General features: G+C 71.8%; 62 protein-coding genes and 1 pseudogene (2 of these 63 only partly in view). 40 read left to right on the top strand and 23 right to left on the bottom strand.

Translation table 11 applies throughout. The annotated features are described in order from the left end of the window. From ACFY9E_RS24480 to ACFY9E_RS24465, 4 genes are all read left to right on the top strand, one after another. Positions 1 to 655, top strand: the 3' portion of a protein-coding gene (locus tag ACFY9E_RS24480) for a rhodanese-like domain-containing protein (protein WP_390987515.1). It extends 191 nt beyond the left edge of the window; 655 of the gene's 846 nt are visible here — the last part of the coding sequence; its start codon lies off the left edge, out of view; the stop codon is at positions 653 to 655. Between the two features lie 39 nt (positions 656 to 694). Next, entirely contained in the window at positions 695 to 982 is a 288-nt protein-coding gene (locus ACFY9E_RS24475; RefSeq protein ID WP_003991226.1) for a DUF1416 domain-containing protein, read from the top strand. Positions 983 to 1,068: 86 nt separating this feature from the next. Next, positions 1,069 to 1,329, top strand: coding sequence for a DUF3099 domain-containing protein (locus ACFY9E_RS24470; RefSeq protein WP_390987513.1), 261 nt, complete (start codon positions 1,069 to 1,071; stop codon positions 1,327 to 1,329). A gap of 37 nt (positions 1,330 to 1,366) precedes the next feature. Continuing rightward, positions 1,367 to 1,741: a VOC family protein gene (locus ACFY9E_RS24465; protein ID WP_390987511.1), complete on the top strand. Its 375-nt coding sequence runs from the start codon at positions 1,367 to 1,369 to the stop codon at positions 1,739 to 1,741. Here the strand turns inward: ACFY9E_RS24465 and ACFY9E_RS24460 are convergent. Continuing rightward, positions 1,735 to 2,097 carry a DsrE family protein gene (locus tag ACFY9E_RS24460; RefSeq protein ID WP_175433350.1) on the bottom strand — a complete coding sequence of 121 codons (363 nt, stop codon included), beginning with the start codon at positions 2,095 to 2,097 and terminating at the stop codon, positions 1,735 to 1,737. The two genes, ACFY9E_RS24465 and ACFY9E_RS24460, sit on opposite strands and share 7 nt — an antisense overlap. A gap of 203 nt (positions 2,098 to 2,300) precedes the next feature. Between ACFY9E_RS24460 and ACFY9E_RS24455 the strand changes: the two genes are divergently transcribed. Genes ACFY9E_RS24455 through ACFY9E_RS24445 form a run of 3 tightly spaced genes read left to right on the top strand, consistent with a single transcriptional unit; the run spans position 2,301 to position 4,306 of the window. After that, positions 2,301 to 2,876 carry a heme-binding beta-barrel domain-containing protein gene (locus ACFY9E_RS24455; protein WP_390987510.1) on the top strand — a complete coding sequence of 192 codons (576 nt, stop codon included), beginning with the start codon at positions 2,301 to 2,303 and terminating at the stop codon, positions 2,874 to 2,876. Positions 2,877 to 2,892: 16 nt separating this feature from the next. Continuing rightward, the gene (locus tag ACFY9E_RS24450; protein WP_003991221.1) at positions 2,893 to 3,330 is read left to right on the top strand and encodes a Fur family transcriptional regulator; all 438 of its coding nucleotides are present in this window, start codon (positions 2,893 to 2,895) and stop codon (positions 3,328 to 3,330) included. Between the two features lie 10 nt (positions 3,331 to 3,340). After that, positions 3,341 to 4,306 carry a YgfZ/GcvT domain-containing protein gene (locus ACFY9E_RS24445; protein ID WP_390987509.1) on the top strand — a complete coding sequence of 322 codons (966 nt, stop codon included), beginning with the start codon at positions 3,341 to 3,343 and terminating at the stop codon, positions 4,304 to 4,306. A 47-nt stretch (positions 4,307 to 4,353) separates the two neighbouring features. On the opposite strand, the gene dtd is transcribed toward ACFY9E_RS24445, so the two are convergent. Then, the gene (gene dtd, locus ACFY9E_RS24440) at positions 4,354 to 4,779 is read right to left on the bottom strand and encodes a D-aminoacyl-tRNA deacylase (RefSeq protein WP_390987508.1); all 426 of its coding nucleotides are present in this window, start codon (positions 4,777 to 4,779) and stop codon (positions 4,354 to 4,356) included. 212 nt (positions 4,780 to 4,991) lie between these two features. Here dtd and ACFY9E_RS24435 point away from each other — a divergent pair, with 212 nt between their 5' ends. The 3 genes from ACFY9E_RS24435 to ACFY9E_RS24425 all read left to right on the top strand — a co-directional run bounded on the left by ACFY9E_RS24435 (position 4,992) and on the right by ACFY9E_RS24425 (position 8,130). Beyond that, on the top strand, positions 4,992 to 5,624 hold the full coding sequence (locus ACFY9E_RS24435; RefSeq protein WP_390987506.1) for an aerial mycelium formation protein: 633 nt from the start codon (positions 4,992 to 4,994) through the stop codon (positions 5,622 to 5,624). Between the two features lie 86 nt (positions 5,625 to 5,710). After that, complete coding sequence (locus tag ACFY9E_RS24430; RefSeq protein WP_390987629.1) at positions 5,711 to 6,964, top strand: GNAT family N-acetyltransferase; 1,254 nt, start codon at positions 5,711 to 5,713, stop codon at positions 6,962 to 6,964. Positions 6,965 to 7,212: 248 nt separating this feature from the next. Next, positions 7,213 to 8,130 carry a GntR family transcriptional regulator gene (locus ACFY9E_RS24425; protein WP_390987504.1) on the top strand — a complete coding sequence of 306 codons (918 nt, stop codon included), beginning with the start codon at positions 7,213 to 7,215 and terminating at the stop codon, positions 8,128 to 8,130. Positions 8,131 to 8,166: 36 nt separating this feature from the next. Here the strand turns inward: ACFY9E_RS24425 and ACFY9E_RS24420 are convergent, their stop codons facing one another. After that, the gene (locus ACFY9E_RS24420; RefSeq protein ID WP_031143363.1) at positions 8,167 to 8,355 is read right to left on the bottom strand and encodes a hypothetical protein; all 189 of its coding nucleotides are present in this window, start codon (positions 8,353 to 8,355) and stop codon (positions 8,167 to 8,169) included. A gap of 147 nt (positions 8,356 to 8,502) precedes the next feature. Between ACFY9E_RS24420 and ACFY9E_RS24415 the strand changes: the two genes are divergently transcribed. The 6 genes from ACFY9E_RS24415 (at position 8,503) to ACFY9E_RS24390 (ending at position 15,919) form a co-directional block, all read left to right on the top strand. Continuing rightward, positions 8,503 to 9,393, top strand: a complete 891-nt coding sequence (locus ACFY9E_RS24415) for a GntR family transcriptional regulator (protein ID WP_390987503.1) — start codon at positions 8,503 to 8,505, stop codon at positions 9,391 to 9,393. Continuing rightward, positions 9,393 to 10,136, top strand: a complete 744-nt coding sequence (locus ACFY9E_RS24410; RefSeq protein WP_390987502.1) for an HAD family hydrolase — start codon at positions 9,393 to 9,395, stop codon at positions 10,134 to 10,136. The genes ACFY9E_RS24415 and ACFY9E_RS24410 overlap by 1 nt, the downstream gene beginning before the upstream one ends. Before the next feature lie 239 nt (positions 10,137 to 10,375). Further along, positions 10,376 to 12,565 (top strand): phosphotransferase, encoded by a 2,190-nt coding sequence (locus ACFY9E_RS24405; protein ID WP_390987500.1) that lies wholly within the window; start codon positions 10,376 to 10,378, stop codon positions 12,563 to 12,565. 26 nt (positions 12,566 to 12,591) lie between these two features. Beyond that, complete coding sequence (locus ACFY9E_RS24400) at positions 12,592 to 13,215, top strand: TetR family transcriptional regulator (RefSeq protein ID WP_390987499.1); 624 nt, start codon at positions 12,592 to 12,594, stop codon at positions 13,213 to 13,215. A gap of 40 nt (positions 13,216 to 13,255) precedes the next feature. Further along, positions 13,256 to 15,271, top strand: a complete 2,016-nt coding sequence (locus tag ACFY9E_RS24395) for a HelD family protein (RefSeq protein WP_390987498.1) — start codon at positions 13,256 to 13,258, stop codon at positions 15,269 to 15,271. A 24-nt stretch (positions 15,272 to 15,295) separates the two neighbouring features. Then, a complete protein-coding gene (locus ACFY9E_RS24390) occupies positions 15,296 to 15,919 on the top strand; it encodes an RraA family protein (protein WP_390987496.1) in 624 nt (207 codons plus the stop codon). Positions 15,920 to 15,962: 43 nt separating this feature from the next. Here ACFY9E_RS24390 and ACFY9E_RS24385 read toward each other — a convergent pair whose 3' ends face one another. Together ACFY9E_RS24385 and ACFY9E_RS24380 are read right to left on the bottom strand one after the other, a co-directional pair. Next, positions 15,963 to 17,144, bottom strand: coding sequence for a GDSL-type esterase/lipase family protein (locus tag ACFY9E_RS24385; RefSeq protein WP_390987495.1), 1,182 nt, complete (start codon positions 17,142 to 17,144; stop codon positions 15,963 to 15,965). 141 nt (positions 17,145 to 17,285) lie between these two features. Then, entirely contained in the window at positions 17,286 to 17,765 is a 480-nt protein-coding gene (locus tag ACFY9E_RS24380) for a DUF2269 domain-containing protein (protein ID WP_390987628.1), read from the bottom strand. 217 nt (positions 17,766 to 17,982) lie between these two features. Between ACFY9E_RS24380 and ACFY9E_RS24375 the strand changes: the two genes are divergently transcribed. Next, on the top strand, positions 17,983 to 18,636 hold the full coding sequence (locus ACFY9E_RS24375; RefSeq protein WP_390987493.1) for a methyltransferase domain-containing protein: 654 nt from the start codon (positions 17,983 to 17,985) through the stop codon (positions 18,634 to 18,636). 12 nt (positions 18,637 to 18,648) lie between these two features. On the opposite strand, the gene ACFY9E_RS24370 is transcribed toward ACFY9E_RS24375, so the two are convergent. Next, positions 18,649 to 19,359, bottom strand: coding sequence for a hypothetical protein (locus ACFY9E_RS24370; RefSeq protein ID WP_390987492.1), 711 nt, complete (start codon positions 19,357 to 19,359; stop codon positions 18,649 to 18,651). A gap of 108 nt (positions 19,360 to 19,467) precedes the next feature. Here ACFY9E_RS24370 and ACFY9E_RS24365 point away from each other — a divergent pair, with 108 nt between their 5' ends. From ACFY9E_RS24365 to ACFY9E_RS24350, 4 genes are all read left to right on the top strand, one after another. After that, entirely contained in the window at positions 19,468 to 19,851 is a 384-nt protein-coding gene (locus ACFY9E_RS24365) for a VOC family protein (protein WP_390987490.1), read from the top strand. A 69-nt stretch (positions 19,852 to 19,920) separates the two neighbouring features. Next, a complete protein-coding gene (locus tag ACFY9E_RS24360) occupies positions 19,921 to 20,550 on the top strand; it encodes a helix-turn-helix domain-containing protein (RefSeq protein ID WP_390987488.1) in 630 nt (209 codons plus the stop codon). A gap of 89 nt (positions 20,551 to 20,639) precedes the next feature. Beyond that, positions 20,640 to 21,311, top strand: a complete 672-nt coding sequence (locus ACFY9E_RS24355) for a hypothetical protein (RefSeq protein ID WP_390987487.1) — start codon at positions 20,640 to 20,642, stop codon at positions 21,309 to 21,311. Between the two features lie 114 nt (positions 21,312 to 21,425). Next, positions 21,426 to 21,758 (top strand): DUF2516 family protein, encoded by a 333-nt coding sequence (locus tag ACFY9E_RS24350; protein WP_390987627.1) that lies wholly within the window; start codon positions 21,426 to 21,428, stop codon positions 21,756 to 21,758. An 80-nt stretch (positions 21,759 to 21,838) separates the two neighbouring features. Here ACFY9E_RS24350 and ACFY9E_RS24345 read toward each other — a convergent pair whose 3' ends face one another. From ACFY9E_RS24345 to ACFY9E_RS24330, 4 genes are all read right to left on the bottom strand, one after another. Continuing rightward, positions 21,839 to 23,185 (bottom strand): SpoIIE family protein phosphatase, encoded by a 1,347-nt coding sequence (locus ACFY9E_RS24345; protein ID WP_390987485.1) that lies wholly within the window; start codon positions 23,183 to 23,185, stop codon positions 21,839 to 21,841. A gap of 301 nt (positions 23,186 to 23,486) precedes the next feature. Next, positions 23,487 to 24,569 carry an NlpC/P60 family protein gene (locus ACFY9E_RS24340; protein ID WP_390987483.1) on the bottom strand — a complete coding sequence of 361 codons (1,083 nt, stop codon included), beginning with the start codon at positions 24,567 to 24,569 and terminating at the stop codon, positions 23,487 to 23,489. 363 nt (positions 24,570 to 24,932) lie between these two features. Beyond that, a complete protein-coding gene (locus ACFY9E_RS24335) occupies positions 24,933 to 25,751 on the bottom strand; it encodes a class I SAM-dependent methyltransferase (protein ID WP_390987482.1) in 819 nt (272 codons plus the stop codon). Positions 25,752 to 25,781: 30 nt separating this feature from the next. Then, a complete protein-coding gene (locus ACFY9E_RS24330) occupies positions 25,782 to 26,207 on the bottom strand; it encodes a CPCC family cysteine-rich protein (protein ID WP_390987481.1) in 426 nt (141 codons plus the stop codon). 362 nt (positions 26,208 to 26,569) lie between these two features. Here ACFY9E_RS24330 and mshA point away from each other — a divergent pair, with 362 nt between their 5' ends. Further along, on the top strand, positions 26,570 to 27,907 hold the full coding sequence (gene mshA, locus ACFY9E_RS24325; RefSeq protein ID WP_390987479.1) for a D-inositol-3-phosphate glycosyltransferase: 1,338 nt from the start codon (positions 26,570 to 26,572) through the stop codon (positions 27,905 to 27,907). Beyond that, positions 27,900 to 28,409, top strand: coding sequence for a YbjN domain-containing protein (locus ACFY9E_RS24320; RefSeq protein ID WP_390987477.1), 510 nt, complete (start codon positions 27,900 to 27,902; stop codon positions 28,407 to 28,409). Before mshA ends, ACFY9E_RS24320 begins: the two co-directional genes overlap by 8 nt. On the opposite strand, the gene ACFY9E_RS24315 is transcribed toward ACFY9E_RS24320, so the two are convergent. Next, complete coding sequence (locus ACFY9E_RS24315; RefSeq protein WP_390987475.1) at positions 28,406 to 29,239, bottom strand: AraC family ligand binding domain-containing protein; 834 nt, start codon at positions 29,237 to 29,239, stop codon at positions 28,406 to 28,408. The genes ACFY9E_RS24320 and ACFY9E_RS24315 overlap by 4 nt on opposite strands. A 49-nt stretch (positions 29,240 to 29,288) precedes the next feature. Between ACFY9E_RS24315 and ACFY9E_RS24310 the strand changes: the two genes are divergently transcribed. Together ACFY9E_RS24310 and ACFY9E_RS24305 are read left to right on the top strand one after the other, a co-directional pair. Continuing rightward, on the top strand, positions 29,289 to 29,735 hold the full coding sequence (locus tag ACFY9E_RS24310) for a DUF2000 family protein (RefSeq protein WP_390987474.1): 447 nt from the start codon (positions 29,289 to 29,291) through the stop codon (positions 29,733 to 29,735). Positions 29,736 to 29,886: 151 nt separating this feature from the next. Then, the gene (locus ACFY9E_RS24305) at positions 29,887 to 30,591 is read left to right on the top strand and encodes a hypothetical protein (protein ID WP_390987473.1); all 705 of its coding nucleotides are present in this window, start codon (positions 29,887 to 29,889) and stop codon (positions 30,589 to 30,591) included. Positions 30,592 to 30,626: 35 nt separating this feature from the next. Here the strand turns inward: ACFY9E_RS24305 and ACFY9E_RS24300 are convergent, their stop codons facing one another. Next, on the bottom strand, positions 30,627 to 31,046 hold the full coding sequence (locus tag ACFY9E_RS24300) for a nuclear transport factor 2 family protein (protein WP_390987471.1): 420 nt from the start codon (positions 31,044 to 31,046) through the stop codon (positions 30,627 to 30,629). 168 nt (positions 31,047 to 31,214) lie between these two features. Between ACFY9E_RS24300 and ACFY9E_RS24295 the strand changes: the two genes are divergently transcribed. After that, positions 31,215 to 31,550 (top strand): DUF6233 domain-containing protein, encoded by a 336-nt coding sequence (locus ACFY9E_RS24295; RefSeq protein ID WP_390987470.1) that lies wholly within the window; start codon positions 31,215 to 31,217, stop codon positions 31,548 to 31,550. Between the two features lie 159 nt (positions 31,551 to 31,709). After that, the gene (locus tag ACFY9E_RS24290; protein WP_390987469.1) at positions 31,710 to 32,246 is read left to right on the top strand and encodes a GNAT family N-acetyltransferase; all 537 of its coding nucleotides are present in this window, start codon (positions 31,710 to 31,712) and stop codon (positions 32,244 to 32,246) included. 51 nt (positions 32,247 to 32,297) lie between these two features. Here ACFY9E_RS24290 and ACFY9E_RS24285 read toward each other — a convergent pair whose 3' ends face one another. Further along, positions 32,298 to 32,546 (bottom strand): GNAT family N-acetyltransferase, encoded by a 249-nt coding sequence (locus ACFY9E_RS24285; RefSeq protein ID WP_390987467.1) that lies wholly within the window; start codon positions 32,544 to 32,546, stop codon positions 32,298 to 32,300. 126 nt (positions 32,547 to 32,672) lie between these two features. After that, entirely contained in the window at positions 32,673 to 33,944 is a 1,272-nt protein-coding gene (locus ACFY9E_RS24280) for an MFS transporter (RefSeq protein WP_390987465.1), read from the bottom strand. A gap of 196 nt (positions 33,945 to 34,140) precedes the next feature. Here ACFY9E_RS24280 and ACFY9E_RS24275 point away from each other — a divergent pair, with 196 nt between their 5' ends. Both ACFY9E_RS24275 and ACFY9E_RS24270 read left to right on the top strand, forming a co-directional pair. Further along, positions 34,141 to 34,902 carry a phosphoglyceromutase gene (locus ACFY9E_RS24275; RefSeq protein WP_390987464.1) on the top strand — a complete coding sequence of 254 codons (762 nt, stop codon included), beginning with the start codon at positions 34,141 to 34,143 and terminating at the stop codon, positions 34,900 to 34,902. A gap of 55 nt (positions 34,903 to 34,957) precedes the next feature. Then, on the top strand, positions 34,958 to 35,182 hold the full coding sequence (locus tag ACFY9E_RS24270; RefSeq protein ID WP_390987462.1) for a hypothetical protein: 225 nt from the start codon (positions 34,958 to 34,960) through the stop codon (positions 35,180 to 35,182). A 74-nt stretch (positions 35,183 to 35,256) separates the two neighbouring features. Here ACFY9E_RS24270 and ACFY9E_RS24265 read toward each other — a convergent pair whose 3' ends face one another. Continuing rightward, a complete protein-coding gene (locus tag ACFY9E_RS24265) occupies positions 35,257 to 35,775 on the bottom strand; it encodes a hypothetical protein (protein ID WP_390987460.1) in 519 nt (172 codons plus the stop codon). Positions 35,776 to 35,906: 131 nt separating this feature from the next. Here ACFY9E_RS24265 and ACFY9E_RS24260 point away from each other — a divergent pair, with 131 nt between their 5' ends. From ACFY9E_RS24260 to ACFY9E_RS24250, 3 genes are all read left to right on the top strand, one after another. Continuing rightward, on the top strand, positions 35,907 to 36,536 hold the full coding sequence (locus ACFY9E_RS24260) for a DUF664 domain-containing protein (protein WP_390987458.1): 630 nt from the start codon (positions 35,907 to 35,909) through the stop codon (positions 36,534 to 36,536). Between the two features lie 112 nt (positions 36,537 to 36,648). Further along, positions 36,649 to 37,056 carry a YciI family protein gene (locus ACFY9E_RS24255; protein ID WP_390987456.1) on the top strand — a complete coding sequence of 136 codons (408 nt, stop codon included), beginning with the start codon at positions 36,649 to 36,651 and terminating at the stop codon, positions 37,054 to 37,056. 8 nt (positions 37,057 to 37,064) lie between these two features. Continuing rightward, entirely contained in the window at positions 37,065 to 38,210 is a 1,146-nt protein-coding gene (locus ACFY9E_RS24250; protein ID WP_390987626.1) for a DUF6596 domain-containing protein, read from the top strand. 12 nt (positions 38,211 to 38,222) lie between these two features. Here the strand turns inward: ACFY9E_RS24250 and ACFY9E_RS24245 are convergent, their stop codons facing one another. The 3 genes from ACFY9E_RS24245 to phoU form a co-directional block, all read right to left on the bottom strand. After that, positions 38,223 to 38,474 (bottom strand): SCO4226 family nickel-binding protein, encoded by a 252-nt coding sequence (locus ACFY9E_RS24245; RefSeq protein WP_390987455.1) that lies wholly within the window; start codon positions 38,472 to 38,474, stop codon positions 38,223 to 38,225. Positions 38,475 to 38,652: 178 nt separating this feature from the next. Beyond that, entirely contained in the window at positions 38,653 to 38,808 is a 156-nt protein-coding gene (locus ACFY9E_RS24240; protein ID WP_390987454.1) for a hypothetical protein, read from the bottom strand. Between the two features lie 144 nt (positions 38,809 to 38,952). Next, the gene (gene phoU / locus ACFY9E_RS24235) at positions 38,953 to 39,654 is read right to left on the bottom strand and encodes a phosphate signaling complex protein PhoU (protein ID WP_390987453.1); all 702 of its coding nucleotides are present in this window, start codon (positions 39,652 to 39,654) and stop codon (positions 38,953 to 38,955) included. Between the two features lie 245 nt (positions 39,655 to 39,899). On the opposite strand from phoU, the gene ACFY9E_RS24230 reads away from it, so the two are divergent. Both ACFY9E_RS24230 and ACFY9E_RS24225 read left to right on the top strand, forming a co-directional pair. Beyond that, a complete protein-coding gene (locus tag ACFY9E_RS24230; RefSeq protein ID WP_390987452.1) occupies positions 39,900 to 41,192 on the top strand; it encodes an ATP-binding protein in 1,293 nt (430 codons plus the stop codon). Further along, complete coding sequence (locus ACFY9E_RS24225; RefSeq protein WP_030243122.1) at positions 41,189 to 41,869, top strand: response regulator transcription factor; 681 nt, start codon at positions 41,189 to 41,191, stop codon at positions 41,867 to 41,869. Before ACFY9E_RS24230 ends, ACFY9E_RS24225 begins: the two co-directional genes overlap by 4 nt. A gap of 81 nt (positions 41,870 to 41,950) precedes the next feature. Here ACFY9E_RS24225 and ACFY9E_RS24220 read toward each other — a convergent pair whose 3' ends face one another. Then, positions 41,951 to 42,634, bottom strand: coding sequence for a DUF461 domain-containing protein (locus ACFY9E_RS24220; RefSeq protein WP_390987450.1), 684 nt, complete (start codon positions 42,632 to 42,634; stop codon positions 41,951 to 41,953). 581 nt (positions 42,635 to 43,215) lie between these two features. Here ACFY9E_RS24220 and ACFY9E_RS24215 point away from each other — a divergent pair. From ACFY9E_RS24215 to ACFY9E_RS24190, 6 genes are all read left to right on the top strand, one after another. Further along, the gene (locus ACFY9E_RS24215; protein ID WP_003953493.1) at positions 43,216 to 43,698 is read left to right on the top strand and encodes a CarD family transcriptional regulator; all 483 of its coding nucleotides are present in this window, start codon (positions 43,216 to 43,218) and stop codon (positions 43,696 to 43,698) included. 290 nt (positions 43,699 to 43,988) lie between these two features. Beyond that, positions 43,989 to 44,753 (top strand): 2-C-methyl-D-erythritol 4-phosphate cytidylyltransferase, encoded by a 765-nt coding sequence (ispD, locus tag ACFY9E_RS24210; RefSeq protein ID WP_390987447.1) that lies wholly within the window; start codon positions 43,989 to 43,991, stop codon positions 44,751 to 44,753. Beyond that, complete coding sequence (gene ispF, locus ACFY9E_RS24205) at positions 44,743 to 45,249, top strand: 2-C-methyl-D-erythritol 2,4-cyclodiphosphate synthase (RefSeq protein WP_390987446.1); 507 nt, start codon at positions 44,743 to 44,745, stop codon at positions 45,247 to 45,249. Before ispD ends, ispF begins: the two co-directional genes overlap by 11 nt. A gap of 97 nt (positions 45,250 to 45,346) precedes the next feature. Then, entirely contained in the window at positions 45,347 to 46,744 is a 1,398-nt protein-coding gene (gene cysS, locus ACFY9E_RS24200) for a cysteine--tRNA ligase (protein ID WP_390987444.1), read from the top strand. Between the two features lie 115 nt (positions 46,745 to 46,859). Next, a complete protein-coding gene (gene rlmB / locus ACFY9E_RS24195) occupies positions 46,860 to 47,801 on the top strand; it encodes a 23S rRNA (guanosine(2251)-2'-O)-methyltransferase RlmB (RefSeq protein ID WP_390987442.1) in 942 nt (313 codons plus the stop codon). 128 nt (positions 47,802 to 47,929) lie between these two features. After that, on the top strand, positions 47,930 to 49,627 hold the full coding sequence (locus ACFY9E_RS24190; protein ID WP_390987440.1) for a DoxX family membrane protein: 1,698 nt from the start codon (positions 47,930 to 47,932) through the stop codon (positions 49,625 to 49,627). A gap of 144 nt (positions 49,628 to 49,771) precedes the next feature. Here ACFY9E_RS24190 and ACFY9E_RS24185 read toward each other — a convergent pair whose 3' ends face one another. The 4 genes and pseudogenes from ACFY9E_RS24185 to ACFY9E_RS24170 form a co-directional block, all read right to left on the bottom strand. Continuing rightward, a complete protein-coding gene (locus ACFY9E_RS24185) occupies positions 49,772 to 50,503 on the bottom strand; it encodes a sugar phosphate nucleotidyltransferase (protein WP_390987438.1) in 732 nt (243 codons plus the stop codon). Positions 50,504 to 50,602: 99 nt separating this feature from the next. After that, positions 50,603 to 51,052, bottom strand: coding sequence for a hypothetical protein (locus tag ACFY9E_RS24180; RefSeq protein ID WP_390987436.1), 450 nt, complete (start codon positions 51,050 to 51,052; stop codon positions 50,603 to 50,605). Between the two features lie 218 nt (positions 51,053 to 51,270). Beyond that, a complete protein-coding gene (locus ACFY9E_RS24175) occupies positions 51,271 to 52,353 on the bottom strand; it encodes a sn-glycerol-3-phosphate ABC transporter ATP-binding protein UgpC (protein WP_390987434.1) in 1,083 nt (360 codons plus the stop codon). Between the two features lie 186 nt (positions 52,354 to 52,539). Beyond that, positions 52,540 to 53,093, bottom strand: a pseudogene (locus ACFY9E_RS24170) (helix-turn-helix transcriptional regulator) (its annotated part continues 46 nt past the right edge of the window); the annotation flags it as partial.

Below are 53,093 nucleotides of genomic sequence, written 5' to 3'. Positions count from 1 at the left end.
CTTCGAGAAGCTCCTGTCCGACAAGGGCATCGGCAACGACCACACCGTGGTCCTCTACGGCGGCAACAACAACTGGTTCGCCTCCTACGCCTACTGGTACTTCAAGCTGTACGGCCACGAGAGCGTCAAGCTCCTCGACGGCGGCCGCAAGAAGTGGGAGCTCGACGCCCGCGAGCTGGTCGCCGGCGACGAGGTGCCGGAGCGCCCGAAGACGGACTACAAGGCCAAGGCCCAGGACACGTCCATCCGTGCCTTCCGCGACGACGTCGTGGCCGCCATCGGTTCGCAGAACCTCGTCGACGTGCGCTCGCCCGACGAGTTCTCCGGCAAGCTGCTCGCCCCGGCCCACCTGCCGCAGGAGCAGTCGCAGCGCCCGGGCCACGTCCCGTCCGCCCGCAACATCCCGTGGTCCAAGAACGCCAACGACGACGGCACCTTCAAGTCGGACGAGGAGCTCAAGGAGCTCTACGCCGAGGAGAGCGTCGACTTGGCCAAGGACACCATCGCCTACTGCCGCATCGGTGAGCGCTCCGCGCTGACCTGGTTCGTGCTGCACGAGCTCCTCGGTGTGGAGAACGTCAAGAACTACGACGGTTCCTGGACCGAGTACGGCTCCCTCGTGGGCGTGCCGATCGAGCTCGGCGCCAACAAGTAAGCAACCCCGACCGACCTTTCCAGACTTCAGGAGTACGACATGTGCGGTGCGAAGGCCGGCGGCCCCGACGCCTCGACGATCAAGCCCGGTGAGACCACCATCCAGGGTCAGGTGACCAAGGACGGCGAGCCCGTGGTGGGTTACGTCCGTCTGCTGGACTCGACCGGCGAGTTCACGGCCGAGGTGCCGACCTCGGCGACCGGACAGTTCCGCTTCTACGCGGCCGAGGGCACCTGGACCGTTCGCGCCCTCGTGCCCGGCGCCACCGCCGACCGCACGGTCGTCGCCCAGCAGGGCGGCCTGGCGGAGGTCGCGATCGCCGTCTGACGGCGATCGGTCCTCGAAGGGCCGCACCCCTCGGGTTGGACGCCTGGGGTGCGGCCCTTCGGCCTGCCCGGACCTACGCTGGACGTATGTACGCACGGCGGCGTCACACGTACTTCGCGATGATGGGCCTCTGCATCGGCCTCTTCGTCCTGGCCTGGGGTGTCGTCCGCCTGTGGTCCGTTCCCGTCGCCGTCGGGATGTGCGTCGTCGCCATGGTCATCCCGCCCGTGGCGGCCATGGTCGCGAACCGGCGCGGGCCGGACGACCGGTGGTGGGACGACCCCTCCGGGGATGCCCAGTCCGACGAGTGGTGGGACGAGCTGGACGGCAAGAAGCGCCCGCGGTGAACGGCGTCGTCCGGCCCGCCGCGGGTAGCCGGGTTCCATGCGACTGACCGCGGCGACCCTCGACGCACCGCACGCGCGCGAGCTGGCGGACTTCTACCTGCGGCTGCTGCCCGGCTGGGGCGTCCGGCCGGGCGAGGACGGCCCGGACTGGGTGCACATCCGGCCGCCCGACGGCGGCACGGGGCTGTCCTTCCAGACCGAACCCGCGTACGTACGGCCCGTCTGGCCGAGCGGTCCGGACCGGCAGCAGATGATGATCCACCTCGACATCGAGGTCGACGACCTGGAGGGGGAGACGGCGCGGGCCGTCGCCGCCGGGGCCCGTCTCGCCGCCTTCCAGCCGCAGGACGACGTCCGGGTGCTGCTGGACCCGGCCGGGCACCCGTTCTGCCTGTACACGGAGTCTCAGTAGACGAGCGCCTGCGTCCCGTCCGCCATCGCCTCCTGGACGAAGACCTGCGCCCCCGCGATGCGGACCCCCTTGATCACGTCCTGCTCCGTGATCTCGCGGCGGGCCGCGCACTGCGTGCACAGGGTGACGCGGCCGGCGGTGAGGAGGGAGTCGAGCAGGTCGGGCAGGGGAGCCGCGTGCGGCAGCTCGAACTCGGCGGCGCGACCGGGCAGGGCGAACCAGGCCGACTCCCCGGTCAGCCACAGGGAGACATCGACGCCGCTGGCGACGGCGACCGCCGCCACCGTGAACGCCTGAGAGCACCGTTCGGGGGCGTCTGCCCCCGCCGTCACCTTGATCACCAGCTTCTTCGCCATAGCCGGAATCGTAGTGCCGAAGGGGCCCGCGTAAGCTGGGCTCGGCCCTGTGCACCCATTCGCACCCCGCTCAAGGAGCACCCCGTGGAGATCTTCTTCGAAATCCTGTTGGTCCTGGTCGCCGTCGGCGTCCTCGCCTTCGCCGGACTGACCGTGAAGAAGCTGTACCAGGGCCAGCGCTGACCCCCGTCTAGGAAGTTCCCATGATCGAGATCCCGTCCGACCTCCACAAGGACCTCGTCCCGCTCGCCTTCCTGCTGGGCGACTGGGCGGGCGCCGGCGTGCACGACTTCCCCGGCTCCGAGAAGTGCAACTTCGGGCAGGAGGTCACCTTCACCCACGACGGCCGGGACTTCCTGGAGTACCAGTCCCACAGCTGGGTGCTGGACCAGGACGGCAACAAGGTCCGCCCCCTGGAGTCCGAGCACGGCTACTGGCGGATCGACGCCGACCGCAAGGTCGAGGTGACGATGACCCGCGACGACGGCGTCATCGAGATCTGGTACGGCGAGCTGGCCGACAAGAAGCCGCAGATCGACCTCGTGACGGACGCGGTGGCCCGCACGGCCGCCTCCCAGCCCTACACCGGCGGCAAGCGGCTGTACGGCTACGTCAAGAGCGACCTGATGTGGGTCGGCGAGAAGCAGACCCCCGAGGTCGAGCTGCGCCCCTACATGTCCGCCCACCTCAAGAAGGTCGTCACCCCGGAGGAGGTCGAGCGCTGGGCGAAGGCCCTGCCCGACGACATGCCGGACGACGGCATCGCTTTCTTCAAGTAGTCCTAGACTCAGGGGTGTGGTGAGCACCGACTGGAAGAGCGATCTGCGGCAGCGCGGTTACCGGCTGACCCCGCAGCGGCAACTCGTGCTCGAAGCCGTGGACACCCTGGAGCACGCGACCCCCGACGACATCCTCGTGGAAGTGAGGAAGACGGCGTCGGGGGTCAACATTTCCACGGTGTACAGGACGCTGGAGCTCCTGGAGGAGCTCGGCCTGGTCAGTCACGCGCATCTGGGGCACGGCGCGCCGACGTACCACCTCGCGGACCGGCACCACCACCTCCACCTGGTCTGCCGCGACTGCCAGAACGTGATCGAGGCGGACGTGTCGGTGGCCGCCGAGTTCACCGACAAGCTGCGGCAGACGTTCGGCTTCGACACCGACATGAAGCACTTCGCGATCTTCGGCCGCTGCGAGGACTGCACGCTCAAGGCTTCAACTACCGAGTCGTAGGCTTACGGATATGAAGAGCCCCCTGCTGACCCTGCCCGGCGCCGTCCCCGCCGAGGGCGTGGACGAAGCCGTCGCCGCCCACTACGGCGACCTGTTCCGTGAGCAGCGTGCCCTCGCCGACGGCACCGGATTCGTGGACCTCTCGCACCGGGGGGTCGTCGCCGTCACCGGCGAGGACCGGCTCGCCTGGCTGCACCTGCTGCTCACCCAGCACGTCAGCGACCTCCCGGCGGGCCGGGCCACCGAGGCGCTGATCCTCTCCGCGAACGGCCACATCGAGCACGCCCTGTACCTCGTGGACGACGGCGGGACGGTCTGGGCCCATGTGGAGCCGGGCACCCAGGAGGCGCTGATCGCGTACCTGGAGTCGATGAAGTTCTTCTACAAGGTCGAGGTCGCCGACCGCACGGACGACATCGCGATCGTCCACCTCCCGGCCGGCTCCATCGCCGAGGTCCCGGAGGGCGTCGTCGTACGGGAGACGCCGCACGGCCGGGACCTGTTCCTGCCCCGCGCCGACCTGGAGTCCTACGCGGCGCAGGCCGGGCCGCCCGCCGGGATCCTCGCCCACGAGGCGCTGCGCGTGGAGCAGCACCGGCCCCGCCTCGGTTTCGAGACCGACCACCGCACCATCCCGCACGAGCTGGGCTGGATCGGCTCGGCGGTGCACCTGCAGAAGGGCTGCTACCGGGGTCAGGAGACGGTCGCCCGGGTGCAGAACCTCGGCAAGCCGCCGCGCCGGCTGGTCTTCCTGCACCTCGACGGCAGCGAGGTCCATCTGCCCGCGGCCGGGACGGAACTCCGGCTCGCGGAGGACGGCCCCGACGGCCGCAGGATCGGCTTCGTCACGACGTCCGCCCGCCACCACGAACTCGGCCCGATCGCCCTCGCCCTGGTGAAGCGGAACGTGGCGGTGGACGCGCCCCTGGTGGCCGGTGACACGGCGGCGGCCCAGGAAGTCGTCGTCGAGCCGTAGGACCCTCCTGGTGGATCTTCGGCCCCGAGGCCTGTAATTCTTTCGGGTCAGATGTCGAGCTGCACGGTGAACGGGCCGTCGTTCGTCAGTGATACGCGCATCGCCGCTCCGAAGCGGCCCGTGGCCACCGTCGCGCCCAGAGAGCGCAGTTGGGCGACGACCTCGTCGACGAGGGGCTCGGCCACCTCGCCGGGGGCGGCGGCGTTCCAGGTGGGGCGGCGGCCCTTGCGGGCGTCGCCGTAGAGGGTGAACTGGCTGATCACCAGGAGCGGGGCGTCGATGTCGCTGCACGACTTCTCGTCGTGCAGCATGCGGATCGACCAGAGCTTGCGGGCCAGCTGGGCCGCCTTCTCCTTGGTGTCCTCGTGGGTGACGCCGACGAGGACGCACAGTCCCTCGCCCTCGATCGCCCCCACGGTCTCGCCGTCCACGACGACGCTCGCGCCGTCCACCCTCTGCACCACTGCTCGCATACGTCCATCATGCAGGGTGGTGACTTCGGCGCCGCCGGTGATCGGCGTATGGCCCGAAAGGGTGGTTTGCGCGGGGCGTCAACAGCCCCTGCACGGCCGTATTTTGCTGCTTACCCGCCCATCTGGGGTCTATCGGGGGCACTCGTTCCCAGAGCGGGCACTTGGGGTGGCACGATGCTTGCACACACCGGTCGAGGGGACGGTTGAGGCACATGAGCACATCAAGCACCGGACAGCAGCAGGCGGCTGTCTGGTCGACGTACACGGGGATCGGCGCGTCGGAGTACCACCGGCCGCCCACACAGCGCACCGACAGCCCGCCGCTGCCTTCGGACAGCTGCGAGGACCGGCTGTCCGCGCTGAGCCTGCCCGAACTGCGCACGCTGCGCCGCGAGGCCCAGCGCGACGAGGCCGACCTCAGCTATCTGCGGCGGCTGCTCCAGGGGCGGATCGACATCCTGCGCGCGGAGGTGGCCCGGCGCGCCCCGGCGGGCGCGGCCTCCACCGCCGCGCCCGAGGAGGCGTCGGTGGTGGAGCGGCTGGCGGACATCCTGCGGGACGCCCCGGCCCGGCACCGTTCCTCGGCCCGTCATCTGACCCTGGGCACCCCGCAGGGCGAGGAGTTCCGGCGGCTGGCCGCGGAGATGCTCGCCGAGGTCGAGCTGTCCGACCTGGACGCGCGCACGGACCTGGAGCTGAAGACGGCGATGGGACGGCTCGAACGCCACGAGCAGCAGGTCTCCCGGCGCCGGCAGCGGCTGCAGCGCACGGCCGACGAGTGCAGCGCGGAGATCACGCGCCGGTACCGCGAGGGGGAGGCGCAGGTCGAGGACCTGCTGGTGTGAGCCGTTCCCGGACCCGGGGAGGGCCGGCGGTCGGATATCCACGCGACACCGACCGGCCCTCCGCCTAGCGTGACGCCATGACCCCCATGTCCCGCGCCGACGACATCGACGTACGCCCGATCGCCGAAGCCGAGTTCGCCGACTGGCTGCGGGCCGTGAACACCGGTTTCCTGCGGGTGCCCGCGCTCACCGAGGAGGAGATCGAGGGCCGGCGCGGGCAGTTCGTCCCGGGCCGCTACCTCGGGGCCTTCGACGGCGGCCGGTGCGTGGCGACCTTCCGGTCCTTCGACCAGGGACTCACGGTCGTCGGCGGGGCCAGCGTCCGGGCCGACGCGATCTCGGGCGTCACCGTCACCGCCACCCACCGCCGCCGCGGGCTGCTCAGCCGCATGATGGCGCGGGACCTGGCGGCGGCGAAGGACCGCGGGGACGTCGTCGCGACGCTGATCGCCGCCGAGTACCCGATCTACGGCCGGTACGGCTTCGGTCCGGCGACCTGGACGTCCGCGTGGACGATCGACGTGCCGCGCGCCGGTCTCGACGCCCGCTGGGCGGGCCCGGCGGGCGGCGGGCGGATCGACCTGGTGGACGGCGAGGACGTCCGCAAGCTCGGCCCCGAGCTGCACGAGCGGCTGCGCGGCAGCCGGCCCGGCGTCATCACCCGCGACGAGACCTGGTGGAAGGTGCACACCGGCGCCCTGCGGTTCGACCCGTCGTGGAAGCCGCCGTTCTTCGCCGTGTACCGCTCGGCGTCCGGCGAGGTCGAGGGCATGGCCGCGTACGAGGTGGACGACACCTGGGGGGATGCCAAGCAGCCGCTGAACACGGCGACCGTGAGGTGGCTGCTCGGCGTGACCCCCGACGCGGAACGCGCGCTGTGGGAGTACCTCTGCTCCATCGACTGGGTCGTGAAGGTGAAGAGCGGCTGGCGGGCGCCCGACGACCTGCTCCCGCACCTCCTGCCCGACCCGCGGGCGGCCGGGATCACCTCGCTGGCGGACTGGCTGTGGGTGCGGATCCTGGACGTCGTACGGGCGCTGGAGGCGCGGACGTACGAGGGCCGGGGGACGCTGGTGCTGGAGATCGCCGGGGTGGACGGGCTGACCGGTGGGCGCTACCGGCTGGAGGCCTCACCCGAGGGGGCGTCCTGCACGCCGACCACCGAGAGCGCGGAACTCGAACTCGGACTGGGCGAGTTGGGTGCGCTGTGGCTCGGGGACGAGTCGGCGGTGCGGCTGGCGGAGCTGGGGCGGGTGCGCGAAGAACGAGCGGGCGCCGCCCGGAAGGCCGACGCCCTGCTGCGTACGTCCAGGCGGCCTTGGTGCCCGGACATGTTCTGAGCCGCTCCCTTCTGCCGGCGTGCTGGGACCCGCATCCGTAGCGAGCTGTTCGGTTGTGGTTGTTGTGCGCTGCCGCCGACCTGGCGGGACTCCCGGCTCCCCTCCGGAAGGGAGTCCCCTGGCGGGTGGCCAACCCCCTGAAGGTCTGACCATGTTCCCGAAGTTGGTGACCAACTTCACTGTACTTATCTCCGCTTGGAACCGGCTCATAACCACCTTTCCTTGAACTGCCGCAAGATGGCGGGAAGTTGTACTGTTCGGTTGTGGACCCGGAACACGACTCCGCCATTGGGCGGAAGAGGTCGCAACGGCCACAGAGAACACATCACGAGGTGGCCGACGAGCTGCGCGCCCGGATCAGGTCAGGGGCGCTGCGGCCGGGTGCACGCATGCCCACCCAGGCTCAGCTGGCCCACGAGTTCGGTGTCGAGCGCGGTGCCGTGCGCCAAGCGCTGCGCATCCTGCAGTCCGAGCGGTTGCTCACCAACGTGTCCAAGGGCAGCCCGGCGACCGTCGCTCCCGACCCCGTCGGTGCGCTGACCGGCCCGGAGGCCCCGCCGCTGCCCACGACGGTGGCCCTCGCGCCCCGGATAGCGACGGCGTTCGCCACGGACCACGTAGAGATCGACGCCGTGTGCCTCACGTCCATCTCCCTCACGCTCGCCATCGGTGAGCCGCTGCGGCAGATCCACGCCGGACGGCTGAAACCGGCCAAGGTCGACGTCCGGGTGCTGCTGCCGAGCCGGGACATCGACCTCGCCTTCCCGGTGCCGGTCGAGGGGCGCGGCGACGACCGGGTGCACGAGCGGTGGCTGGCGATGCGCAACGCCCAGGGGCAGGTCCTCCAGCACAACCTGCTGGCCCTGCGCGCCACCCATGGCATCGATGTCCGTGTCACGTTCCGCGCGCTGCCCTTCACCCCGCCGGTGAAGCTGTACCTGCTCAACGGCACGGAGGCGCTGTTCGCGTACTACACGCTGACGCGCCGGGAGGCCGAGGCCGAGCGGGAGCAGCCGGCGATGTACGACGCCCAGGGCACCCAGTCCATGCTGTTCTCCTTCCGGCAGGGCGCCGGGCTGCGCGACACCACGTTCGTGGAGCAGTCGCACCTGTGGTTCAACGCATTGTGGGAGACGATCAGTTCGGAGCTGACGCTCACGAGCTGACGTCTCCCACGGGTCGTTCCGGGGTGGCGCGGTGACTCATCGGGCGGGCCCCGTCATCAGCAGCGCGAGCACGACGGCTCCCGCGGAGCTGACGGCCGGGCTCTTGGCCTTGACGCCGACGGTGAGAAGGATCAGGCCGACGATGCCGGCCGGACCGTACTTCCACTGGACGAGCTGCTCGAAGGCGACGACGAAGGCGGCGGAGAGGAGAGCGAGGGCGGGCATAGGTGTTCCCCCTTCGGAAGTCCGGAAGCAAAACTTCCGCCAACTTCGAAAAGTTGGCAACCAACTCTGCTTAAGTTGTCCCCACTTGGCCCCTAGTCATAAACAACTTTCAAACAACTCCCGCCAGATGGATCAGAGTTGTAGCGTTTGGTCGTGGCCCAGGAGAGCGTGGCGGAGAACGTGGCAGTCAACGGCAGCAGAAGGTCCTCGCCCCAGGAGATCGCCGACAGCCTGCGGGAACGCATCCGCGCCGGTGAGCTCAAGCCGGGGGATCGCCTGCCCACGCAGGCCGAACTCGCCGAGGAGTTCGGTGTGGAGCGCGGCGCCGTCCGCCAGGCCCTGCGCGTCCTCCAGGAGGACGGTCTCCTCACCAACGTCAGCAAGGGCAGCCCGCCGCGGATCGCCGCCCCGGCCCCCGCCCGCGGCGAACCCCAGCCGACCATGGTGGGCCTGGCCCCGCGCCTCACGCAGGCGTTCTCGGTCCCACACGTGCGCATCGACGTGGTCTGCCACACCGCGGAGACGCTGATGATCGCCATCGGGGAGCCGCTGCGGCTCATCCACGAGGGCCGCATCCGCCCCGAGTCGGTCGACGTCCGCATCCTGGTCCCCTCCCGGGACATCGAACTGGCCTTCCCGGTCCCGGTCGAGGCCCACGGCGACGACAACCCGGTCCACCAGCGCTGGCTGGCCATGCGCAACGCCCAGGGGCAGGTCCTCCAGCACAACCTGCGGGCGTTGCGTTCCACGCACGGGATCGACGTCCACGTCACCTTCCGGGCGCTGCCCTTCACCCCGCCGGTGAAGCTGTACCTCCTCAACGAGGAGGAGGCCCTGATCGGCTACTACATGCTGACCAGGCGAGAGGAGGAGTGGGGCAGCCAGACCCTGGACATGTACGACGTCCTGGGCTCCCAGTCCCTCCTCTTCTCCTTCGTGCAGCGCACGGGCCGGCGGGACGCGTCGTTCGTGAAGGAATCCCAGAAGTGGTTCAACGCCCTCTGGGAAACCATCACGACGGACCTGACACTCTCCTAGTGACTTCTGATGCGATCCAGACCGGTGCGGTGCCTTTCGAGACCGAGAACGATCCGAATCAACTCCGCGATCTGATCAGACGTGCCCGTGTCGTGCTGTGGGACTTCGACGGGCCCATCTGCCGCCTGTTCGCCGGGCACTCGGCGGAGCGGGTGGCGAGCGACCTGGTGTCCTGGCTGGAGGGCCGCGGTCTGCACGGCCTGCTCACGGACGCCGAGCGCGAGTCCCTCGACCCGCAGGTGGTCCTGCGCGCCGTGGACCGCCGGCATCCCGGCAGCGACCTCGTCGCCGAGCTGGAGGAACGTCTCACCCAGGAGGAGCTGCGGGCCGCGTCCTCGGCGTGGCCGACCGCGTACGCGGACCCGCTGATCCGCACCTGGACGGCGGTGGGCTCCCGCCTGGCGATCACCACGAACAACTCGCCCCGGGTGGCCCGCACGTACCTCGCGGGCCGCGGCCTCGCCGGCTGCTTCGCCCCGCACATCTACGGGCGCACCCAGGACCTGCACCGGCTGAAGCCGGATCCGCACTGCCTGAACCGGGCGCTGCGGGCGATGGGCGCCGCCCCCGATGATGCCCTGATGATCGGTGACACCCCCTCCGACCACGAGGCGGCGGGCCGTGCCGGGGTGCCGTTCCTGGGCTACGCGCGTAACGAACGCAAGGCCAAGATCCTCAGGGACGCCGGCGCCGACACGGTCCTCGTGTCCCTGGCGCCGCTCGTGGACCTGTTGCGCGCGTGAGCGGACGGCCGGGGAGCGATGGGCCGGGTGTAGCATTCCGGCACCGCGCAAGGATCGAGTCGTACGCTCACCCCCGCTCGTATGTGACGAGGCCGACCGGCCCTGCTCGAACGAGTTCACGCAGCCTCGTGCTGATGGGTGGCAATCACCCGTAATGGCTCTCTCCGCCATGCGCGGCGCCGGCCGCGAACCTACCGTTTGCCATACCGTCCCCCCTTCTCGCACTTCCGGAGCGGCCCGTGGGCGCACCTCCTCGTCCCCGCCCTCTTCTCGGGGAGCGCGCCTCGCACGACGCCGCCTACCGGGCGTTTGTGAAACTCGCCGCCGAGCGGGGACGGGAGAGCGGCGGCCACCACCACCGGAACTACGTCCTTCCGCTGACGGAGGGCATGGCCCGGATGGCCGGCGGTGAGGCGGGGACGTCCGTGACCGTGCGGATCCGGCGCCCGGACGCGCTGCGCGTGGTCATCCGGACCTGGCAGGACGAGGCCGACGTCCTCGCCGCCGTGCGGGGGGTCCTGCCGCACGCGCCGCGATGTCTCGTGAAGCGGGATGATGTCGCGATCCACAGCTTTGTGGAGGGCGTGCCGCTGTCCAGCGTCTGCGACCACGGCAAGCCCGTCGACACCCTGCTGATCAGGGCGCTGGCCGGTCTGCTGGCCCGGACGGCTCAGGTGCGGCGCGGCGCGCTGCCCGCTCTGCCGGCCGTCTGGCCCCGCAACGACACGGACAGCCAGGGGTTCCTGCGGACCTTGGCCCACCTCGCGGACCAGCAGATCAGACGGCCCAACCGGGACGGGTTCGGCGGGTTGTTCGCGGCGCTGGGCATCCCCGAGGACGCGCTCGCGCAACTGGCCGGGCGGGTGCCCGCCATGGCCCGGCGGCCGTACAGCCTGCTCCACGCCGACCTGCACCGCGACAACGTGATCGTGTCGTACGCGGGCGACCCGCCCCTCGTCTGTGTCGACTGGGAGCTGGCGACCTACGGCGACCCGCTGCACGATCTCGCGACCCACCTCGTGCGCATGCGGTACCCGGCCCACCAGTGGGCCGAGGTGGTCGACGCCTGGGCCGAGGCCATGCGGGAGGTCCGTCCGGCGGCGGTCAACGGCCTGGCCAAGGATCTGCGGCACTACCTGGCGTTCGAGCGGGCGCAGTCCGTCTTCCCGGACGTGATGCGGGCCGCCCGGTCCCTCGAGGAATCGTTCACGCAGACGAGCCTGGACGAGGCGACGGCCGAGGTGCGGCGGGCCCTCGAGGCGGCGGCGGAACCGCTGCGGCTCGTCGGCGTGCCGGGGGAGGGCGAGATCCGGCGGGCCCTGTTCCGCTGGCTGGTGTCGCGGACCAACGGGGAGATCAGGGACCGTGCGTGGATCGCGAAGGCGTTCGAGTGGCGGCCCGACCGGCGGATGCCGGAGCGCCCCGACTTCCCGTCCGCCGCGGTCCGGGAGGCCCTGCTGGCGGAGGGCGCCGCGCCCGCGGGCCGGGTGTTCAAGGGCACCGCGCACCTGAACACCGTGGTGTCGGTGCCGGGCTTCGACGCTCCCGTGGTCGTCCGGCGGAAGCTGGCCGAGGTGTGCCGGCGGGAGCGGGGCTTCCTCAGCGAGCACGCCGTGCTGCGCGCGATCGAGGAGTCGTCCGTCGGGGTGGCGGCGCCGCGGGTGCTCGCCCTGGGCGAGACCTACCAGAGCGACACCATCGCCCTCCACACCTACGTCGGACCGCGGGACGTGGACCGGCCCCCCAACCACCCCGTGCACGGCCTGCTGCCGCACGAGGCCGACGGTTTGGTGGACCAGCTGTGCGCCCTGACCCGCGTCAGGTACGAGCAGGTCGATCCGACCGCCGGCGAGGGCGCGTTCCACCGCTGGCTCCGGGACCAGCTGATCTCCCTGGTGCGGGACCTGCCGAAGGAGTCGCAGCAGCTGGCCCGGCACCTCGGGCTGCCCGACGCGGACCGGTTGCGGCTGATCCTCTCCCGGCACGAGGTGAGCCACCGGGAACCCGCCCTCCTGCACGGGGACCTGAACCCCTGGAACCTCGTACGCCGCGACGACCATCTGGCGCTGACGATCATCGACTGGGAGATGGCCGTCGTCGGCGACCCCCTCTACGACCTCGTACGCCACATGCACCTCACGCCGACCCGGCCGGAGATCAGGGACCGTATGTTCCGCCGCTGGGAACGCCGGCTGCCCGCCGAGTACACCCGCGACTGGCGCGACGACTGGCGGGTGTACCGCCGGCTGGAGATCGTGCGGTCCGCCTATGTCGATCTGGACCGCATCGTGACCGGCGCGAGCATGGACGCCCCGAACGTCCGGCGGGCGGTCGACTCCTACGCGGTGACACTGGCCGTCGCCACGGGCTCGCTCGGCCTCCCGGTGCGCTCCACGGCGAACCCGTATCTCGCCCGCGCGCTGGCCTGACCCCGCTTCTGCGTAGGCTCCCCCGTATGAGCACCCCCGGCCTGCGTGAGCGCAAGAAGCGGCGGATGTACGAGACCGTGTCGGACATCGCCGTGCGGCTCTTCATGGAGAAGGGGTTCGACGCGGTGTCCGTCGCGGAGGTGGCGGCGGCGGCCGAGATCTCGAAGCCGACGCTGTTCCGGTACTTCCCCGCCAAGGAGGATCTGGTGCTGTACCGGATCTCCGACCACGAGGGGGAGGCCGCCCGGGTGGTGGCGGCGGCAAAGGGGCCGGCCGTGGAGGCGCTGCGGCGGCATTTCCTCGAAGGGCTCGAGCGGGGGGACCCCGTGACCGGGCTCAACGACCACCCCGACGTGCTCGCCTTCCACGCCCTGCTCTACGGGACGCCCTCGCTGGTCGCCCGGGCGCACACGCACCAGGAGCGGTCGGAGGCCGCGCTCGCCGAGGTGCTCGGGGGTGATCTGGACGCGCGGCTGGCGGCCGGGCAGATCATGGCCGTGCTGCGGGTGCTCGCGCTGGAGAACTGGCGGCGGATCGCGGCGGGGGAGCGGGTGGCGGACGTGCGGCCGGACGCGGTGGCGGCGGCGGAGCGGGCGTTCGGGTGGCTCGCGGCCGGACTGCCGCCCCGCCTCCGGAGTGAAACTCGGTAATTTATTTAACTCAGTCACGTTTTCGCGTACGCTCGGTGGAATGACCTCGACCGAGCCTGCCCTTCAGCACGTCCTCGAACAGGAACGCGCCCACCACGAACGCTGCCGGACCGCCCTCGCCGCGATGGTCGAGGGCGCCGGTGAACAGGTCGTCATCGGGGAGGACGTCTCCGCGTCCGGGGCCGACGCCGAAGTCCTCGGGTACCGGCTGCGCAGCCGGGCGAAGGCGCTGCGGGAACTGCCCGAGGGGCCGTTGTTCTTCGGGGCCCTCCAGGGCGGGGACGGACGGTTGCACATCGGGCGGCTGCGCATCTGCGAGCACCCGGCCGAACCGCCCCTCGTCGTCGACTGGCGCGCGCCCGTCTCACGCGCCTTCTACCAGGCCTCGGCGCGGGACCCGCAGGGCGTGGCGGTGCGCAGGCGCTTCGGGTGGGCGCCCGGCAGCCGGGGCGACTCCGGCGATCTCACCGGCCTGGAGGACGAGCACCTGGAGCAGGGCGAGACGCGCGACAGCGAGATCGTCGCGAGGGAGATCGAACGGCCCCGGGTCGGGCCCATGCGGGACATCGCCGCGACGATCCAGCCCGAGCAGGACGACCTCGTACGGGGGGACCTGGCGCTGTCGGTGTGCGTGCAGGGCGCGCCGGGCACCGGCAAGACCGCCGTCGGGCTGCACCGGGCGGCGTACCTGCTCTACACGCACCCGCAGCGCATCCGGCGCGGCGGTCTGCTGATCCTCGGACCCAACCGCACCTTCCTGTCGTACATCGCCGAGGTGCTGCCCGCCCTCGGTGAGACGGGGGTGCGGCAGTCGACCCTCGGGGAGGAGATCGCCCGGTGGCCGGTCAGGGGCGCCGACGACGAGCCGGCCGCCGTCCTGAAACACGACGCCCGGATGGCCGAGGTGCTGCGGAGGGCGCTGTACGCGAGGGTGCGCCCCGAGGGGGCCGGTCCGCTCGCCGTGCCGGACGGGTCGTACCAGTGGCGGGTGCCGGAGGGGGAACTGGCGCGGATCGTGGCCGGGGTGCGGGAGGAGGAACCGCCGTACGGAGTCGGACGGGAGCGGGTGCGGGCGCGGATCGTCGGGTGTCTGCGCGAGCAGGTCGAGCGGCGGGCGGGGCCGCCCCCCAACTCCTGGGTGCGGCGGGTCGAGCGGTCGCGGCCGGTGTCGGCGTACGTCGACGCCGTCTGGCCGCGGGTGCGGCCCGAGGAGGTCGTCGCCGAACTGCTCGCTGACGAGGCGGCGCTGGCGTCGGCCGCCGAGGGGCTCCTCGATGCCGGTGAGCAGTGGGCGCTGCTGTGGGGGCGGGCACCGCGGTCGTGGAAGTCGGCGCGCTGGTCGGCCGCCGATCTGGTGCTGCTCGACGAGGTGGCCGGGCTGATCGGGCACCCGGAGGGCTACGGGCATGTCGTCGTCGACGAGGCGCAGGACCTGTCCCCGATGGAGTGCCGGGCCATCGCCCGCCGGGCCCGCTTCGGTTCGCTGACGGTGCTGGGCGATCTGGCGCAGGGCACGACGCCGTGGGCGGCGCGGTCGTGGCGTACCGTCCTGGCGCACCTGGGGAAACCGGACGCGACCGTGGTCGCCCTGACCACCGGGTTCCGGGTGCCCAAGGCGGTCGTGGGGCTCGCCAACCGGCTGCTGGAGCGGCTGGACGTGGACGTGCCGGCGGCCCGTTCGCTGCGCGGCGACGGGGAGTTGCGGGAGCGCGAGACCACCGTCGAGGGCGTGCCCGACGCGGTCGTCCAGGCCGTGCGGGACGCGCGGGGGCGGGAGGGCTCGGTCGGGATCGTCGCGGCGGACGCGGACGTTCCGCGGGTGCGGGCGGCACTGGACGCGGCCGGCATCGAGGCGGCGGGCCCGGACGACGTCGGCGCGGCGGTCTCCCTGGTGCCGGCGAGCGTGGTCAAGGGCCTCGAGTATGACCATGTCGTGGCCGTCGAGCCGGCGGCGATCGCCGAGGCGGAGGAACGGGGGCTGCACCGGCTGTACGTGGTGCTGACCCGGGCGGTGTCACGGCTGGAGGTGGTGCGGGGGAGGCCACTGCCCTTCTAGGGGAAGGTGGTTAGGGTCCATGCCATGGCTGACGTCGACGCGTTCACGGACATACCCACGACCACACTGGCCGATCTGCTGGGCCGCGAGCAGGTGATGGACATCGGGATCCGGCCGCTGTGGGGACCGGTGCCCCGGGTGGCGGGCCCGGCCTTCACCGTACGGTGCCCTCCCGGCGACAACCTGATGCTGCACGCCGCGATCCACCGGGCCGGGCCCGGTTCGGTCGTCGTCGTGGAATCGGGCGACCTGGACTACGCGCTGGCCGGCGGCAACGTCTGCGCGGTCGCCCGGCGCCGGGGTGTCACCGCGTTCGTCGCCGACGGGCTGATCCGCGACCTCGCCGAGGTGCGGGACATGCGCTTCCCGGTGTTCGCGCGCGGTGTCATCCCCATCCCGGGCACCAAGTCGGCCGCGCGGCCGCTGAACGAGCGGGTGCGCTGCGGCGGGGTCACGGTCGACGCGGGCGACACGGTCGTCGCCGACGAGGAGGGCGTCGTGGTGGTCCCCGGGGCCCGCCGCGAGGAGGTGCTGGCCGCGGCCCGGGCGAAGCTGGCGAAAGAGGCGGCACAGACCCTGGACGTGTGGGAGTCGGACCACCGCACGCGGATCGACGAGATCCTCGCGCAGCAGGGGTTCGAGGACTGACCGGCCCCGGCCGGACACCGCTCCCGCGCGGCGGTGCGGTCGTTCATCTCTTTTCCGAGAAGGGCCCTCCCCCGGTGAACGCCAGGCGGTGGAAGCGTTCGCCGATGTGCTGGTGGGTCGCCGCGTCCGGGTGGACGTGGTCGGGGAGGGGGAGGGCGGTGGCGTCCGCGGCGCCGTAGAGGTCGAGGCCGTCGAGGTAGTGGAGGTTCGGGTCGTCGGCGGCGCGCTGCCGGACGATGCGGGACAGTTCCTCGCGGATCACGGTGAGGGTGAGCTTGCCGGTGGGGGTCTCCGCCGGGTCGCCCATGGCGGCGAAGAGGAGACGGCCCTCGCCGAGCGCCTGGCCGTCGGGGGCGGTCGGGCCGGGCGTGTCCTCGTGGAGGGCGCAGTGGATGGGCGAGACGAGCAGCAGCGGGGTGTCGGGGTGCCCCTCGCGGATCGTGTCGAGGAAGCCGTGCACGGCCGGACCGAAGGCACGCAGCCGCATCGCGTCCTGGTTGACGATGTTGATGCCCATTTTGACGCTGATCAGATCGGCCGGCGTGTCCCGCATGGCGCGCGCGGTGAACGGGTCGAGCATCGCGCTGCCGCCCAGGCCGAGGTTGATCAGTTCCACCCCGCCGCGCAGCGCGGCGACCGCGGGCCAGATGGCCGTCGGGCTCGCGACGTCGGAGCCGTGGCTGATCGAGCTGCCGTGGTGCAGCCACACCCGGCGGCCCCGGTCCGGCGCGGGCAGGACCGGGGCGTCCGTGCGCAGGGCGACCAGCTCGGTGGTCTCGTTGTGCGGCAGCCAGATCTCGACCTCCTTGTCGCCCTCGGGCAGGCCGGTGAAGCGGACGGTGCCGACCGGACCCGGCGTGAGCTCGCCCTCCCAGGTGGTCAGGTCGACGGTCAGGACGTTGCCGCCGGTGCCCGAGGCCTGTCCGGCAGGGCGGCCGTCGACGAGCAGGTCGTACAGACCGTCCGGGCGCGGCGGGAAGCCGGTGTATTCGCGTTTGGTGCGCAGTGTGTCCAGTTCGACGACGGTCGCGGCGGTACGGAAGGCCAGGCGTACGCCGGAGGGCTGGGCCTCGGCCATCTCCAGCTGGGCGTCGGTGTTCTGCGCGCGGGCCCGGGCCGGGAGGCGGTGGGGGAGCAGGCCGTGCCCGGTGCGCTCCACGTCGAGGGCGCCGCGCAGCAGGTCCGCCGTGAGGGGCGTGGTGATCCAGTCGTACTCGGTGTGCATGGGTGTCAGCCTCGGGGATCGGTAGGGGCCGCGGGCCGGTTCCGCAGCAGCGTGTCGAGGGCGTCGAGGATCCGGGCCCAGGAATGTCGGTGTCCGGGGTTCCGCGGCTGAAACCGTCACCGGACCACGCGGGCCGGGCGATCAGGTGTCCTGGGGGGCCCGGCGGGCGGATGCCCGCGGTCTCCTGCCCCGGCGGGTCGGTCCCCAGGGCTTCAGGACGGAGATCACCGTCATGAAGACATAGGCGGACAGCGACACGACCGGCCCGAACAGCACGTCCCCGGCATCGGGCAGCGGCCCGCCCGCGGCGACGGCGGTGACCGCGGAGTTCACCCCGGGGCGCAGCGCGAACACCGTCGCGGTGGTCGTGGCGAGCGTCAGCCAGAACTTCGTGTACACCCACCGGTACCTGGCCAGACCCCACACCGTGCCCAGCGACAGCAGCAGGCCGCTGAGGAGCGTGAGGAAGGCGACGGGGAGCAGGAGCCAGTCGGCGAAGAGCTTCATGGCCCGGACGGAGGACTCCACGGCCGCGGGGGATCGGGTGGTGGCCGCCGTGATCCCGAGCGCGAGCAGCCCGAGCGTGAGCCCGAGCCAGCCGGCGGAGGCGATGACGTGCACGACGAGAGCGGCCCGGCGGGCCGGGCGGCCGAGCCTCGGCGGATGGCCCGGGCTCGGTTTCGGGTTCGGCGTCGGTCCGGGCTTCGGCTTCTGCTGCGTATCCACGCCGACCACCGTGCCGCGCGGGAGCGGCGGGGTCGTCTCACGCCGGGAGTAGACCGGTGTACTGGCGTCGGAGTACGGGGCGCATGTCACTGCCGTCACCTAGGTTCACGGCATGACCGAGCCCTCCCACCTCACCGCAATCCGCGAGTCCTACGACACCGTTGCCGCCGCCTACGCCCGGCGCGTCAAGGAACCGGCCGGGCTGGACCCGGTGTCGCGCGCGATGCTGTCCGCCTTCGCCGAGCTCGTGCGGCCCCCGCACCCCGGGCCGGTCGCCGACCTGGGCTGCGGCCCCGGCAAGGTGACGGCCCACCTGGCCGCCCTGGGGGTACCGGTGTTCGGCGTGGACCTGTCGCCGGGAATGATCGACCTGGCCCGGGCGGCGTACCCGCAACTCCGCTTCAGCGTCGGCTCTATGACCGCGCTGGACATCACCGACGGCGAACTCGGCGGCATCCTCGCGTACTACTCCACCCACCACACCCCGCCGCGGTGGCTGCCGACCGTCTTCTCCGAGTTCCACCGCACCCTCGCGCCCGGTGGCCGGCTGATGCTGGCCGGCCACGTCGGCGACGGCGAGCACCTCCGCCCGGCCCACGCCTACGGCGACCACCCGGTGTCCTACGAGTCGTACCTCCTCCCGCCCGACCGCATCGCCGAACTGCTCCACGAGGCCGGGCTGGTGGTCACGACACGGCTGGTGCAGGAACCGGAGGGCGCCTTGAAGAGGCAGGTGGGCACGTTCCTGGCGTACAAGCCGGAGTGACGCCGCCGGGCATCAGACCGACCGCTCGTGCACCCACACGCGCAGCGGTCCGGCGGTTTCGAAACCGTGCCGGAGGGCGGCCGCCAGGTCGTCGCCCTGCTCGTAGCCCACGACGGGCAGAGCGGGGAAGAGCCGGCCGACCGCGTGCAGGACCAGGGGCCAGGCCGCGTGGGGCGGACCGAAGACGTTGGACACCCCGACCACGTCAGCACCGAGACTGGCCACCGCTCCGCCGGCCACCCGCCCGTCGGCGGATCGCCCGGCGAGCACGAACGTCTCCGGATCGTCGAGCACCCCCGGCCTGAAGAGGTCCGCGTCCCCGCCCCCGCCGTCCCAGGCCAGTGCCCAGTCACGCAGCGCGTCCGGATCACGCACGACCTCCCACGCGAGATCCGGCGCGGCGACGGGCACACCCGCCGCGCGATGGATCCACTCCGCCTCGAACAGCACCCGGAACCCCGCCCCCGTCAGATCGAGGTCGGCGAAACTGTCCTTCACCGAGGCCCCCGGCGACGCCGTGTCGATCCGCGCCACGAGCGCCTTCGTGTCGACGCCCGGCCCGAGCGTCACCGCGTCGGGGTAGAGGGCGGGCGTACGTCGCGCGGCGGCCCAGACCTCACCCTCTACCACACTCGCCACACCATGCGCCCGGCACATCACCGCACACCAGGCGGCGTTGTTACGGGCGGCGCTCTGGGCAGGCAGGGGATGAGAAGTCGTCACGAGTGCGGATCATGACGGAGCACGCCCCGCCTCGTCGAACGGATTCCGTCCGGCCGCTCCTAGGGTGTTCGCCACGACAGTCCCCACCGACCGGCCCGGAGGCGGCGCATGACCGTGCACATGCAGTTGAGCGCGATAACCCTGGACTGCCCTGATCCGCTCGCCCTGGCGGTGTTCTACCAGCAGGCCACCGGACTCGAGATGCACCCGGAGTCGGACGCCGGTTTCGCCGCGCTGGAGAGCGGGAGCGGGCTCTCCCTCGGCTTTCAGCGAGTCGACGGTCACCGGCCTCCCAGCTGGCCCGACCCCGCCGTTCCCCAGCAACTGCACTGCTGCTTCCGGGTCGTGGATCTGGACGAGGCAGAGGCGCGGCTGCTGGAGCTGGGCGCAGGCAGGCCGGATCCGCAGCCCAACGAGGACAAGTGGCGTGTTCTCACGGACCCCGCGGGGCACCCCTTCTGCATCGTCACGGGCCTCGCCGCGCCGGGATGACCGCGTGGCGTGGCGCACTATTGCAAGCGGGTGCTTGCAATAGTTAGCGGGGTGTTGCACTGTGGGGGCATGGCATCGCTCAACGTCGGCAATCTCGGTGACTATCTGCGCGAGCAGCGGCGCACGGCGCAGCTGTCGCTCAGGCAGCTCGCCGATGCCGCCGGGGTGTCCAATCCGTATCTGAGCCAGATCGAGCGCGGGCTGCGCAAGCCGAGCGCGGAGGTGCTGCAGCAGGTCGCCAAGGCGCTGCGGATCTCCGCCGAGACGCTGTACGTCCGGGCCGGGATCCTCGACGCCGAGCGGGACCGGGACGAGGTGGAGACGCGGGCCGTCATCCTCGCCGACCCGACGCTCAACGAGCGGCAGAAGCAGGTGCTGTTGCAGATCTACGAGTCCTTCCGCAAGGAGAACGGATTCGGGACCGGCGACGGCTCGGATGCCTCGGACGGCTCGGGCGTCACGGGTGTCGTCGGCGTCGTCGCCGGGGACGGTGCGGTGAGTGTCGACGGGGACGCTCCCGACGCCGGTGCCGGGATATCGCGGACCGGCCCGGCCGACGGCGGCTCGCCCGCCCGGCGCCGTAGCCGCAAGAGCACCGGCAAGAGCGCCGGCAAGAACGACGGCGGTACGACCGCCACCCGCCGGACCCGCGAGGGCGCCGGCGGCAGCGACACCGATCCGCAGCAGACGGCCGGCTGAGCCGGACCAGGGCACCGGCCGTACCGCCGCGGATCACACAACCCTCAGCCGAACCCTCAAGCGACACAGAATCCGGGAGGACCATCACCATGGCCATCACCGACGACCTGCGCAAGACCTTCAGCGACCCGACCCCGCTCTACTTCGCCGCGGGCACCGCCGACCTCGCCCTTCAGCAGGCCAAGAAGGTGCCGGCCCTGGTGGAGCAGCTGCGCTCCGAGGCCCCCGCGCGGATCGACGCCGTACGCAACACCGACACCAAGGCCGTCCAGGAGAAGGCGTCCGCCCGGGCCAAGGAGGCCTCCGCCCGCGTCAAGGAGACGCAGGAGACCCTCCAGACCAAGGTCACCTCGTTCATCGGCTCCCTCGACGCCGACTTCAAGAAGCTCGGCAGCACCCTCGACGCGGACCTGAAGAAGTTCGGCGAGAGCGCCCAGGACTTCGCGCTGCGCGGTGTCGGCGTGGCCGCCGAGTACGCCGTCAAGGCCCGCGAGACCTACGAGAAGGTCGCCGAGCACGGCGAGCAGGCCGTGCGGACCTGGCGCGGCGAGGCGGCCGAGGGCATCGAGGACGTCGCCGAGGGCGTCGAGGAGCTGGCCATCGCCGTCGAGCCGAAGCGCCAGCCGGTCGAGGTCAAGGAGGAGCCGGTGAAGCCCGCCGGTGCCGCCGTCCCCGCCCCGGACAAGAAGGCGCCCGCCGCGAAGAAGGCTCCGGTGCGCAAGACCACCACCGCCAAGAAGACCACCCCGCCGGCGAAGTAGGACCGCGGAGCGATCACACACGGACGGGCCGGGCACCCTGGGGGTGTCCGGCCCGTTGTGCGGGTACGGTGACCGCGTAGGGACGAGCCGAGTCAGGTGGTGGGCGTTGTGCTGATGCAGGGCTTCGCAGGGTTTATGTGGCTTCTGAGCATGGCCCTGATCGTTTTCAGTGGTTTCGCGTTGTTCGACGCGGCCGTCCGCCGGGAGGACGCCTACCGCGCGGCCGACAAGAAGACCAAGCCCTTCTGGCTGATCATCCTGGCGATCGCCTTCGTGGTGAACCTGCTCTTCCCGATCCTGTCGTTCCTGCCGATCATCGGCCTCATCGCGACGATCGTGTACATGGTCGACGTACGGCCCGCGATCCGGGCGCTTCCGGGCGGCGGCCGCAGCCGGCGCGGCTCCAGCAGCGACGGCCCCTACGGCCCGTACAACGGCGGCCGGTAAGCACCCGCGGCGGCCCGAGCACCCGGCCCGGTGCCTACGGCGCCGTGGGTCCGGTGCCGACGCCGCCCTGGGCCCGGTGCCTACGGCACCCGGTCCAGCAGCAGGACCGCCACGTCGTCCGTCAGCTCGCCACCGTTGAGCTCACGCACCTCGTTCACCGCCGCCCGCAGCAGCTGCTCGCCCCGCAGGCCCTCGGCGAACTGGCGGCGGACCATCTCCGTCATGCCGTCCTGGCCGAGCCGCTCCCGGCCCCGGCCGATGTGGCCCTCGATCAGGCCGTCGGTGTAGAGCATCAGGCTCCACTCGGCACCCAGCTCCACCTGCATCCGCGGCCAGCGGGCGCCGGGCAGCAGGCCCAGGGCCGGTCCGTTGTTGTCGTACGGCAGCAGGCGGGCCGGTTTGCCCGGGCGGGCCAGCAGCGGCGACGGGTGACCCGCCAGGCACAGGCCCGCGCGGCGCCCGTCCGGCGCGATGTCCACCGTGCACAGGGTCGCGAAGATCTCGTCGTCGGCCCGCTCGTGCTCCAGCACCTGCTGGAGCGTGCCCAGCAGCTGGTCGCCGCACAGACCCGCCAGCGTCAGCGCGCGCCACGCGATCCGCAGTTCCACCCCGAGGGCGGCCTCGTCCGGGCCGTGCCCGCAGACATCGCCGATCATGGCGTGCACGGTGCCGTCCGGCGTCCGCACGACGTCGTAGAAGTCACCGCCGAGCAGCGCCCGCGAGCGGCCCGGGCGGTAGCGGGCGGCGAACCGCAGCGAAGAGCCCTCCAGCAGCGGCGTCGGCAGCAGGCCGCGCTCCAGGCGGCGGTTCTCCTGCGCCCGCAGCCGGCCCTCGGCGAGCCTGCGCTCGGCCGACTCGGAACGCTTGCGCTCCACCGCGTAGCGGATCGCGCGGCTCAGCAGCCTGCTGTCCAGCTCGTCGCGGAAGAGGTAGTCCTGGGCGCCCACCCGCACCGCCTCGGCGCCGCGCTCGGCGTCGCCCGACGCGGTCAGCGCCAGGACGGCATGCCGGGGCGCGAGCTCCAGCACGTGCTTGAGCACGGCGAGCTCGTCCTCGGAGTCGCTGTGGCCCGGCGCAGGCAGCGCCAGGTCCAGCAGGATGCAGTGGACGTCGTCGGTCAGCAGCCGTCCGGCCTCGGTCAGATTGCGGGCCGTGCGGACGCGGATCGGCTTGCCTGCCTGGTCGAGCATGTCCGGCACGATCGGCGAACCGGCCGGGTCGTCCTCGATCAGCAGCAGCGTCAGGTTGGTGTGGGCGGTGTGGTTCTCCACCTTGTCCGTGGTGTTCCCGGCGGTGTCCGGCGTGCGGCCCGCCGGCGAGGTGTCCTTCACGGGCTCCTCGGCGGATCCGCCGCGCGGGGACGCGGCCTGCGCCTGACCACTCTCCGCGGCCGGGATCGCTCTCTGCCGCGGTATGGGTACGGGCATCGTCTTGGGTTCCTTCCCTCCCCCCGAGGGCATGGCGGGGGCGAGGGACCTCGACCCACCGACGGGGACCATAGCGGGTGTCGGCGCCGCATAGGAATGGTGTGAGCCACGCCGCTGCGCCACCGGCCAGTGTCATATGCCGCGATATGCCCCGCAGTTGGACAGCTCGGAGATGCTGCGGAGATGACGAACGTCACGTCGGCGTGCGGGGTGCGCGCCGCGGGGCGTGCGGTGGGTCACGTGGGCCAGGTCACCGTGGGTGTCCGGTATCCGGTACGTCTCGTCCGGCCGCCGTCCGCGATCAGTTGGCGCCGGCGTCCGGCCGCACCACCCCGAGGATGGGCATGGAACCGGCCCCCGCGATCGTCACGGTCCGCCCGGGCCGCGGCGCGTGCACGATCGCCCCGTCGCCGATGTACATCGCGACGTGGCTGGCGTCGCCGAAGTAGATGACGAGGTCGCCGGGCCGCATGTCCTGGACGTCGATGTGCCGCAGCTGCTTCCACTGCTCCTGCGAGGTGCGCGGGATGCCGCGGCCGGCCGAGATCCAGGCCTGTGACGTCAGCCCCGAGCAGTCGTAGGTCTCCGGGCCCTCGGCGCCCCACTGGTACGGCTTGCCGATCTGCGCCGTGGCGTACTCCACGGCCTTCTTGCCCTGCGCGGAGGCCTTTCCGTCGATCTCGTCGAGGATGCCGGAGTCGAGCCAGGCGGTCTGCGCCTTGTTCGCGGCCTCCTTCTCCAGCTCGGCGAGACGCTCCTGCTCCTCCTCCTGGAGGGCGGACTCGAGCTCTTCCGCCTGCGCGATCTGCTTCTCGATCTTCTTCTGCGCGGCGGCCTTGGCCTTGCGGCCCGCCTCCAGCTTCTTCAACTGCGCGGAGGCGTCCTTGGCGTACTGCTCCAAGTCCTCCTGGGTGCGGGTCAATTCGCCCAGCAGGCCCTTGGTCGCGCGGTGGCCCTCGCGGACCCGGCCCGCGCCGTCGAGGAAGTCCTGCGGATCGTCGCTCAGCACCAGATGGGCCTCGGGCGGCAGGCCGCCCCCGCGGTACTGGGCGGCGGCCGCGGCGCCCGCGCGGTCCCTCAGCTTCCTGAGCTTCTCCTGGCCCTTGACGATCTTCTTGGCCAGTTCGACGACCTCGGCGGACTGCTTGTCCGCCTTCTCATCGGCGGCGTTGTACTCGTCGGTGGCGCGGCCCGCGGCGCGGTAGAGCTTGTCGAGCTTCTTGCGGACGGCTTCCAGGTCCTTGGCGGGCGCGAGCGTCGATCCCGCGCTCGGGGTGGGTGAGGGGATGGGGTTCGCGAACGCCGTGCCCGGTGCCGCCAGCACCGTGACCGCGCAGACCACGGCCACCGCCGTCGCGATCAGGCCACGCTTGCCCGTACCCATACCTCGGCCCCCAAACTGATTAACCGTCAGTAACGTGCGGTTCGCCTGGGGATGCTGTCATGTCGGCTCGGAAAGCGACAGAGGTAGTACTTCCCGCCGCCTCTTCGCCGGTATGCCCCGGCATGAAGATCTCCCCGCCTGTGTGACGAAGGACTCAAAGAGATCGTTCCAGACGGGGCCGTCCGGACTGCGGAGCAAAGCGCCGGATTACGGGAGAAAGGTGCCGGATCGCGGGAGTCAGGTGCCGGATTGGGGGAGAAAGGTGCCGGATCGCGGGAGTCAGGCTCCGGATTGCGGGAGAAAGGTGCCGGATCGCAGGAGCCGAGCGCCGGACCGCAGGAGCGAGGTGCCAGACCACTGGAGTCAGGCGTGCGGGGCCAAGGCCTCCCACCGCACCGTCACTTCGCCCTGGCGCCACCGCGCCGGCCCGTCCGTCACCGGCCAGTCGGCCGTCAGGTCCCGTACCGTCCGGATCCAGCGTTGCCGGGCGCCGTAGGAGGCGTAGGGCGCGGCGGCCGCCCAGGCGCGGTCGAAGTCGCGCAGGAAGGCGTGCACCGGCTCGCCGGGGACGTTGCGGTGGATGAGCGCCTTCGGCAGGCGTTCCGCGAGGTCCGAGGGGCGGTCCAGGGAGCCCAGCCGGGTCGCGAAGGTGACCGTGCGGGGTCCCTCCGGGCCGAGCGCGACCCACACGTGCCGGCGTCCGATCTCGTCGCAGGTCCCCTCGACCAGCAGTCCGCCGTGCGAGCCGGTCGCCGGGTCGGCCGCTGCGAGCCGCCCGCACAGCCGCTGCCACACGGCCGCGACCTCGCCCTCCTCGTACTGCCGCAGTACGTTCGCCGCGCGGACGAGCAGGGGCCGCTGCGGGATGGGGATCTCGAATCCGCCGTGCCGGAAGACCAGCCCCGTCCGCTCGTAGGGCAGCGCCGCCGCGACCCGGGCCGGTTCGATCTCCACGCCCACCACGCGCGCGCGTGGCGCGACCGTACGCAGGCGGTGCAGCAGCTCGACGGCCGTCCAGGGGGCGGCGCCGTACCCGAGGTCGACCGCCACCGGGTCGGCGGCGCGGCGCAGCTCGGCGCCGTGCGTGGCCGCGATCCAGCGGTCCATGCGGCGCAGCCGATTGGGGTTGGTCGTCCCGCGCGTGACCGTGCCCAGGGGTCGGGTCGCCGCGCGGGATGTCATACGTACGAGGTTAAGGGCCCCCGGCTCCGGTCAGGGGGCGAGGTGCCGCCGCCAGTAGGTGGGACGCCAGTAGTAGAGGACGGTCAGGTCGCCGGGCATCGGATCGTGGGCCGGCCCCTGCTCGAACGGGTCCCGGTCCGGGTCGGCGGGCCGGAAGCCCGGGTCCAGCGGCTCGTCGTCGCGCGGTGGCCGTACGTGGCGCCGCATCTCCTCGGTCACGGCACCGATCCGCCGGTAGTTGGCCTGCGCCTCGATCAGGCTCAGGCCGTGGTTGGGGCCGCCGCCGGCCGTGGGGTGGCGGAGCTGGAAGGGATCCTCCTCCCAGTAGCAGACCGGGCAGATCTCGTAGGCCCACAGCTCGCCGAGGGTCCGGTGGCCGCAACAAGGGCAGGGGAGGAGCTCCTCGGGTGGAGGCGGCGGTGCGGGGTGATGCCGTGTGCCTGTCATGCCTGTCATGCCCACGAGGGTAGGGACCCCTGGCCCCGGCCGCCCCGCCTTTTCCACCGCCCCAGCCGCCGCCCCGCCTGTTCCGTGGCCATCGGTCGTCGGTGTCCGGGCCTGCCGTCACGGGTCGTCGGTGCCCGGGTCTGCCGTCACCGGTCGTCGACGCCCGGGCCTGCCGCCACGGGTCGTCGGTGCCCCGGCTCGTCGCCGCGCGGTCGGCGGTGCCCTCATCCTCGAACGGTTGAGCGACCAGCGGTAATGATTCGGTAAAACTCCCGAATCGGGAAATGGAGTACCTCCTTCCGGTGTTGGACCCCGTCGGAGGGCGCCGTGCGCTCTGCGACAGGCATGCCCCGAGCGAGGAGGAACGCCACGTGAGCCAGTACATCGGCAGGCTCGGCCGGCGCTCCGCGTCGTCCCCCGCGCGCCTGCGGCTGCACCGCAGGCCACGCCGCGTCGCGATGCTCTCCGTGCACACCTCCCCGCTCCACCAGCCGGGCACCGGCGACGCCGGCGGCATGAACGTCTACATCGTGGAGCTCGCGCAGCGCCTCGCCGCGCAGGGCATCGAGGTCGAGATCTTCACGCGCGCGACCGCCGCCGCCCTCCCCCCGACCGTCGAGCTGGCCCCCGGCGTCCTCGTCCGGCACGTCGACGCCGGCCCCTACGAGGGCCTCAACAAAGAGGACCTGCCCGCCCAGCTGTGCGCCTTCACCCACGGCGTGATGCAGGCCTGGGCCCATCACCGCCCCGGTCACTACGACCTGGTCCACTCCCACTACTGGCTCTCCGGCCACGTCGGCTGGCTCGCCGCCCAGCGCTGGGGCGTCCCGCTGGTGCACGCCATGCACACGATGGCCAAGGTCAAGAACGCCAACCTCGCCGACGGCGACACCCCCGAACCGGCCGCCCGCGTCATCGGCGAGACCCAGATCGTCTCCGCCGCCGACCGCCTCATCGCCAACACCACCGAAGAGGCCGACGAACTGGTCCGGCACTACGCGGCCGAGACCGACAAGGTCGCCGTGGTCCACCCCGGTGTGAACCTCAGCCGCTTCTCGCCCGCCGACGGCCGCGCCGCCGCCCGGGCCCGGCTCGGCCTGCCCCAGGACGCGCTGATCCCGCTCTTCGCGGGCCGCATACAGCCCCTGAAGGCCCCCGACGTGCTGCTGCGGGCCGTCGCCGTCCTCCTCGACGAGCGCCCCGAACTGCGTTCGCGCATCCTCGTGCCCGTCGTCGGCGGACCCTCCGGCAGCGGCCTCGCCAAGCCCGAGGGCCTGCAGAAGCTGGCCGCGCGCCTGGGCATCGCGGACGTCGTACGGTTCCGCCCGCCGGTCGGCCAGGAGCAGCTGGCGGACTGGTTCCGCGCCGCCTCCGTGCTGGTCATGCCCTCCTACAGCGAGTCCTTCGGCCTGGTCGCCATAGAGGCGCAGGCGGCGGGCACCCCGGTGCTCGCGGCGTCGGTCGGCGGCCTCCCGGTCGCCGTGCGCGACGGGCACACCGGCTTCCTCGTCCGCGGGCACGATCCGGCCGACTACGCGCGCGTGCTCGGCGATTTCGCCGACGACCCGCAGCTGGCCACCCGGCTGGGCGGGCAGGCCGCCCAGCACGCCCAGTCCTTCGGCTGGGACACGGCCGCCGCCGCCACGGCGGACGTCTACACGGCCGCGATGCAGGCGCACCGCCGTCGCGTACGCTCGCTGCATGGGTGAAACCGATCAGGAACAGCGTGCGGCCCAGGTCGTCGAAGGAGTGCTGAAGGACGCCGAACTGGAGTGGGAGAGCCCTCAGTCCGGCACCTACGTCGCGCAGCTTCCGGGCACCCGCAAGCTCAAGACCACGGTCTCCCTGATCGTCGGCCGCCACTCGCTGTCGCTGAACGCCTTCGTCATCCGTCACCCCGACGAGAACGAGCAGGGCTTCCACCGCTGGCTCCTGGAGCGCAACCTCAAGCTCTACGGCGTCAGTTACGCCGTGGACCAGCACGGCGACGTCTACCTCACCGGCCGCCTCTCCCTGTCCGCCGTCACCGCCGACGAGCTCGACCGTCTGCTCGGCCAGGTCTTGGAGGCCTCCGACGGCGCCTTCAACACCCTTCTGGAGCTGGGCTTCGCCTCGGCGATCCGCAAGGAGTACGAGTGGCGGGTGTCGCGGGGGGAGTCCACGCGCAACCTGGACGCGTTCACCCACCTCACGCAGCGCCCCGAGCGCTAACCGGCCCGGTAACGCCCCGGCGGCACACCCACCAGCCTGCGGAAGTGCCGCGTGAGGTGCGACTGGTCGTAGAACCCGGCCGCCACCGCCACCTCGCCCGGTGAGCGCCCCTCCAGGAGCAGCCGCCGGGCGCGCCCGACCCGCAGGGACGTGAGGTACTGGTGCGGGGCGATGCCGTAGGCGGTGCTGAACGCCCGTACGAGATGGGCGGGATGGGCGCCGAGCAGCCCGGCGGCCTCCCGCAGCGCGACGCCCTCGACGATCCGCTCGTCCAGCACCTCGCGCAGCCGCCGCGCGAGAACGGGATCGGCCGGCCGGGGGGCGGCGGGGTCGCCCCGCAGATGGCCGCGCAACCGCTCCCCGACGAACAACAGCCTGCTCTCGGCCTCCAGTTCCTCACCGGGCCGCCCCAGCGCGCCGTGCAACTGCCCCACCCGCCGCCGCAGCAGCGGATCGCGCAGATCGGGCCGGTCGACGGCGGCCCCGATGAGCTCGTCCCCGAGATGCGTCCCGTCGAGGTACAGCACCCGTTTGCGGAAGCCCTCCGCGGTGACGGGGGAGCCGTTGTGCGGCACGTGCGGCGGCAACAGCGACACGGTGTCGTGCGGGGTGCCGTGCTCGTGCCGGTCGAGGTCGTACCGCACGGCGCCGGTGTCCACGATCAGCAGCGTCCAGGCGTCGTGGACGTGCATCGGATAGGCGTACTCGGTGAACCGCGCGTGGAAGACCTCGACGACGCCCTGGACGGCGGGCCGCCAGGCGGAGACGGTCCGCTGCCGGTCCGGCCCGTTCGTGCGCGGGGGCTTCGGTGCCTTGGGCGGGGAGGCCATGCAAAAAACGTACAAGACCCCGGCGGGGGCCGCGGGGCACGCTCGGACCATGGACACGATCACCGAACCCCTGCGGCCGGAGCCGATCCGATTCGACACGAAGATCGCCGTGCTGCTGCGCACGGACCTGGAGCCCTGGCAGCGCCTCAACGTGACATCGTTCCTGGTCAGCGGCCTCGGAACACAGGTTCCCGAGGTGATCGGCGAACCGTACGAGGACGCGGACGGCGTGCCCTACCTCCCCATGTTCCGCCAGCCGGTCATGGTCTTCGAGGCCACGAAGGAAACCCTGACCACCGCCCACGCCCGCGCCCTCTCCCGCGCCCTGCCCCGCGCGGTCTTCACCTCCGACCTCTTCTCCACGGGCAACGACCGCGACAACCGCGCCGCCGTACGGGCCGTGCCGACCGCGGAACTGGATCTCGTGGGACTCGCGGTCTACGGCCCGAAGAACGCGGTGGACAAGGTGGTGAAGGGGGCGCGGATGCACCCGTGAGCACCTGGTGAAAGGGGCGCGGACGCACCCCTGAGCACCGGGCGCGGGGCGGGAGGACGACCAAAGTCGCGGGCGCGTAGACCAACGGCTGACGACAGGGCGAACGCCTCCCGCTCAGACTCCTTCCATGGAGGAAGCCAGGAACGTTCCCATGCGGAAGAGCCCCCGGACGCAGGCGGGCAAGGCGACGGAACTCGCCGAATCGGCCTGGGCCATCGTGCTCTTCTGCGTCGCCTGCGGCGCCGTGGCGGGCGCGCTGCTCCCGCTCCTCGCGCGCCTGCTGCTCGCCCTGCCGTGGGCACCGCTCGAAGGCCCGGCGGAACTGCTGACCTCGGTCCCGGAACCGGCCCTCACCCTCGGCACGATCGCGGTCGGTGCGCTCGGCGGCCTGCTGCTCGGGCTCTCGGCGGCGCACGAGTCGCTGTCCGTCCGCGTCTGCGACACCCACGTGACCCTGACCATCAGGGACAGCGCCCGGGAGTTCACCCGCGAGGAGATCTCCGCGTTCTTCCGGGACGGCAAGCAGCTGGTCCTGCTCGGGCCGGACGGCCTCGAACGCGCGCGGGAGCACTGCGGCCTGAACTGGCAGCGCCTCACGGACACCCTCACCGCACACGGCTACGCGTGGGAGGAACAGGACCCGCACCACGCCGAGTTCCGCCGCTGGGTGCCCGGCATCCCCGGCCTGCCCGCGGGCGCGGACGCCCTGCTGCGGGCCCGCGCCCAGGCCCGCAAGGACGAGCACGCCGCCGAGGCCCGGGAGTTGCGCGGGGAACTGCTGAGGCTGGGTGTGGTCGTGCGGGACGAGGAGAGGCGGCAGTACGTCCGGGTCGTGACCGGTGACGTCGGCGGGTGACCTGAAACGCGGCCCGGTGAGCCACGCGCCGCACGTCAGGGCGTACAGGCCGCGGCGATCGACACGCTGTTCTCGTACAGGTGGTGCCGGGTGATCCGCCCGCCCTCGACGGTGAGCCGCAGCGCGAAGGGCCCCGAGAAGGACTTGCCGGTCGCCCGGACGGTCCCGGAGAGATGCCCCATCAGCACGGCGTCCGTCCCGTCGACGAGGAAGGTGTCGACGGACGCGCGGGCGTCCTCGGGGACGGTGTACCGGGCCAGCTCGTCTGCCTGCGCCGCACATTCGGCGGCGGTGGAACGAGGCCGGATCCAGGGGACGGCGGGGTTCTCGGCGAGCATCCAGTCCACCGTGTCGGCGAAGAGCGCGGCGAGGCCCTCGGTGTCACCGGCGAGGCGGAGCTCGAGGAACGTCTGGACAGTGGAACGGGTGGCTTCCGCGGTGTCGGCAGGTGTCATGGGACACAGTCTGCCGGGGTGCCCGGGGAGCGTCGATTACCTCGGAGGTAGCCTCCGGCCGGCGCCGACTGCCGGCCTCCGAGAGGGGGCCTGCATGTCTGGGGCAGTTGACCTGGACCGGTGGGGTGGGGTGGGCCAGAGGGCGGCCCTGATCCTAGAATCGAACGTATGAACGATCCAGAGTCGCGGCTCGCGCTGCTCCGCTTCCTGGAGCGCGTGCAGGAACGCGACCTGGCACGCACCCGTCGGTGGATCGCGGACGAGGAACGCCGCCAGGCCGAACGCCGACGCGGCCACCTGGCCCGCCCTCCCGCGCCGGACTGGCTGATCGAGCGCGGCCTGTCCGGGCAGGCAGCCGTGTACGTCCACGTCGGGGGCTGCTGGAACGCGGGCCGGCGCAGCAAGGGCGTCGACCGTGACCGTGCCCGGCGCGCCCTCGCCGACGGGATCAAGGCCTGCCCGCAGTGCCGGCCGGACACGGAACTGGGCTTCGTGGACGGCTAGAGCGGCCGTACCGGAGGCGGTACGGGAGGCCGTACGGGAGCGGCCTTCCTGGGGTGGCCCGGAGAAGTCATCCGGGACCCAACCGACGGTGGGGCTTCGTCGATGACCGGGAGGAGACCTGTCGTCGCCGGCCGCGCGGCCCTGGACCATCATTCCGGTATGTCTGCGAACCAGCCCCCCGCGCCACCGGCCGTCACGCGGCTCTCCCGCTACACGAAGACCGAGCAGGACGAGATCCTCGGCCTCGGCGACGATCCCTTCGGTGTCGCGGAAGCCGGTCTGACCTGGCTCCCCAAGGAGGAGCACTTCGGCGTCCGGCTCGACGGCCGGCTGGTGGCCCACGCCGGCCTGCTGCGGCTGCCGGTCGCCATCGGGGGCGTCGAAACCGAGGTGATGGGCGTGGGAGGAGTGGCCGTGGCGCCCGGCCTACGGGGTCGGGGCCTGGCCCGGCTCGTGCTCACAGCGGCCCTCGACCACGCTCGTACGCAGGGTCCCCGGCACGCGCTCCTGTTCTGCCGGCCTCCGCTCGTACCGCTGTACCAGCGCCTCGGATGGCACCCGCTCGACACGGACGTACGCGTCGAACAACCGGGCTCCAGCGTGGTGAGCATGCCGCTGCGCACCATGGTGACGTCCCTGCGCGACGACGCGCGCTGGCCTTCCGGGCGGGTGCGGCTGTACTCCTTGCCGATGTGACGGACCGGGAGGACACGACGACGGCCCGGCTCACGGAGACATCGGCCCGGCTCACACGACCATCACGACGAGGAGCGGTATGCCTCCGGCGTGAGCGACATGCTCGCCGGTCGCGGTCTCCTCGGCGGCGAACAGGCCGTAGCCGCGCTCGTCCCAGGCCGCGCGCACCCGGGTCAGCGCCGCCGCGGTCCGCTCACGGCTACCGGCCGAGCCGTCACCGATGGAGCGCATGACGTCCGGGTCCGCGTCCATCTCCGCGAGCGCGTCCAGATCGGACTCCCTCCACTGGCGCAGCCACACAGACGTTCGGTACGGCGCTCCGGGTGCCGTGTCACCATGCCGTCCCGCTCCCGCGAGCCTCGTTGCTCTCCCCGGCCGTTCCCCGCCGCCGGGACAACCGCTGCCACCACGGCGGAGCCCTCCGGCTCACTCCGCACCGACCTCCGGCTGCGGCCGCGCCCCCACCGACGGCTCGACCACCTTCTCCTCCTCCTCCGGCACCTGCCGCATCAGCACCGCGTACCCCGCTCCGGCCGCCGTCCCCACCACCGCGCACAGCCCCCACAGCCACTCCGCCCCGAACCGGTCGATGACGAACCCGGACAGCAGCGGGGCGACGAGGGCGGCCACGGACCAGGACATCGTGTACATGCCCTGGTAGCGCCCGCGCCCGAGCACCGGCGACAGCCGGACGACGAGACCCGTCTGCGTCGGCGCGTTGACGATCTCGGCCAGCGTCCACACGCACACCGTCAGCGCGATGACCCCCACCGACCCCGCGAAGGCGGTGAGTGCGAAGCCGTACCCCGCCAGGACGGACGAGACGACCAGCAGCCGGCGGGGATCCCGGTGTTCGATGAAGCGGGTGACCGGGATCTGGAGGACGACGATCAGCACGCCGTTCACGGCGATCGCCATGCCGTACTCGGCCGGAGTGAAACCGGCCTCTCCCATCGCCACCGGCAGCCCCACCGACCCCTGCTGGAAGATCAGCGCGACGAGGAAGGACAGCCCGACGACGCTCATGAACCTCCCGTCGCGCAGTACGGTGCGCAGGCTCACGGAGTCGTCCCGGACGCCCGAAGTCACCGTCGTCTCGGCGGGCTTGGACTCCGGCAGCCGCAGGAAGACGAGGATCGCGCAGAGCATCGTCATCCCCGCCTCGATCAGGAACCCGGCGCGGTAGCTGACCTCGGCGATGAACCCGGCCGCCATGGAGGACACGGCGAAGCCGAGGTTGATGGCCCAGTAGTTGAGGGAGAAGGCCCGGATACGGTCCTCGGGCCGCACGATGTCGGCCATCATCGCCTGCACGGCGGGCCGCGAGGCGTTGCTCGCCATGCCGACGAGGAAGGCGACCCCGGCGATCGCGACCGGGTCGCGCACGAAGCCCAGCAGCGCGACGGACACGGCGGTCGAGGCCTGCGCGATCAGCAGCGTCGGCCGCCGGCCCAGCCGGTCGGTCATCACCCCGCCGCCCAGCGAGGAGATCACCCCGCCCAGCCCGTGCAGGGAGGCGACCAGACCGGCGTACGTGGCGGAGTAGCCGCGGTCGACCGTCAGGTACAGCGCCATGAAGGTGGCCACGAACGCGCCGAGCCGGTTGACCAGCGTGCTGGTCCACAGCCACCAGAACTCGCGCGGGAGACCGGAGACCGTCTCCCGGACGGCGCGTCGGGCACGCAGGGCGTACGGCATGGATCCCCCCGAAGGCAACAAGTGTCGGCGACGCTCGTGAGCAGCGCTCACAGACAGCACATGTAAGTAGCGCTGTGCGCATGCGCAAATTACAAGCCGCCGGTTGCCGCTTGCCACTCGATTAACAGATCCAGTCAAACGTCCGCCTGCCGGGCAGCCACGCGAACGGGCGAAAGCGTGGATTACGCTCTGAGGCATGGCCGACGCACCGTACAAGCTGATCCTCCTCCGCCACGGCGAGAGCGAGTGGAACGCGAAGAACCTGTTCACCGGCTGGGTGGACGTCAATCTCAACGAGAAGGGCGAGAAGGAGGCAGTCCGCGGTGGCGAGCTCCTGAAGGACGCCGATCTCCTCCCCGACGTGGTCCACACCTCCCTCCAGAAGCGCGCGATCCGCACGGCCCAGCTGGCCCTGGAGGCCGCGGACCGCCACTGGATTCCGGTCCACCGCTCGTGGCGCCTGAACGAGCGCCACTACGGCGCCCTGCAGGGCAAGGACAAGGCGCAGACGCTCGCCGAGTTCGGCGAGGAGCAGTTCATGCTGTGGCGCCGGTCCTACGACACCCCGCCCCCGCCGCTGGACGTCGACGCCGAGTACTCCCAGTTCTCCGACCCGCGCTACGCGACCCTCCCGCCGGAGCTGCGCCCGCGCACGGAGTGCCTGAAGGACGTCGTCGTCCGCATGCTCCCGTACTGGTTCGACGCGATCGTCCCCGACCTGCTGACCGGCCGCACGGTCCTGGTCGCGGCGCACGGCAACTCGCTCCGCGCCCTGGTCAAGCACCTGGACGGCATCTCCGACGCGGACATCGCGGGCCTCAACATCCCCACGGGCATCCCGCTCTCCTACGAACTCGACACCGAGTTCAAGCCCCTGAACCCGGGCGGCACCTACCTGGACCCGGACGCGGCAGCGGCGGCCATCGAGGCGGTCAAGAACCAGGGCAAGAAGAAGTAACCGGACACAGACAAGCCCCCGACCTGCGGTTCCTCCGCTGGGCGGGGGCTTGTCGGTGGGCCGCTCGGGGGCCGTCCCGGCGGAGTCGAGCGGCAGCGGCCGTTTCCGTTCGGCGGCGCGCCGGCACGGGACATTCTCCGTCGTCGCCGCTGCGATCGCCTTCGCCCCCGCCCGCTGGGAGGGAGCCGTGGTGCCATCGGCCCTGTCCCGCTGCGGCATCGCGTTCGCCGCGAGCCTCACTCTGCGCCTGGCCGTCTTCGCGGCGTTGGACCGGACGTAGGAGGGGGAACCGGAGGGGCGGCCGGCCTCACTTCGCTTCGGCGGCAGACAGTCGGCCGGCCCAGCTTGCGGTGCTCATGTCGGTACGACGAGACGGAGCCAGGCGGCGAGCGCGCAGAAGTCGGCGTCCACGAGGCCAGTGATCGGGTCGACGCGATGGAGCAGTGACGGCCCGGGATGACTTGCGTCGACCCACAGGCGGTCCATGGTGCTGATTTCGTCGTCGACCCAGATGAACGGTCGGCCGTCGGCCCACTCGACGAGGTGACTGGTCTTCCAGTGCAGGCCGTGCGGGCCCTTGTCGGCGCAGGGGACCGGCCACTCCAGCACGGGCAGTTCCGGCAGTCCGATGAGGGGAGAGACGACCTCGTTCGCCTCCTCCATCCAGGTCGTCGCCCAGATGAGCTGACAGCCGAGGGCCAGGAGGCGCGGACCGCGCTCGGGGTCGAGCCGTTTCAGCAGTGGGTTCCCCTGATCGGGAGACGTCGGCGAGCCGCCCGCGGTGGTGTGCGGGCGACCGGACGATGATCCGAACGGGATGAGCGGGCCGTCGACGTCGAGGAAGAGGAGAGGACGATCCGTCGTACTTGTCACGGCGGCACGATAGCCCGGCGCAGCGAGGGCGGCTTCGTGAGTGCTGGGCCGGCCCCGGCCGCCGCTCTCCCGTCACGACCGCGCCCCGATATTCGGTGGCGCCCCCGCCCCACCCGGTCCACCATGCCCGCATGGTCTCAGGCGAGCACACCGGCGAAGCAGCGACGTCCGCAGCCTCTGATACGACTCGGTGGACGCGGGCGACCGTCTACCCGGACATGTGGGTCGACCCCGACGACGACCCCCGGGAGACCGACGCCCAGCCCGTCGACGAGCGCGGCATCCTCCTCGACTACCTGCGCAACTACCGCCTGACCCTGGAGATGAAGTGCGCGGGCCTGGACGCCGAGCAGATGGCCCGGCGATCCGTCCCGCCCTCCACGATGTCCCTGCTGGGACTGGTACGGCACCTGACCGAGGAGGAGCGGCACGTCCGCCGGGTGATGGCCGGCGAGGACGTGCCGAAGCTGTACCGCACGCCGGAGGACCGGGACGGTGACTTCAACGGTGCGGTCGCCGACCCGGCGGTCGTGGACGAGGCCTGGCGGCAGTGGCGTACCGAGGTCGAGCGCACCGACCGCTACCTGGCCGGTGTCACCGACCTCTCCACCGGCAACGCCGGCCACTCCGACTTCGGTCCCGAACCCGGCGGCCGGCTCCAGCTCCGCGACATCCTGGTCGCGCAGATCGCGGAGTACGCCCGGCACTGCGGCCACGCCGACCTCCTGCGCGAACGGATCGACGGCCGCGTCGGACAGTGAGCCCCCACTCTCCAGAAAAAAGTCCGGCGGCGATGTCGAGAACCCGCGTCCGGCTCCGTCCCCGGGGTGAAGGCGGCCAAGATGGGTCGCACCAGCACCGAGGAGAACGACGATGGCCAAGTACCTGCTTCTGAAGCACTACCGCGGCGCCCCGGCGGCGGTCAACGACGTCCCCATGGACCGGTGGACGCCGGAGGAGATCTCGGCCCACGTGCAGTACATGCAGGAGTTCGCGGCCCGGCTGGAGAAGAGCGGAGAGTTCGTCGACGGCCAGGCGCTCGCCCCCGAGGGTGCGTGGGTCCGGTACGACGGTGAGGGGCGCCCGCCGGTCACCGACGGCCCGTTCGCCGAGACCAAGGACCTCATCGCCGGCTGGATGATCATCGACGTCGACAGCTACGACCGTGCCGTCGAACTGGCCGGCGAGCTGTCGGCGGCCCCCGGGGCGGGCGGCAAGCCGATCCACGAGTGGCTCGAGGTGCGCCCCTTCCTCACCACGCACCCCACCATCACGGAGTGACCCCACCCATGGACGCGGCACTGCTGCGCAGCCTCACCCCCGGCGTGCTCACGATCCTCGTCCGCCGCGGAGCCGACTTCGCGGCGGCCGAGGACGCCGTGCAGGAGGCGCTGATCGAGGCACTGCGCGTCTGGCCCGCCGATCAGCCGCGGGACGCCAAGGGCTGGCTGGTCACGGTGGCCTGGCGCAAGTTCCTCGATCAGACGCGGGCGGACAGTGCCCGCCGCCGGCGTGAGGACCTCGTCGAGGAGGAACCGGCGCCCGGGCCCGCGTCCGACGTGGACGACACGCTCCAGCTCTACTTCCTGTGCGCCCACCCCTCGCTGACGCCGTCGTCGGCGGTCGCGCTCACCCTGCGCGCCGTCGGCGGTCTCACCACACGGCAGATCGCCCAGGCCTACCTCGTTCCCGAGGCGACGATGGCGCAGCGCATCAGCCGCGCCAAGCGCACCGTCTCCGGCGTCCGGTTCGAGCAGCCCGGCGATGTCGCCACCGTGCTGCGCGTCCTCTACCTGGTCTTCAACGAGGGCTACTCCGGCGACGTCGACCTGGCCGCCGAGGCCATCCGGCTCACCCGGCAGCTCGCGGCCCGGGTCGACCACCCCGAGGTGGCCGGGCTGCTGGCCCTCATGCTGCTCCACCACGCCCGGCGCGCCGCCCGTACCGCACCCGACGGCAGCCTGGTGCCGCTCGCCGAGCAGGACCGGGGCCGGTGGAACACGCGTCTGATCGCCGAGGGCGTCGCGATCCTCCAGGCGGCCCTCGCCCGCGACCGGCTGGGCGAGTTCCAGGCCCAGGCCGCCATCGCGGCCCTCCACGCGGACGCGCTGACCGCCGAGGAGACCGACTGGGTGCAGATCGTCGAGTGGTACGACGAACTCGCGCGTCTGACCGACAGCCCCGTCGTGCGGCTCAACCGCGCGGTGGCCGTCGGCGAGGCCGACGGCCCTCGGGCCGGCCTCGCGGCGCTCGCGGCCCTGGACGACTCGCTGCCCCGCCACACCGCGGTGGCGGCATACCTCCACGAACGCGACGGCGATCTGGACACGGCGGCCCGCCTGTACGCCGAGGCGGCCCACAAGGCTCCCCACCTCGCCGAACGCGACTACCTGACCCGCCAGGCGGCCCGCCTCAACGCCGGCCGGCGCCGCTGACGGGCCGGCAGGTCACCGCACGGACAATGGCACAGGATGCACCTCGTCCGCCTTGTGTCCGGCGCGCTCGTGAATGCGCTGGACCGCTTCGGCCGAGGGGGCCTCGGAGAGGCAGTAGACGTGGCCGGACTCCGGGTCCGCCCAGGCCATCTCGAAGTGGACCCGCTCGTCCTTCTCTATCGCGAGGTCCGCGTTGTGGGCTTCACGCAGCTGTTCCTCCGTGATGCCTTCCATGCCGCGATGGACATCCATGAACTTGGGCATGCCTCGCGTCTCCTTCCCGGCACGGCGCTCGCCCGCGCCGCCTTGCCTTCCCTTCATGCTCCGCCCGTTGGGCCGACCGGGCGACTCCAGGCCCACGATCCGAGGTCTCGGCGTTGACGCCGTAGGGCCCCGGCGACACCGCCGGGGCCCTACGGGTTTCGCGCGCGACGTGCCGGCGTCAGCCGCACTGGCAGGGGCTGCCCGACTGGCAGCCGCAGCCGCAGCCCGATCCGCAGCCGCACGCGGCGATCAGGGGCAGGTTCCTGATCTCGGCGGGCTGCTCGGTCTCGCGCTGCCGGGCGGGGTCGGGCGTGGTGCTGGGGGATTCGGACATGGGTCCCTCCTCGAGGCTGGTGCCTGTGCCCATTGGACGCCCGTCCCGCTGGGCGCATCAACGGCGCACTGAGGCGCCCGCGCGCCCAGGCCGGTCCCCGTCCGCCCCGCTCGGTTCCCGGCGCCCTCCCCCGGCGCGGCCCGTTCAGGCGCTCTCCGCCCCCGGGACCGCCTGGATGTCCGGCTGCACATCCGTCTGGAGCTCGTCGGCGTGCTCACCCGTCACCAGGTACACCACGCGCTTGGCGACCGACACGGCGTGGTCGGCGAACCGCTCGTAGTAGCGGCCCAGCAGCGTCACGTCCACGGCCGTCTCGATGCCGTGCTTCCAGCGGTCGTCCATCAGGTGCTGGAACAGGGTGCGGTGCAGCAGGTCCATCTCGTCGTCGTCCTGCTCCAGCTGGAGCGCCAGGTCGACGTCCTTGGTGATGATCACCTCGGCGGCCTTCGCCATCAGGCGCTGCGCGAGCTGGCCCATCTCCAGGATGGTGGCGTGCAGGTCGCTCGGGACGGCGCGGTTCGGGTAGCGCAGGCGCGCGAGCTTCGCCACGTGCTGGGCGAGGTCGCCCGAGCGCTCCAGGTCGGCCGACATCCGCAGCGACGTGACGACGATGCGCAGGTCCGTCGCCACCGGCTGCTGACGGGCCAGCAGGGCTATGGCCCGGGCCTCCAGGTCGTGCTGGAGCTCGTCGACCTTCTGGTCGGCCTCGATGACGTTCTCGGCCAGCTTCAGATCGGAGTCGAGCATGGCGGTCGTGGCGCGCCCGATCGCCGACCCGACCAGCCGGGCCATCTCCACCAGACCGTCGCCGATCGAGTCCAGTTCCTCGTGGTACGCGTCCCGCATCAGGCTTTCCCTCTCGTGCGTCTCAGTCGGGGGTCCAAGGGCCGGGGCCACCGGACAACCGGCGGTACGACCGTCTTACTGCCAACGGTCCGAACCCCACGCTCCCACGTTCCGGCCCGTACGCGTCCGTTTCCGTCATCCCAAATGAACCAATACTGGCTCCAAGGTGAACTCTGGGCGACGAGTGTTCGAGCTCGCACCCCGACGGCTGTGGAGGGTGCCCGAGCCATGCCTAACCTGGGTGCATGGACGTGAACGCGGCGGTCGCCGCAGCGGCAGCGATCGCCGGGGTGCTCACCGGCGTCATCGCCATGCTCGCGTTCCGCTGGAGTGAGCGCGAGCAGAAGCGCCCCACCCGAAGCTCCCTGCACACCGACGCGGTCCTTCCGCCGGGCGTGGACACGGTCCTGTCGGTCCTCAGGTCCTCGGCCGTCGTTCTCGACGAGGCGGACGCCGTGGTCAAGGCCAGCTCGGCGGCGTACGCCCTCGGCCTGGTCCGCGGCGGCAAGCTCGCTGTCGAGCCGATGCTGCAGATGGCCCGGGACACCAGGCGGGACGGCGAGATACGCCAGGTCGAGCTGGATCTGCCACGGCGCGGCACCGGACGCGGAGAGGCCCTGGCCGTCTCCGCGCGGGTCGCGCCGCTCGGCTCCCGGCTGGTGTTGCTGCTCGTGGAGGACCTGACCGAGGCCCGCCGCATCGAGGCGGTCCGGCGCGACTTCGTCGCCAACGTGAGCCACGAGCTGAAGACGCCCGTCGGTGCCCTCTCGCTGCTCTCCGAGGCCGTGATGGACGCCTCCGAGGACCCCGAGGCGGTCGAGCGGTTCGCCGGGCGCATGCAGATCGAGGCCACCCGGCTCACCAGCCTGGTGCAGGAGCTCATCGACCTGTCCCGGGTGCAGAACGACGACCCGCTGGAGGACGCCGAGCCGGTCCGCGTCGACGAGCTCGTCGCCGAGGCCGTCGACCGCTGCCGGCACCAGGCCGGCGCCAAGCAGATCACCATGGCCGCGGGGGGCGCCGCCGACCTGCACGTGTGGGGAAACCGCGGCCAGCTCGCCGCCGCCCTCGGCAACCTCGTCGAGAACGCGGTCAACTACTCGCCCGCCCGCACCCGCGTCGGCATAGCGGCCCGCAGGGTGAACGCGCCCGGCGGGGAGCACATCGAGATCGCCGTCACCGACCAGGGCATCGGCATCTCCGACAAGGACAAGGAGCGCATCTTCGAGCGCTTCTACCGCGTCGACCCTGCCCGCTCCCGTGCCACCGGTGGTACGGGACTGGGGCTGGCGATCGTGAAGCACGTGGCCGCCTCGCACGGCGGGGAGGTCACGGTGTGGAGCGCCGAAGGCCAGGGCTCCACCTTCACCCTGCGGCTGCCGGAGGCCGGTGCGGCCCGCGACCGCGCACATCAGCAGCCCGCCCGAGAGATACGCGCAGGAGGCGCGGGCCTCGACCAGGAGGCCGGGCGGTCCACCCCCACATCCCCCGAATCAACCGCGTACGAAACGCTTCCCGCCCCGGAGGTCCTTCCGTGACCCGTGTGCTCGTCGTCGAGGACGAGGAGTCCTTCTCCGACGCCCTGTCGTACATGCTCCGCAAAGAGGGCTTCGAGGTCGCCGTCGCGACCACCGGGCCCGACGGACTCGACGAGTTCGAGCGCAACGGCGCCGACCTCGTCCTCCTCGACCTGATGCTGCCCGGCCTGCCGGGCACCGAGGTGTGCCGTCAGCTGCGCGGTCGCTCCAACGTTCCCGTGATCATGGTGACCGCCAAGGACAGTGAGATCGACAAGGTCGTCGGACTGGAGATAGGAGCCGACGACTACGTCACCAAGCCGTTCTCCTCGCGCGAGCTGGTCGCCCGCATCCGCGCCGTGCTGCGCCGCAGAGGCGAGCCCGAGGAGGTCACGCCGGCGGCCCTGGAGGCCGGCCCGGTCCGCATGGACGTCGACCGGCACGTGGTCACCGTCGGCGGCACCAAGATCGACCTGCCGCTGAAGGAGTTCGACCTGCTGGAGATGCTGCTGCGCAACGCGGGCCGGGTGCTCACGCGCATGCAGCTCATCGACCGCGTCTGGGGTGCCGACTACGTCGGTGACACCAAGACCCTCGACGTCCACGTCAAGCGCCTGCGGGCCAAGATCGAGCCGGACCCGGGCGCCCCGCGCTACCTGGTGACGGTCCGCGGTCTCGGCTACAAGTTCGAGCCGTAGACCGGCCGCGCACGACGGGAAGCACCGAAGCACGAAGGGCGGGACCTCTCTCCGGAGAGGTCCCGCCCTTCGTGCGTCTGCTCAGTGCCCGGCGCTTGCGCTCGCCGAGGCCGCGTCGGTCGGCGTGCCGGACGCCCCGTGGCCACCCGGCGTCTCGCCGGCGGCGGGGCTCTCCGGCGCGCCCGACTCGCCCGCGGCGGGAGAACCGGACGGCGACCCGGACGGGGACGCGGAGGTGCCCGGCGCGGCCGGCACCTCGGTCGGGCCCCACTCCTTGAAGTAGTGCTCGGCGGGGACGACGAACGCGCGCAGGCTCACGGCACCCGTCTTGCTGAAGGTGAAGGTGACCTTCTGGGCGTTGCCGTCCCGCACGGCCTCCCGGCTGCTCGGCAGCATCGCCGTCGCGTTGTCCTTGCCGCCCACGACCAGCGAGCCGCCGGGCGGGATGCTGAGGCTGCCGCCCTTGGCGGGCTTGAGCTCGGCGGTCTTGCCGGTGCCGGGGAGGGTGATGGACTCCAGCGTCTCGGCGCTCTTGCCGGAGTTGAAGAAGGTCGCGGAGATCGCGGCCGGGCCGGTCGACTCGAGGTCGGGCTGCGTGATCACGATCGCGTTCTGGATCTTGATGTCACCGACGCTCGTGGCCGCGTTGTCCGGCTTGATCTCCAGGGTCTGGGCGTTGTTGCCGGCGCCGCACGCGGCGAGCGAGGCGATCGAGAACGCGGTGACGGCGGCGGCGAGGGCACCGCGTCGAAGGCTGCTGCTCACGGCGGAGGCAACTCCTTGACTCGAGCGGAGCGGCCGATAAAGCCGCCCTAAGTGTCTGTCAGCGGGCCTTAGGTTACCGAGCCGTCCCGGTCGCGCCGCACCCGACCCCCCGGCACCACTGATCCCACCCGAGTCGCGGATGACCCCTGCGTCACATTGGTGCGGTGCCCGTCCGGCATTCACATAAGAGTCCGGGGCAGTACCGCAGATTTTTCGTGAAGGAATGCGGGGCCACCTCGGAATTGATCACCGGTGGTCCGTCCGGGCGGCTCGTGATCAATTCCGGATTCGACCGGAACCCGGCTCGGCCCTCCGAACGGAGTAGCGGAAGTCGATCATACGGAACCGGACATATGGGGATGTTCGTCCGTCTGGAGGATGCTCCGGATGCGTGTAACGTACGCGTTTCGCTCACCCCGGAGAGCCGCTCCCACCTGCGAATACCTTCTTCCACTCCCTGTCCGAAGCACGTTCCTGTCGGAGTTGTCAAGCCCCGAGATACGCCCTGACCTGCGAAAACGCCATTCAGAACCCGGGATTTCCGTGTTACCCTGGATAGCCACGGAAGGGGTACCTGTCACATGACGTTCAAGGTTGGCGACACCGTGGTCTATCCCCATCACGGGGCCGCGCTGATCGAGGCCATCGAAACTCGCCAGATCAAAGGCGTGGACAAGACCTACTTGGTGCTGAAGGTCGCCCAGGGCGACCTGACGGTACGTGTGCCAGCGGACAATGCGGAGTTCGTCGGCGTGCGTGATGTGGTCGGTCAGGATGGGCTGGACCGGGTCTTCGAGGTGCTGCGCGCACCGTACGCCGAGGAGCCCACGAACTGGTCCCGCCGCTACAAGGCAAACCTGGAGAAGCTCGCCTCGGGCGATGTCATCAAGGTCGCGGAAGTCGTGCGTGACCTGTGGCGTCGTGAGCGCGAGCGTGGACTCTCCGCTGGTGAGAAGCGCATGCTCGCCAAGGCCCGCCAGATTCTGGTGAGCGAGCTCGCCCTCGCGGAGAACACCAACGAGGACAAGGCCGAGGCCCTGCTCGACGAGGTTCTCGCCTCCTGAGGTGAAGCCCGTCGCTCAGCGCTCTGCTGATCAAGCGCGCGCCTGCACATCGAAATGCCGCGGTGCCCGATGACGAATTCCCGTCGCCGGGCGCTGCGGCATGTTCGCACTCCGACGCCGATGCGCCGCCACCCCGGGTTGTGTTATCACTCACGCCCCGGTGCTTGGTGTGCCGGGCCCGGGCAGCCGGCTCGACCAGCGTCACGGAAGGGTCCGGTCGAGCGCGTCGCGCCCGGCACTCCTCCAGGCCATACCCACGCCAGGCCAGCACACAAACCTGACAGGAACCGATGTCTGACGATTCGCGTCCCTCGCCGTCCGCCGCCCCCTCCAGGGCCCGCACGGCGGCCGTGATCCCGGCCGCCGGCCGGGGTGTACGGCTCGGCCCGGGCGCCCCCAAGGCGCTCCGCGCGCTGGGCGGCACCCCCATGCTGATCCACGCGGTCCGCGCGATGGCCGCCTCCCGCGCCGTCTCCCTGGTCGTCGTCGTGGCCCCGCCCGACGGCGCCGCCGAGGTCAAGTCACTGCTCGACGCGCACGCCCTGCCCGAGCGGACGGACTTCCTGGTCGTCCCGGGCGGGCAGTCGCGCCAGGAGTCCGTGAAACTCGGCCTCGACGCGCTGCCGCCCGGCCACGACATCGTGCTGGTCCACGACGCGGCCAGGCCGCTCGTCCCGGTCGACACCGTCGACGCCGTGATCGAGGCCGTACGGGACGGCGCCCCGGCCGTGGTCCCGGCGCTGCCGCTCGCCGACACCGTCAAGCAGGTCGAGCCCGCCGGTACCCCCGGCGAGCCGGAGCCGGTCGTCGCCACGCCCGAGCGGGCGCGGCTGCGGGCCGTGCAGACCCCGCAGGGCTTCGACCGGACCACGCTGGTCCGGGCGCACGAGACGGTGACCGGTGAGGTCACCGACGACGCGGGCATGGTCGAGCAGCTCGGTCTCACGGTCGTGGCCGTCCCCGGTCACGAGGAGGCGTTCAAGGTCACCCGTCCCCTGGACCTGGTCCTCGCGGAGGCGGTCCTGGCCCGCAGGAGGCTCAACGATGGCTTCTGACGAGTCCGTGCCCGGGGCCCCGCTTCCGCAGGTCGGCATCGGCACCGACATCCACGCCTTCGAGGAGGGCCGCGAGCTGTGGTGCGCCGGCCTGAAGTGGGAGGGCGAGGGCCCGGGCCTGGCCGGTCACTCCGACGCCGACGTCGTCGCCCACGCCGCCTGCAACGCCCTCTTCTCCGCCGCCGGCCTCGGCGACCTCGGGCAGCACTTCGGCACGGGCCGCCCCGAGTGGGCGGGCGCCTCCGGAGTCACCCTCCTGACGGAGGCCGCGCGCATCGTGCGCGAGGCGGGCTTCCGGATCGGCAACATCGCCGTACAGGTGGTGGGCCCCCGCCCGAAGATCGGCAAGCGCCGGGACGAGGCGCAGAAGCTCCTGTCGGAGGCGGCCGGAGCCCCCGTGTCGGTGTCGGGCGCGACGACGGACGGGCTGGGCTTCCCCGGCCGGGAGGAAGGGCTGATGGCGGTGGCCACGGCCCTGGTCGTGCGCGTCGGCTGAGGGCGGGGCGCCGGGGGGCCGATGGCCAATGTCACGAATATGTGCGCCTCGAGGGGAAGGTCCTGAGGCACACCCCGGGGCCCACTACCCTGGAGTGGTGACTATTCGCCTGTACGACACCAGCGCCCGGCAGATCCGTGACTTCTCCCCGCTCCAGCCGGGTTGCGTCTCGATCTACCTGTGCGGTGCCACCGTGCAGGCCGCCCCGCACATCGGGCACATCCGTTCCGGGCTGAACTTCGACATCATGCGCCGCTGGTTCGCCCACCGCGGCTACGACGTCACGTTCGTGCGGAACGTGACCGACATCGACGACAAGATCATCGCCAAGTCGGCCGACCAGAACCGCCCCTGGTGGGCCATCGGCTACGAGAACGAGCGCGCGTTCAACGACGGCTACCACGCCCTCGGCTGCCTGCCCCCGACCTACGAGCCGCGTGCCACCGGCCACATCACCGAGATGGTCGAGATGATGCGCGGCCTCATCGAGCGCGGGCACGCCTACGAGGCCGACGGCAACGTCTACTTCGACGTGCGCTCCTTCCCGGAGTACCTGGCGCTGTCCAACCAGGAGCTGGACAACCTCCAGCAGCCCTCCGGCGCCGGCGAGACCGGCAAGCGCGACCCGCGGGACTTCGCCATGTGGAAGGCGGCGAAGCCGGGGGAGCCCAGCTGGGAGACGCCGTGGGGCCGCGGCCGTCCCGGCTGGCACCTGGAGTGCTCGGCGATGGCGCACAAGTACCTCGGTACCGCCTTCGACATCCACGGCGGCGGCCTCGACCTGGTCTTCCCGCACCACGAGAACGAGATCGCCCAGGCCAAGGCCTACGGCGACGAGTTCGCCCGGTACTGGGTGCACAACGCCTGGGTCACCATGAGCGGCGAGAAGATGTCCAAGTCGCTCGGCAACTCGGTCCTGGTCAGCGAGATGGTCAAGCGCTGGCGCCCCATCGTGCTGCGCTACTACCTCGGCACCCCGCACTATCGCTCGATGATCGAGTACAGCGAGGAGGCCCTGCGCGAGGCCGAGTCGGCGTTCGCGCGGATCGAGGGCTTCGTGCAGCGCGTGGTCGAGAAGGCCGGCCCGGTCGAGCCCGCCGCCGAGGTGCCGCTCGCCTTCGCCGAGGCCATGGACGACGACCTGGGCGTGCCGCAGGCGCTCGCCGTGGTGCACACCACCGTCCGGCAGGGCAACAGCGCGCTCGCCGCCGACGACAAGGAAGCGGCCGTGGCCCGGCTCGCCGAGGTCCGCGCGATGCTCGGCGTTCTCGGCCTCGACCCGCTCGACCCGCACTGGGCCGGCGAGGGCGACCGCGGCGAGGACCTGCACGGCGTGGTCGACACGCTCGTCCGCATGGTCCTCGACCAGCGCGAGGCCGCCCGGGCCCGCAAGGACTGGCCCACCGCGGACGCCATCCGCGACCAGCTGAGTCAGTCCGGCCTGGTCATCGAGGACAGCCCGCAGGGCCCGCGCTGGAGTCTCGGCCCGCGCTGAGACCAGCCCCACGGCTGATCGACTGTGCCGCCCGGGCCTCCGGGCGGCACACTGCAGAGACGGAACAGACGTACACAGACGTACGTACGAACACTTTCACGGAGACGGGTAGCTCATGGCCGCGAACAACCGCCGCATGTCCGGCAAGAAGGGCGCGCAGGTCGGCAGTGGCGGCCAGCGACGCCGGGGCCTGGAAGGCAAGGGCCCCACCCCGCCCGCCGAGATGCGCAAGGGACACAAGAAGAACCGGGTCGCCAACTCCAAGGCGAAGCAGTCCGTGCGCCGGCCCATGGCCCGTGGCCGCGGCGGCAAGGGCACGTCCGAGCTGGTCGTCGGACGCAACCCGGTCCTGGAGGCGCTGCGCGAGGGCGTCCCGGCCTCCACGCTCTACGTCCAGCAGTTCATCGACAACGACGAGCGGGTGCGCGAGGCCCTCCAGGTCGCCGCCGAGCGCGGCGGCATCAACCTCATGGAGGCGCCGCGCCCGGAGCTGGACCGGATGACCAACGGTCTCAACCACCAGGGCCTGGTCCTCCAGGTCCCGCCGTACGAGTACGCCCACCCGGAGGATCTGGCGTCCGCCGCCTACGACGACGGTGTGGACCCGCTGATCGTCGCGCTCGACGGCGTCACCGACCCGCGCAACCTCGGCGCCGTCGTCCGCTCCGTCTCCGCCTTCGGCGGGCACGGCGTCGTCGTCCCCGAGCGCCGTGCGGCCGGTATGACGGCCGGTGCCTGGAAGACGTCCGCCGGTACGGCGGCCCGTACCCCGGTCGCCCGTGCCACCAACCTCACCCGGGCGCTGGAGGCCTACAAGAAGGCGGGCATCGTGGTCGTCGGTCTGGCCGCCGACGGCGAGGCCGAGCTCGGCGAGCTGGCGGCGCTGGACGGCCCCGTCGTCATCGTCGTCGGCAGCGAGGGCAGGGGACTGTCCCGGCTGGTCGGCGAGACCTGCGACCACCGGGTGCGCATTCCGATGCCGGGTGGCGCCGAGTCGCTCAACGCCGGTGTGGCGGCGGGGATCGTGCTGTACGAGGCGGCCCGCCGCCGACGCTGAACAAGCGTCCGGAACTTCACCCGTACGGGGTAATTCCGGTGTCATCGGGGCGACGAGGACAAGCTTGACGGGGTCCGGACAGATCCGGCGGGTCAAAGCAGTGTCCTAACCCGACGTCACTCGGTTAGATGAGTGTGGACACCAGAACACCCCGCACACCCACGGGGGACCGCTCGTCGGGACTCGACGACGCTCCCGCGCTGAGCATGGTGAAGGTGCCGAGCGACCCGGCGCAGGTCATCGTCAACCACGCGAGCTTTCGCGTGCAGTTGGGCGTTTCGACGCGTCGCGTCCAGTCCCCCCGGGTCGCACGGCATCTGACCGCCACCGAGGACACCGCCCGCGTCCCCCTCGTGGGGGGCGGGGCGGACGGGGCCACCGCCCGACGCCGGCCCGTCGTCTGGAGCGGCAGATCCGCGCCGGACGACACCGGCGCGCACCGGCTCCTGCAGGCCGTGCGGCACGAGAGTGTCCGCCACGCCGACGAGTCCTCCTCCGACACCGGAGCCACCCAGGTCATCTCCCGCGTGGGCCCGGGCTACGACGATCCCGGATACCGGGGCGCCGGTTACAGCGGCGACGGCTACGAGGGCGACGGCTACGAGGGCGACCTCGCCCAGACCGTCGAGACCCCGGTCGTCGGCCCCCAGCGCACCCACGAGCCCGCCGACGGCACCCGGCTGCTGCCGGCCATGCGCACCGTCGGCAGCGCCTACGACGAACCGGGTTACGAGGACGGCGAGTTCGAGGAGTCCGCCACCGACGCGGACACCACCGGGCGCCGGGCCAAGCGGCACGGCGACGACCCGGCCCGGCACGCCTACTACCCGGGCCGCCGGATGAACCTCGGCGTCGTCCTGCTCCCGCTGCGCGTCTTCCTCGGCTTCATCTCCATCTACGCCGGCATGGGCAAGCTGTGCGACCCCGTCTATTTCGACGGCGGCAAGCGCGGCTCGATGGTCAAGTGGCTCAACACCCTGCATCCGTGGGAAGTCGCCGAACCGCTGCGCCAGTTCGCCCTCGAGCACCCGATCGGCGCCGGCCTGGTCATCGCCTTCGCGCAGGTCATCGTCGGCGTCCTGACGGTGCTGGGCTGCTGGCAGCGCGTCGCCGCCTGTCTGGGCGCCCTGTTGTCGGCCGCGCTGCTCGTCACGGTCAGCTGGAAGAGCGTCCCCGTCTACGAGACGCCCGACATCATCTACCTCGCCGCCTGGTCCCCGCTGATCATCGCCGGCGCTCCCGTCTACTCCGTGGACGGCCGACTGGCCGGCAGTGCCTGGCGCCGCCTCGGCCCGCGCGCCGACATCTGGGACCTGCGCCGCTACGTGCTGCGCCGCGGCGCCCTCGTCACCGCCATCGCCACCGGGATCACCCTGCTCGTCGGCTCGCTGCTCGGCGGTGCCGTCCGCGACGCCGACCGGGTCGTCGTACCGGGCCCCGGCGAGGCCCCGCGCAACGAACTGCCCGGCTCCCCGCTCCCGGGCGAGCCCGTCAAGCGGAAGGAGAAGCGGACCCCGTCGGTCTCCTCCTCGCCCACCCAGAGCGCCACGGCCGGCTCGGCCAGCCCCAGCGCGGGCACCACGACCAGGCCCGACGCCACCCGCGACACCGGCACCGTCACCGGCGGCTCCCCGAGCCAGACCCAGGGCACCGCGGGCCAGGCCCCGCCCCAGCAGTCCACCCCGGCCGACCAGGCCCCGAGCACCACGACCGGCCCCACCTCCGGCGGCACGGCAACGGGCGGCTCGGGCTCGACCGGCGGCTCGGGCAGCGGCGGCTCCTCCTCCACCGGCCGCCCGGGGCTGGTGGGCGGCCTGCTGGGCTAGCGGCCGGCCCGGACGGAAGAAGGCCCCGCACCACTCAGGTGCGGGGCCTTCTCACGCGTGGGGCCCAAGCGGGCCAGGGGCGGGGAACCGCGCGACAGGCCACGATGAGCCGTCAGCCGCCGGCAGAAGCAGCCAGCCGAGCTCTCAGCGCCCCAACGCCGCCAGTTCCTTCGCGGCTTCGGTCAGGTCCTTCGCCGTGTCGATGGCCCGCCAGTACGACCCCTGCGGGATGGTGAACCCGGCCAGCCGCCGCTCACGGGCCAGATGGGGAAACGTCGTCCGCTCGTGGTCGCCCCGGTGCGGCAACAGCCCGGAGAACTCGGGGGAGAAGACGTACACGCCGGCGTTGATCTCGAAGGTCGACGGCGGCGCCTCGATGAAGTCGGTGATACGGCCGAAGCCGTCGGTCCGCACCGCGCCCCACGGCAGGCGGGGCCGGGCCAGCGCCAGCGTCGCGACGGCGTCCCGCTCGGCGTGGAAATCGGCCATGTCCCGCAGCGAGAACCGCGTCCAGATGTCCCCGTTCGTCGCGTACCAGGGCTGGTCGGGGTGGGGGAGATGCGCCGCGGCGTACTTGAGGCCGCCGCCGCGTCCGAGCGGCTCGGGCTCGACGACCGTCGTGACGGAGACGGGCAGGTCGGCCGTCTCCAGCCACGTCTGCAGCACCTCGGCGAGGTGGCCGCAGGAGACCACGACGTCCGTCACCCCCTCGTCGGCGAGCCAGGACAGCTGATGGCCGATGATCGGCGTCCCCGTCCCGGGGATCTCGACCATCGGCTTGGGCCGGTCGTCGGTGTACGGACGCAGCCGGGAGCCCTGGCCACCGGCCAGAACGACGGCTTGAACGGGGCGGGACGCGGCGCTCGGATCGCTCATGGACACGAACTGTACGTGGCGCGTCCCGCCCGGGACTGCGGCCGACGACGGTTCCCGTCGGCCGTAACGGACTTCCCACCCGGTGGCAGGGCGGTGGGCTCAGCTGTGCGCGGCGGCGACGCCGGTGGCGAAGGCGGTGTCGCAGACCGGGCGGGCGTACGACTGGGCGCGGGTCGGGCCGTAGACCCGGACGGCGGCCTGGCCGAGGGCGCGGGCGATGGAGGCGCAGTGCTTCGCCAGCGACGGGCGGCCGTTGACGGCCTGCTGGAGGTGGGTGAGGGCGACGCCCGGGTTCTCCTCCTGCAGTTCGGTCAGCAGCTTGTCGCGCAGGATGTCCTGGGGGGCGCGCTTGGCGGCCCGTGGGGTGCCCACGGAGGTGTCCGCGGCGGTGAGCACCGGGTCGGTGGAGTTACCCGACCAGTTGACTCGGGTGACCGCGAGGGTCCCGGAGAGCACCAGGACGACGGGCAGGACGAAAGCGAGGGTGCGGCCGATCCGGCGGGCGGGGCCCCGGCCGCGTCGCGTCTGTTGGTTCATGGAGTGCTTCACGCGTGTGAGGGTAGCGCCCGGTAATGGTTTGTAGACATTTAGTCACCGGTTCGGGGGATGAGAGAGTGCCACTTTCCGGGTAAGGCGTTGACGCACACTGCTCGAAACGTCCGGTCTGCCGGGGTATTTGTCGACAACGAGAAGGGCCCCGCAGCGTGCCGCGGGGCCCTCTTCGTCAACCTGGGTGAATCACCCGGGGTTGTGCGTTTGCCGGCTGATCAGTCGGACAGGCGCGCACCGGTCGACGTCGAGAACACGTGGGTCTCGCCGGAGCGGGGCACGACGTGCAGCTGGCTGCCCTTCTCCGGGACGTCACGGCCGTTGACGCGGACGACCAGGTCCTTGGAGTCGTCGCCGACCTTCGCGGTGCCGTAGACGTACGCGTCGGCGCCGAGCTCCTCGACGACGTTGACGGTGACGGCGAGGCCCTGCTCGACGTCCGACACCTCGAAGTGCTCGGGGCGGACGCCCACGGTGACGGTCTTGTCGGTGGCGGCGGCGATCGCGTCACGCTGCACCGGGACGACCGACTTGCCGAACTTCACGCCGCCGTCGGTGATCGGCACCTCGACGAGGTTCATCGCCGGGGAGCCGATGAAGCCGGCCACGAAGAGGTTGGCGGGCCTGTCGTACATGTTGCGCGGGGTGTCGATCTGCTGGAGCAGACCGTCCTTGAGGACCGCCACCCGGTCGCCCATCGTCATGGCCTCGACCTGGTCGTGGGTGACGTAGACGGTGGTGATGCCCAGGCGGCGCTGGAGCGAGGCGATCTGCGTACGCGTGGACACACGGAGCTTGGCGTCCAGGTTGGACAGCGGCTCGTCCATGAGGAACACCTGGGGCTCACGCACGATGGCGCGGCCCATGGCGACACGCTGGCGCTGACCGCCGGAGAGGGCCTTCGGCTTGCGGTCCAGGTACTCGGTGAGGTCGAGGATCTTCGCGGCCTCCTCGACCTTCTGCCGGATCTCCGCCTTGTTGACGCCCGCGATCTTGAGCGCGAAGCCCATGTTGTCGGCGACGGTCATGTGCGGGTAGAGCGCGTAGTTCTGGAACACCATGGCGATGTCCCGGTCCTTGGGCGGCAGGTGCGTGACGTCGCGGTCGCCGATGCGGATGGCGCCGCCGTTGACGTCCTCGAGTCCCGCGAGCATGCGGAGCGAGGTGGACTTGCCGCAGCCGGAGGGGCCGACGAGGACGAGGAACTCGCCGTCCTCGATGTCGATCTCCAGCGCGTCGACGGCGGGCTTGGTGGAACCCGGGTAGATCCGGGTCGCCTTGTCGAACGAGACAGTGGCCATGGTGAATGAACCCCTTCTACCGGCAGGAACGTGCCGGACGATCCGAGTAGGAAGGCGGTGCCACGACGGTCATTCCGTTGTGGTGTAGTCCACACGTGTGAACTGGCTCAGGACGGTACCTGGCGTTCACACGTCTGTCAGTAGTTCCGGGCCTGTGAACTTCGCGGAAATTTTCGAAGCGGCGTCTCAGGGCTGTCCGTACCGGTCCGCGAGCACCGCGACCGCCCGGGCGACGGCCTGCCGCAGGGCGGGAGGGCCGAGCACCTCCGCCTCGGTGCCGAGCCGGAGCAGGTCGCCCACGGCCACCGCCTCAGACTCCACGGTCAGTTCCACCTCGACCCAGCCGTCCCCGTCGGGCGGGCCCGCGCTCTCCAGGGCCCGTACGCCCGCCGCGCCGAACTGCATCGGCAGCAGCCGCCGCGCGCGGGGTGAGATCCGAAGCCGCGCGGTGTCCTGCCGGAGGGCGGCCTCCAGACGCCGGGAGGACTCGGCCCAGTAGGCGGCCAGGTCGAACCCCGCGGGCCGCTCGAAGTTCTCCCGAGTCTCCTCCACGGCCAGCACGCGCGAGACCCGGTAGGTCCGTACGGCCTCCTCCGCCAGGGCCACGAGGTACCAGATGCCGCCCTTCAGGACGAGCCCCAGCGGACGCACCTCCCGGTGCACCTCGCCGCGCCAGCGCCGCCGGTAGTGCAGCCGCAGCACCCGCCGCTCCCACACGGCCCCCGCCACGGCCTCCCGGA

Origin of the sequence: Streptomyces sp. NPDC012466, from assembly GCF_042955215.1 — a bacterium.
GTDB lineage: Bacteria > Actinomycetota > Actinomycetes > Streptomycetales > Streptomycetaceae > Streptomyces.
This window is presented reverse-complemented; position numbering and strand designations above follow the sequence as displayed.

Excerpts from the sequence above, each read along its gene's own strand:
- ACFY9E_RS24475 (WP_003991226.1), top strand. The coding sequence starts at position 695 with ATGTGCGGTGCGAAGGCCGGCGGCCCCGACGCCTCGACGATCAAGCCC.
- ACFY9E_RS24470 (WP_390987513.1), top strand. The coding sequence starts at position 1,069 with ATGTACGCACGGCGGCGTCACACGTACTTCGCGATGATGGGCCTCTGC.
- ACFY9E_RS24465 (WP_390987511.1), top strand. The coding sequence starts at position 1,367 with ATGCGACTGACCGCGGCGACCCTCGACGCACCGCACGCGCGCGAGCTG.
- ACFY9E_RS24460 (WP_175433350.1), bottom strand. The coding sequence starts at position 2,097 with ATGGCGAAGAAGCTGGTGATCAAGGTGACGGCGGGGGCAGACGCCCCC.
- ACFY9E_RS24455 (WP_390987510.1), top strand. The coding sequence starts at position 2,301 with ATGATCGAGATCCCGTCCGACCTCCACAAGGACCTCGTCCCGCTCGCC.
- ACFY9E_RS24445 (WP_390987509.1), top strand. The coding sequence starts at position 3,341 with ATGAAGAGCCCCCTGCTGACCCTGCCCGGCGCCGTCCCCGCCGAGGGC.
- dtd (WP_390987508.1), bottom strand. The coding sequence starts at position 4,779 with ATGCGAGCAGTGGTGCAGAGGGTGGACGGCGCGAGCGTCGTCGTGGAC.
- ACFY9E_RS24435 (WP_390987506.1), top strand. The coding sequence starts at position 4,992 with ATGAGCACATCAAGCACCGGACAGCAGCAGGCGGCTGTCTGGTCGACG.
- ACFY9E_RS24430 (WP_390987629.1), top strand. The coding sequence starts at position 5,711 with ATGTCCCGCGCCGACGACATCGACGTACGCCCGATCGCCGAAGCCGAG.
- ACFY9E_RS24420 (WP_031143363.1), bottom strand. The coding sequence starts at position 8,355 with ATGCCCGCCCTCGCTCTCCTCTCCGCCGCCTTCGTCGTCGCCTTCGAG.
- ACFY9E_RS24400 (WP_390987499.1), top strand. The coding sequence starts at position 12,592 with ATGAGCACCCCCGGCCTGCGTGAGCGCAAGAAGCGGCGGATGTACGAG.
- ACFY9E_RS24395 (WP_390987498.1), top strand. The coding sequence starts at position 13,256 with ATGACCTCGACCGAGCCTGCCCTTCAGCACGTCCTCGAACAGGAACGC.
- ACFY9E_RS24390 (WP_390987496.1), top strand. The coding sequence starts at position 15,296 with ATGGCTGACGTCGACGCGTTCACGGACATACCCACGACCACACTGGCC.
- ACFY9E_RS24385 (WP_390987495.1), bottom strand. The coding sequence starts at position 17,144 with ATGCACACCGAGTACGACTGGATCACCACGCCCCTCACGGCGGACCTG.
- ACFY9E_RS24375 (WP_390987493.1), top strand. The coding sequence starts at position 17,983 with ATGACCGAGCCCTCCCACCTCACCGCAATCCGCGAGTCCTACGACACC.
- ACFY9E_RS24365 (WP_390987490.1), top strand. The coding sequence starts at position 19,468 with ATGACCGTGCACATGCAGTTGAGCGCGATAACCCTGGACTGCCCTGAT.
- ACFY9E_RS24360 (WP_390987488.1), top strand. The coding sequence starts at position 19,921 with ATGGCATCGCTCAACGTCGGCAATCTCGGTGACTATCTGCGCGAGCAG.
- ACFY9E_RS24355 (WP_390987487.1), top strand. The coding sequence starts at position 20,640 with ATGGCCATCACCGACGACCTGCGCAAGACCTTCAGCGACCCGACCCCG.
- ACFY9E_RS24350 (WP_390987627.1), top strand. The coding sequence starts at position 21,426 with ATGCAGGGCTTCGCAGGGTTTATGTGGCTTCTGAGCATGGCCCTGATC.
- ACFY9E_RS24345 (WP_390987485.1), bottom strand. The coding sequence starts at position 23,185 with ATGCCCGTACCCATACCGCGGCAGAGAGCGATCCCGGCCGCGGAGAGT.
- ACFY9E_RS24340 (WP_390987483.1), bottom strand. The coding sequence starts at position 24,569 with ATGGGTACGGGCAAGCGTGGCCTGATCGCGACGGCGGTGGCCGTGGTC.
- ACFY9E_RS24335 (WP_390987482.1), bottom strand. The coding sequence starts at position 25,751 with ATGACATCCCGCGCGGCGACCCGACCCCTGGGCACGGTCACGCGCGGG.
- ACFY9E_RS24330 (WP_390987481.1), bottom strand. The coding sequence starts at position 26,207 with ATGACAGGCATGACAGGCACACGGCATCACCCCGCACCGCCGCCTCCA.
- ACFY9E_RS24320 (WP_390987477.1), top strand. The coding sequence starts at position 27,900 with ATGGGTGAAACCGATCAGGAACAGCGTGCGGCCCAGGTCGTCGAAGGA.
- ACFY9E_RS24315 (WP_390987475.1), bottom strand. The coding sequence starts at position 29,239 with ATGGCCTCCCCGCCCAAGGCACCGAAGCCCCCGCGCACGAACGGGCCG.
- ACFY9E_RS24310 (WP_390987474.1), top strand. The coding sequence starts at position 29,289 with ATGGACACGATCACCGAACCCCTGCGGCCGGAGCCGATCCGATTCGAC.
- ACFY9E_RS24305 (WP_390987473.1), top strand. The coding sequence starts at position 29,887 with ATGCGGAAGAGCCCCCGGACGCAGGCGGGCAAGGCGACGGAACTCGCC.
- ACFY9E_RS24300 (WP_390987471.1), bottom strand. The coding sequence starts at position 31,046 with ATGACACCTGCCGACACCGCGGAAGCCACCCGTTCCACTGTCCAGACG.
- ACFY9E_RS24295 (WP_390987470.1), top strand. The coding sequence starts at position 31,215 with ATGAACGATCCAGAGTCGCGGCTCGCGCTGCTCCGCTTCCTGGAGCGC.
- ACFY9E_RS24290 (WP_390987469.1), top strand. The coding sequence starts at position 31,710 with ATGTCTGCGAACCAGCCCCCCGCGCCACCGGCCGTCACGCGGCTCTCC.
- ACFY9E_RS24280 (WP_390987465.1), bottom strand. The coding sequence starts at position 33,944 with ATGCCGTACGCCCTGCGTGCCCGACGCGCCGTCCGGGAGACGGTCTCC.
- ACFY9E_RS24275 (WP_390987464.1), top strand. The coding sequence starts at position 34,141 with ATGGCCGACGCACCGTACAAGCTGATCCTCCTCCGCCACGGCGAGAGC.
- ACFY9E_RS24260 (WP_390987458.1), top strand. The coding sequence starts at position 35,907 with ATGGTCTCAGGCGAGCACACCGGCGAAGCAGCGACGTCCGCAGCCTCT.
- ACFY9E_RS24255 (WP_390987456.1), top strand. The coding sequence starts at position 36,649 with ATGGCCAAGTACCTGCTTCTGAAGCACTACCGCGGCGCCCCGGCGGCG.
- ACFY9E_RS24250 (WP_390987626.1), top strand. The coding sequence starts at position 37,065 with ATGGACGCGGCACTGCTGCGCAGCCTCACCCCCGGCGTGCTCACGATC.
- ACFY9E_RS24245 (WP_390987455.1), bottom strand. The coding sequence starts at position 38,474 with ATGCCCAAGTTCATGGATGTCCATCGCGGCATGGAAGGCATCACGGAG.
- ACFY9E_RS24240 (WP_390987454.1), bottom strand. The coding sequence starts at position 38,808 with ATGTCCGAATCCCCCAGCACCACGCCCGACCCCGCCCGGCAGCGCGAG.
- phoU (WP_390987453.1), bottom strand. The coding sequence starts at position 39,654 with ATGCGGGACGCGTACCACGAGGAACTGGACTCGATCGGCGACGGTCTG.
- ACFY9E_RS24230 (WP_390987452.1), top strand. The coding sequence starts at position 39,900 with ATGGACGTGAACGCGGCGGTCGCCGCAGCGGCAGCGATCGCCGGGGTG.
- ACFY9E_RS24215 (WP_003953493.1), top strand. The coding sequence starts at position 43,216 with ATGACGTTCAAGGTTGGCGACACCGTGGTCTATCCCCATCACGGGGCC.
- ispD (WP_390987447.1), top strand. The coding sequence starts at position 43,989 with ATGTCTGACGATTCGCGTCCCTCGCCGTCCGCCGCCCCCTCCAGGGCC.
- ispF (WP_390987446.1), top strand. The coding sequence starts at position 44,743 with ATGGCTTCTGACGAGTCCGTGCCCGGGGCCCCGCTTCCGCAGGTCGGC.
- rlmB (WP_390987442.1), top strand. The coding sequence starts at position 46,860 with ATGGCCGCGAACAACCGCCGCATGTCCGGCAAGAAGGGCGCGCAGGTC.
- ACFY9E_RS24190 (WP_390987440.1), top strand. The coding sequence starts at position 47,930 with ATGAGTGTGGACACCAGAACACCCCGCACACCCACGGGGGACCGCTCG.
- ACFY9E_RS24185 (WP_390987438.1), bottom strand. The coding sequence starts at position 50,503 with ATGAGCGATCCGAGCGCCGCGTCCCGCCCCGTTCAAGCCGTCGTTCTG.
- ACFY9E_RS24175 (WP_390987434.1), bottom strand. The coding sequence starts at position 52,353 with ATGGCCACTGTCTCGTTCGACAAGGCGACCCGGATCTACCCGGGTTCC.